This is a genomic window from Pseudidiomarina sp., assembly GCF_048268165.1.
Taxonomy (GTDB): domain Bacteria; phylum Pseudomonadota; class Gammaproteobacteria; order Enterobacterales; family Alteromonadaceae; genus Pseudidiomarina.
In genome coordinates this window covers 1-57,671 of the sequence record NZ_JBLWWA010000004.1, presented here as the reverse complement: position 1 = coordinate 57,671, position 57,671 = coordinate 1, and the positions used below count along the sequence as shown (strand labels likewise).

Annotated in this window: 55 protein-coding genes (1 of these 55 running past the window's edge); 29 read left to right on the top strand and 26 right to left on the bottom strand. The window is 48.4% G+C overall.

Going from position 1 to position 57,671, the window contains the following annotated elements; genetic code table 11:
• From ACN0UY_RS10095 to ACN0UY_RS10070, 6 genes are all read right to left on the bottom strand, one after another.
• On the bottom strand, window positions 1-234 hold the beginning of the coding sequence (locus ACN0UY_RS10095) for a phosphoglycerate kinase (RefSeq protein ID WP_417666771.1). 951 nt of this gene lie to the left of the window's left edge; only the first 234 of its 1,185 coding nucleotides appear in the window; the start codon lies at window positions 232-234; its stop codon lies beyond the left edge, outside the window.
• A 27-nt stretch (window positions 235-261) separates the two neighbouring features.
• Window positions 262-1,284: an erythrose-4-phosphate dehydrogenase gene (gene epd, locus ACN0UY_RS10090; protein WP_417666769.1), complete on the bottom strand. Its 1,023-nt coding sequence runs from the start codon at window positions 1,282-1,284 to the stop codon at window positions 262-264.
• Entirely contained in the window at window positions 1,281-3,293 is a 2,013-nt protein-coding gene (tkt, locus tag ACN0UY_RS10085) for a transketolase (RefSeq protein WP_417666767.1), read from the bottom strand. The genes epd and tkt overlap by 4 nt, the downstream gene beginning before the upstream one ends.
• 79 nt (window positions 3,294-3,372) lie before the next feature.
• Window positions 3,373-4,521 carry a methionine adenosyltransferase gene (gene metK / locus ACN0UY_RS10080; RefSeq protein WP_417666765.1) on the bottom strand — a complete coding sequence of 383 codons (1,149 nt, stop codon included), beginning with the start codon at window positions 4,519-4,521 and terminating at the stop codon, window positions 3,373-3,375.
• A gap of 94 nt (window positions 4,522-4,615) precedes the next feature.
• Window positions 4,616-5,671: an NAD(P)-dependent alcohol dehydrogenase gene (locus ACN0UY_RS10075; RefSeq protein WP_417666763.1), complete on the bottom strand. Its 1,056-nt coding sequence runs from the start codon at window positions 5,669-5,671 to the stop codon at window positions 4,616-4,618.
• 10 nt (window positions 5,672-5,681) lie between these two features.
• Window positions 5,682-7,523, bottom strand: coding sequence for a M1 family metallopeptidase (locus ACN0UY_RS10070; RefSeq protein ID WP_417666761.1), 1,842 nt, complete (start codon window positions 7,521-7,523; stop codon window positions 5,682-5,684).
• A gap of 140 nt (window positions 7,524-7,663) precedes the next feature.
• On the opposite strand from ACN0UY_RS10070, the gene ACN0UY_RS10065 reads away from it, so the two are divergent.
• Genes ACN0UY_RS10065 through ruvX form a run of 4 tightly spaced genes read left to right on the top strand, consistent with a single transcriptional unit; the run spans window position 7,664 to window position 10,377 of the window.
• A complete protein-coding gene (locus tag ACN0UY_RS10065) occupies window positions 7,664-8,401 on the top strand; it encodes a 16S rRNA (uracil(1498)-N(3))-methyltransferase (RefSeq protein ID WP_417666759.1) in 738 nt (245 codons plus the stop codon).
• A 6-nt stretch (window positions 8,402-8,407) separates the two neighbouring features.
• Window positions 8,408-9,358, top strand: coding sequence for a glutathione synthase (gene gshB, locus ACN0UY_RS10060; RefSeq protein WP_417666757.1), 951 nt, complete (start codon window positions 8,408-8,410; stop codon window positions 9,356-9,358).
• 42 nt (window positions 9,359-9,400) lie between these two features.
• Window positions 9,401-9,967: a YqgE/AlgH family protein gene (locus ACN0UY_RS10055; protein ID WP_339879575.1), complete on the top strand. Its 567-nt coding sequence runs from the start codon at window positions 9,401-9,403 to the stop codon at window positions 9,965-9,967.
• A complete protein-coding gene (gene ruvX / locus ACN0UY_RS10050; protein WP_417666755.1) occupies window positions 9,964-10,377 on the top strand; it encodes a Holliday junction resolvase RuvX in 414 nt (137 codons plus the stop codon). The genes ACN0UY_RS10055 and ruvX overlap by 4 nt, the downstream gene beginning before the upstream one ends.
• Window positions 10,378-10,383: 6 nt before the next feature.
• Here the strand turns inward: ruvX and ACN0UY_RS10045 are convergent, their stop codons facing one another.
• The gene (locus tag ACN0UY_RS10045; RefSeq protein ID WP_417666753.1) at window positions 10,384-11,769 is read right to left on the bottom strand and encodes a PhoH family protein; all 1,386 of its coding nucleotides are present in this window, start codon (window positions 11,767-11,769) and stop codon (window positions 10,384-10,386) included.
• A gap of 159 nt (window positions 11,770-11,928) precedes the next feature.
• Here ACN0UY_RS10045 and ACN0UY_RS10040 point away from each other — a divergent pair, with 159 nt between their 5' ends.
• Together ACN0UY_RS10040 and ACN0UY_RS10035 are read left to right on the top strand one after the other, a co-directional pair.
• Window positions 11,929-14,607, top strand: coding sequence for an SNF2-related protein (locus ACN0UY_RS10040; RefSeq protein ID WP_417666751.1), 2,679 nt, complete (start codon window positions 11,929-11,931; stop codon window positions 14,605-14,607).
• Entirely contained in the window at window positions 14,604-15,260 is a 657-nt protein-coding gene (locus ACN0UY_RS10035; protein ID WP_417666749.1) for a pseudouridine synthase, read from the top strand. Before ACN0UY_RS10040 ends, ACN0UY_RS10035 begins: the two co-directional genes overlap by 4 nt.
• Here the strand turns inward: ACN0UY_RS10035 and djlA are convergent.
• From djlA to ACN0UY_RS10020, 3 genes are read right to left on the bottom strand one after another with little or no spacing between them, the layout of a single operon-like run.
• A complete protein-coding gene (gene djlA / locus ACN0UY_RS10030) occupies window positions 15,238-16,026 on the bottom strand; it encodes a co-chaperone DjlA (protein ID WP_417666747.1) in 789 nt (262 codons plus the stop codon). The genes ACN0UY_RS10035 and djlA overlap by 23 nt on opposite strands.
• Window positions 16,023-16,700 carry an N-acetylmuramate alpha-1-phosphate uridylyltransferase MurU gene (gene murU / locus ACN0UY_RS10025; protein WP_417666745.1) on the bottom strand — a complete coding sequence of 226 codons (678 nt, stop codon included), beginning with the start codon at window positions 16,698-16,700 and terminating at the stop codon, window positions 16,023-16,025. Before murU ends, djlA begins: the two co-directional genes overlap by 4 nt.
• Complete coding sequence (locus ACN0UY_RS10020; RefSeq protein WP_417666743.1) at window positions 16,700-17,704, bottom strand: aminoglycoside phosphotransferase family protein; 1,005 nt, start codon at window positions 17,702-17,704, stop codon at window positions 16,700-16,702. Before ACN0UY_RS10020 ends, murU begins: the two co-directional genes overlap by 1 nt.
• Before the next feature lie 145 nt (window positions 17,705-17,849).
• Between ACN0UY_RS10020 and ACN0UY_RS10015 the strand changes: the two genes are divergently transcribed.
• Genes ACN0UY_RS10015 through ACN0UY_RS09990 form a run of 6 tightly spaced genes read left to right on the top strand, consistent with a single transcriptional unit; the run spans window position 17,850 to window position 24,414 of the window.
• Entirely contained in the window at window positions 17,850-20,126 is a 2,277-nt protein-coding gene (locus ACN0UY_RS10015) for an LPS-assembly protein LptD (RefSeq protein WP_417666741.1), read from the top strand.
• A gap of 9 nt (window positions 20,127-20,135) precedes the next feature.
• A complete protein-coding gene (gene surA / locus ACN0UY_RS10010) occupies window positions 20,136-21,422 on the top strand; it encodes a peptidylprolyl isomerase SurA (RefSeq protein ID WP_417666739.1) in 1,287 nt (428 codons plus the stop codon).
• A 5-nt stretch (window positions 21,423-21,427) separates the two neighbouring features.
• On the top strand, window positions 21,428-22,408 hold the full coding sequence (gene pdxA / locus ACN0UY_RS10005) for a 4-hydroxythreonine-4-phosphate dehydrogenase PdxA (RefSeq protein WP_417666737.1): 981 nt from the start codon (window positions 21,428-21,430) through the stop codon (window positions 22,406-22,408).
• Window positions 22,405-23,214 carry a 16S rRNA (adenine(1518)-N(6)/adenine(1519)-N(6))-dimethyltransferase RsmA gene (gene rsmA, locus ACN0UY_RS10000; protein WP_128352876.1) on the top strand — a complete coding sequence of 270 codons (810 nt, stop codon included), beginning with the start codon at window positions 22,405-22,407 and terminating at the stop codon, window positions 23,212-23,214. The genes pdxA and rsmA overlap by 4 nt, the downstream gene beginning before the upstream one ends.
• Complete coding sequence (gene apaG / locus ACN0UY_RS09995) at window positions 23,207-23,575, top strand: Co2+/Mg2+ efflux protein ApaG (protein WP_417666735.1); 369 nt, start codon at window positions 23,207-23,209, stop codon at window positions 23,573-23,575. The genes rsmA and apaG overlap by 8 nt, the downstream gene beginning before the upstream one ends.
• A 14-nt stretch (window positions 23,576-23,589) precedes the next feature.
• Window positions 23,590-24,414 (top strand): symmetrical bis(5'-nucleosyl)-tetraphosphatase, encoded by an 825-nt coding sequence (locus tag ACN0UY_RS09990; RefSeq protein WP_417666733.1) that lies wholly within the window; start codon window positions 23,590-23,592, stop codon window positions 24,412-24,414.
• Here the strand turns inward: ACN0UY_RS09990 and tyrS are convergent.
• Window positions 24,411-25,613 carry a tyrosine--tRNA ligase gene (gene tyrS / locus ACN0UY_RS09985; protein ID WP_417666731.1) on the bottom strand — a complete coding sequence of 401 codons (1,203 nt, stop codon included), beginning with the start codon at window positions 25,611-25,613 and terminating at the stop codon, window positions 24,411-24,413. The two genes, ACN0UY_RS09990 and tyrS, sit on opposite strands and share 4 nt — an antisense overlap.
• Before the next feature lie 202 nt (window positions 25,614-25,815).
• On the opposite strand from tyrS, the gene ACN0UY_RS09980 reads away from it, so the two are divergent.
• Window positions 25,816-27,123, top strand: coding sequence for a peptidoglycan DD-metalloendopeptidase family protein (locus ACN0UY_RS09980; protein WP_417667014.1), 1,308 nt, complete (start codon window positions 25,816-25,818; stop codon window positions 27,121-27,123).
• Window positions 27,123-28,247, top strand: a complete 1,125-nt coding sequence (locus ACN0UY_RS09975) for an anhydro-N-acetylmuramic acid kinase (RefSeq protein WP_417666729.1) — start codon at window positions 27,123-27,125, stop codon at window positions 28,245-28,247. The genes ACN0UY_RS09980 and ACN0UY_RS09975 overlap by 1 nt, the downstream gene beginning before the upstream one ends.
• Window positions 28,248-28,251: 4 nt before the next feature.
• On the opposite strand, the gene pepQ is transcribed toward ACN0UY_RS09975, so the two are convergent.
• The 3 genes from pepQ to ACN0UY_RS09960 all read right to left on the bottom strand — a co-directional run bounded on the left by pepQ (window position 28,252) and on the right by ACN0UY_RS09960 (window position 30,785).
• A complete protein-coding gene (pepQ, locus tag ACN0UY_RS09970) occupies window positions 28,252-29,565 on the bottom strand; it encodes a Xaa-Pro dipeptidase (protein ID WP_417666727.1) in 1,314 nt (437 codons plus the stop codon).
• Window positions 29,566-29,624: 59 nt separating this feature from the next.
• Window positions 29,625-29,972, bottom strand: coding sequence for an iron-sulfur cluster insertion protein ErpA (erpA, locus tag ACN0UY_RS09965; RefSeq protein WP_128352869.1), 348 nt, complete (start codon window positions 29,970-29,972; stop codon window positions 29,625-29,627).
• An 87-nt stretch (window positions 29,973-30,059) separates the two neighbouring features.
• Window positions 30,060-30,785: a DUF6776 family protein gene (locus ACN0UY_RS09960; protein WP_417666725.1), complete on the bottom strand. Its 726-nt coding sequence runs from the start codon at window positions 30,783-30,785 to the stop codon at window positions 30,060-30,062.
• Window positions 30,786-30,871: 86 nt separating this feature from the next.
• On the opposite strand from ACN0UY_RS09960, the gene hemJ reads away from it, so the two are divergent.
• The 3 genes from hemJ to hemL all read left to right on the top strand — a co-directional run bounded on the left by hemJ (window position 30,872) and on the right by hemL (window position 33,705).
• Window positions 30,872-31,297, top strand: coding sequence for a protoporphyrinogen oxidase HemJ (gene hemJ, locus ACN0UY_RS09955; RefSeq protein WP_417666723.1), 426 nt, complete (start codon window positions 30,872-30,874; stop codon window positions 31,295-31,297).
• Between the two features lie 79 nt (window positions 31,298-31,376).
• Entirely contained in the window at window positions 31,377-32,393 is a 1,017-nt protein-coding gene (locus tag ACN0UY_RS09950; protein WP_417666721.1) for an aspartate carbamoyltransferase, read from the top strand.
• 28 nt (window positions 32,394-32,421) lie between these two features.
• On the top strand, window positions 32,422-33,705 hold the full coding sequence (hemL, locus tag ACN0UY_RS09945; protein ID WP_417666719.1) for a glutamate-1-semialdehyde 2,1-aminomutase: 1,284 nt from the start codon (window positions 32,422-32,424) through the stop codon (window positions 33,703-33,705).
• On the opposite strand, the gene mrcB is transcribed toward hemL, so the two are convergent.
• The 3 genes from mrcB to pepB are packed head-to-tail and all read right to left on the bottom strand — an operon-like array spanning window position 33,697 to window position 39,705.
• The gene (mrcB, locus tag ACN0UY_RS09940) at window positions 33,697-35,979 is read right to left on the bottom strand and encodes a penicillin-binding protein 1B (RefSeq protein ID WP_417666717.1); all 2,283 of its coding nucleotides are present in this window, start codon (window positions 35,977-35,979) and stop codon (window positions 33,697-33,699) included. The genes hemL and mrcB overlap by 9 nt on opposite strands.
• Window positions 35,976-38,414: an ATP-dependent helicase HrpB gene (gene hrpB, locus ACN0UY_RS09935; protein WP_417666715.1), complete on the bottom strand. Its 2,439-nt coding sequence runs from the start codon at window positions 38,412-38,414 to the stop codon at window positions 35,976-35,978. Before hrpB ends, mrcB begins: the two co-directional genes overlap by 4 nt.
• A 4-nt stretch (window positions 38,415-38,418) precedes the next feature.
• Window positions 38,419-39,705: an aminopeptidase PepB gene (gene pepB, locus ACN0UY_RS09930; protein ID WP_417666713.1), complete on the bottom strand. Its 1,287-nt coding sequence runs from the start codon at window positions 39,703-39,705 to the stop codon at window positions 38,419-38,421.
• Between the two features lie 69 nt (window positions 39,706-39,774).
• Between pepB and sfsA the strand changes: the two genes are divergently transcribed.
• From sfsA to panC, 7 genes are all read left to right on the top strand, one after another.
• On the top strand, window positions 39,775-40,479 hold the full coding sequence (sfsA, locus tag ACN0UY_RS09925; protein WP_417666711.1) for a DNA/RNA nuclease SfsA: 705 nt from the start codon (window positions 39,775-39,777) through the stop codon (window positions 40,477-40,479).
• A gap of 112 nt (window positions 40,480-40,591) precedes the next feature.
• Window positions 40,592-41,044 carry an RNA polymerase-binding protein DksA gene (dksA, locus tag ACN0UY_RS09920; protein WP_339879542.1) on the top strand — a complete coding sequence of 151 codons (453 nt, stop codon included), beginning with the start codon at window positions 40,592-40,594 and terminating at the stop codon, window positions 41,042-41,044.
• 1 nt (window position 41,045) lies between these two features.
• Window positions 41,046-41,903, top strand: a complete 858-nt coding sequence (gluQRS, locus tag ACN0UY_RS09915) for a tRNA glutamyl-Q(34) synthetase GluQRS (protein ID WP_417666709.1) — start codon at window positions 41,046-41,048, stop codon at window positions 41,901-41,903.
• 66 nt (window positions 41,904-41,969) lie between these two features.
• Window positions 41,970-43,364: a polynucleotide adenylyltransferase PcnB gene (gene pcnB / locus ACN0UY_RS09910; RefSeq protein ID WP_417666707.1), complete on the top strand. Its 1,395-nt coding sequence runs from the start codon at window positions 41,970-41,972 to the stop codon at window positions 43,362-43,364.
• Window positions 43,364-43,843: a 2-amino-4-hydroxy-6-hydroxymethyldihydropteridine diphosphokinase gene (folK, locus tag ACN0UY_RS09905; protein ID WP_417666705.1), complete on the top strand. Its 480-nt coding sequence runs from the start codon at window positions 43,364-43,366 to the stop codon at window positions 43,841-43,843. Before pcnB ends, folK begins: the two co-directional genes overlap by 1 nt.
• A gap of 39 nt (window positions 43,844-43,882) precedes the next feature.
• A complete protein-coding gene (gene panB / locus ACN0UY_RS09900; protein WP_417666703.1) occupies window positions 43,883-44,677 on the top strand; it encodes a 3-methyl-2-oxobutanoate hydroxymethyltransferase in 795 nt (264 codons plus the stop codon).
• A 6-nt stretch (window positions 44,678-44,683) separates the two neighbouring features.
• Complete coding sequence (panC, locus tag ACN0UY_RS09895) at window positions 44,684-45,520, top strand: pantoate--beta-alanine ligase (protein ID WP_417666701.1); 837 nt, start codon at window positions 44,684-44,686, stop codon at window positions 45,518-45,520.
• On the opposite strand, the gene panP is transcribed toward panC, so the two are convergent.
• Genes panP through mpl form a run of 6 tightly spaced genes read right to left on the bottom strand, consistent with a single transcriptional unit; the run spans window position 45,517 to window position 51,647 of the window.
• Window positions 45,517-47,178 carry a pyridoxal-dependent aspartate 1-decarboxylase PanP gene (panP, locus tag ACN0UY_RS09890; RefSeq protein ID WP_417666699.1) on the bottom strand — a complete coding sequence of 554 codons (1,662 nt, stop codon included), beginning with the start codon at window positions 47,176-47,178 and terminating at the stop codon, window positions 45,517-45,519. The genes panC and panP overlap by 4 nt on opposite strands.
• Before the next feature lie 36 nt (window positions 47,179-47,214).
• Window positions 47,215-47,919, bottom strand: a complete 705-nt coding sequence (gene trmB / locus ACN0UY_RS09885; protein WP_417666697.1) for a tRNA (guanine(46)-N(7))-methyltransferase TrmB — start codon at window positions 47,917-47,919, stop codon at window positions 47,215-47,217.
• Window positions 47,916-48,692: an ABC transporter permease gene (locus tag ACN0UY_RS09880; RefSeq protein WP_417666695.1), complete on the bottom strand. Its 777-nt coding sequence runs from the start codon at window positions 48,690-48,692 to the stop codon at window positions 47,916-47,918. The genes trmB and ACN0UY_RS09880 overlap by 4 nt, the downstream gene beginning before the upstream one ends.
• Window position 48,693: 1 nt before the next feature.
• Window positions 48,694-49,641: an ABC transporter ATP-binding protein gene (locus ACN0UY_RS09875; RefSeq protein WP_417666693.1), complete on the bottom strand. Its 948-nt coding sequence runs from the start codon at window positions 49,639-49,641 to the stop codon at window positions 48,694-48,696.
• 3 nt (window positions 49,642-49,644) lie between these two features.
• On the bottom strand, window positions 49,645-50,265 hold the full coding sequence (locus ACN0UY_RS09870; protein WP_417666691.1) for a flavin prenyltransferase UbiX: 621 nt from the start codon (window positions 50,263-50,265) through the stop codon (window positions 49,645-49,647).
• A 32-nt stretch (window positions 50,266-50,297) separates the two neighbouring features.
• Window positions 50,298-51,647, bottom strand: a complete 1,350-nt coding sequence (mpl, locus tag ACN0UY_RS09865) for a UDP-N-acetylmuramate:L-alanyl-gamma-D-glutamyl-meso-diaminopimelate ligase (RefSeq protein WP_417666689.1) — start codon at window positions 51,645-51,647, stop codon at window positions 50,298-50,300.
• Between the two features lie 150 nt (window positions 51,648-51,797).
• Between mpl and ACN0UY_RS09860 the strand changes: the two genes are divergently transcribed.
• From ACN0UY_RS09860 to ACN0UY_RS09840, 5 genes are read left to right on the top strand one after another with little or no spacing between them, the layout of a single operon-like run.
• Entirely contained in the window at window positions 51,798-52,790 is a 993-nt protein-coding gene (locus ACN0UY_RS09860; RefSeq protein WP_417666687.1) for a class 1 fructose-bisphosphatase, read from the top strand.
• 40 nt (window positions 52,791-52,830) lie between these two features.
• Window positions 52,831-53,361 (top strand): inorganic diphosphatase, encoded by a 531-nt coding sequence (ppa, locus tag ACN0UY_RS09855; RefSeq protein WP_417666685.1) that lies wholly within the window; start codon window positions 52,831-52,833, stop codon window positions 53,359-53,361.
• A gap of 5 nt (window positions 53,362-53,366) precedes the next feature.
• Window positions 53,367-54,074, top strand: a complete 708-nt coding sequence (locus ACN0UY_RS09850) for an ABC transporter ATP-binding protein (protein ID WP_417666683.1) — start codon at window positions 53,367-53,369, stop codon at window positions 54,072-54,074.
• Window positions 54,071-55,330 carry an ABC transporter permease gene (locus ACN0UY_RS09845; RefSeq protein ID WP_417666681.1) on the top strand — a complete coding sequence of 420 codons (1,260 nt, stop codon included), beginning with the start codon at window positions 54,071-54,073 and terminating at the stop codon, window positions 55,328-55,330. Before ACN0UY_RS09850 ends, ACN0UY_RS09845 begins: the two co-directional genes overlap by 4 nt.
• Window positions 55,327-55,812, top strand: a complete 486-nt coding sequence (locus ACN0UY_RS09840; RefSeq protein ID WP_417666679.1) for a DUF3299 domain-containing protein — start codon at window positions 55,327-55,329, stop codon at window positions 55,810-55,812. Before ACN0UY_RS09845 ends, ACN0UY_RS09840 begins: the two co-directional genes overlap by 4 nt.
• Window positions 55,813-55,826: 14 nt before the next feature.
• Here the strand turns inward: ACN0UY_RS09840 and ACN0UY_RS09835 are convergent, their stop codons facing one another.
• Genes ACN0UY_RS09835 through ACN0UY_RS09825 form a run of 3 tightly spaced genes read right to left on the bottom strand, consistent with a single transcriptional unit; the run spans window position 55,827 to window position 57,360 of the window.
• Window positions 55,827-56,576, bottom strand: coding sequence for a TIGR04219 family outer membrane beta-barrel protein (locus ACN0UY_RS09835; RefSeq protein WP_417666677.1), 750 nt, complete (start codon window positions 56,574-56,576; stop codon window positions 55,827-55,829).
• 15 nt (window positions 56,577-56,591) lie between these two features.
• Complete coding sequence (locus ACN0UY_RS09830; RefSeq protein WP_417666675.1) at window positions 56,592-57,017, bottom strand: copper chaperone PCu(A)C; 426 nt, start codon at window positions 57,015-57,017, stop codon at window positions 56,592-56,594.
• Window positions 57,018-57,048: 31 nt separating this feature from the next.
• Window positions 57,049-57,360 carry a hypothetical protein gene (locus ACN0UY_RS09825; RefSeq protein WP_417666673.1) on the bottom strand — a complete coding sequence of 104 codons (312 nt, stop codon included), beginning with the start codon at window positions 57,358-57,360 and terminating at the stop codon, window positions 57,049-57,051.
• Window positions 57,361-57,671: the final 311 nt, after the last annotated feature.

Below are 57,671 nucleotides of genomic sequence, written 5' to 3'. Positions count from 1 at the left end.
CACTGGTTGCAGTGAAAACTCTTCATCAAAAACGCCTTCTTCTGGGCGCCCTAAATGTGACATCACCATAACCTTGCCACCAGCTTCAATTGCAGCTTCAATGGTTGGTATTGCAGCACGTAAACGCGCATCTGATGTCACTTTGCCGTCTTTAATCGGTACATTTAAATCTTCGCGAATCAGAACTCGTAATCCCTTGAGATCTAAATCGGACATGGTAATTACTGATGACATAACTGTGCCTCATTCATGAATTTCATTTTACTGCGCCAACATCACTTGGGCAGTGTCTAACATTCGGTTTGCAAAGCCCCATTCGTTATCGCACCAACACAGCACTTTAATTAAGCGCTTGTCAGCAACACGGGTTTGCGTGCCATCGACGATGCTTGAACGCGGATCATGATTAAAATCAATCGACACCAACGGTTCATCGACAAAGCCGAGAATTTTTGCCAAAGGCCCCCGTGCGGCGTCAGAGAGAACTTCATTAACACGGCTGACATTAACCGCGGTATTTACCGTCACACTCAAGTCCATGGCCGTTACATTGGTGGTTGGAACGCGCACTTGAATGGCCTCAAAGCGGCCTGCAAATTTCGGCAGAATTCTTTCTATGCCGCGTGCTAAACGCGTATCTACCGGGATAATTGAACGTCCCGCTGCGCGCGCCAAACGCAAGTCGGTATGGTATGCATCAATAACTTGCTGATCATGCATGGCTGCATGAATTGTCGTTATCGCGCCACTATCAATACCGAATGCTTCGTCTAAAACTTTAATGACTGGGATAATACAATTCGTTGTGCACGAGCCATTCGATACCCAGCGGTGATCCGGTGTCATATCGTCACTGTTCACGCCATAAATGGCGGTGAAATCCAAATCGGCGCTGCCGGGTTGCGAAAATAGAACCTGTTTAATGCCAATTTTGTCGTAGGCGGCGCCATGCTCGCGGGTTCCATGCACACCGGTACAATCGAGTACTAAATCGACGCCTAGTTCGCGCCAATTGAGGCCCTCAATTTCACTATTTGCTGACACCATGATCGCATCACCAGCTACCTGTAATTGCTGTTCATTCAGCACCACTACCGGACTTTGAAAACGCCCGTGACTGGTGTCGTATTTAAGCAAGTGCGCCATTGATTCAACCGGAGCTAATTCGTTAATTGCTACCACTTGTATATGATGTCGGTAGCCACGCTCGTAGAGCGCCCGCAAAACACTGCGACCGATACGGCCAAATCCATTTATCGCGATGCGTGCGGGCTTGTTGCTCATGCGTTTAATAATTCCTTTGCGGTTGTCACAACATTTTCTACGGTGAATCCAAAGTGTTTAAACAGTTCACCGGCAGGGGCTGACTCACCGAAAGTTGTCATGCCAATAATGCGCCCTTGCAAACCAACGTACTTAAACCAATAGTCTGCAATACCGGCTTCAATCGCGATGCGATTCGCTTGGGTACTTGGCAATACTTGCTCACGATAAGCACTATCTTGCTGATCAAACACATCGGTTGCCGGCATCGATACAACGCGAACCTGATGGCCTTCAGCCTGCAAGGTTTTTGCTGCGCTGACGGCCAAGGCAACTTCAGAGCCTGTCGCAATCAGGATTAAATCTGGGGTGCCATTGCTATCGAGCAATATATAGCCGCCACGCTCAATATTTGAAACTTGGTCATTACTGCGTTCTTGCTGTGCTAGATTTTGACGGCTAAAAATCAACGAGGTTGGTCCGTCTTTGCGCAACAATGCGTACTTCCATGCCACCGCTGATTCAACCTGATCACATGGACGCCACGTGCTCATATTTGGTGTCATCCGCAAGCTCGCCATTTGCTCTACCGGCTGGTGGGTTGGACCATCTTCGCCTAAACCAATCGAGTCATGTGTGTATACAAAAATGCTTTGCTGCTTCATAAGTGCGGCCATACGAACCGCGTTGCGTGCATATTCCATGAACATTAAAAAGGTTGCGCCATACGGTGTAAAACCACCATGCAGTGCGATGCCGTTCATGATTGCTGACATCGCGAATTCGCGCACGCCATAAAAGATGTAGTTACCGCTGGCGTCAGTTTTAGTAATACCTTTCGAGCCACTCCAGATGGTGAGGTTGGAACCTGCCAAGTCGGCAGAACCACCCAATAACTCCGGCAATAACGGGCCATAGGTGTTCAAAGCATTTTGTGACGCTTTGCGACTGGCAATATCAGCTGGCTCAGCCTGTAGCTTTGTAATATAGGCGTCGGCTTGTGCAGCAAAATCCGCTGGTAAATCACCATCTAATCGGCGTTTGAGCTCGGCAGCAAGTTCTGGGTAAGCTTGCGCGTAGTCATTAAAGCGTTTATTCCATGCTTCTTCAGCCTGCGCACCTTGCTGCTTGGCTGACCATGCTGCATAAACGTCCGTTGGAATCTCAAACGGTCCATGCTCCCAGCCCAGCTGTGCACGTGCAGCAACAATTTCATCGGCACCCAATGGTGCGCCGTGGCAACTTTCACTGCCTTGCTTGTTCGGTGCGCCGAAACCAATAATGGTTTTACAAATAATCAAGGTCGGCTTATCTGACTGCGCGCGCGCAGCTTCAACAGCGGCTTTAACCGCATCAGCGTCATGCCCGTCGACATCGGCAATCACGTGCCAATTATAGGCTTCAAAACGCTTTTGCGTATCGTCAGTGAACCAGCCTTCAACTTCTCCATCAATCGAAATGCCGTTGTCGTCATAAAATGCGATAAGCTTGCCAAGCCCCAGCGTACCGGCGAGTGAGCAGGCTTCGTGCGAAATACCTTCCATTAAACAGCCATCGCCTAAAAACGTGTAGGTGTAATGGTCAATAATGTCATGCGCGGGTTTGTTAAATTGTGCTGCAAGTACCTTCTCAGCAAGCGCCATTCCTACCGCATTGGTAACGCCTTGTCCCAGCGGACCAGTCGTCGTTTCGATACCCGGCGCATAACCATATTCTGGATGGCCTGGCGTTTTAGAATGAAGCTGACGAAAATTCTTTATCTCATTAATATCGAGGTCGTAACCGGTAAGGTGCAACAGTGAATAAATCAGCATTGAACCGTGTCCGTTTGATAAAACAAAACGGTCGCGGTTCGCCCAGTCAGGGTTTGCAGGGTTGTGATTAAGGTAGTCACGCCACAGAACTTCGGCGATATCAGCCATGCCCATTGGCGCACCTGGATGGCCCGAGTTAGCCTTTTGAACCGCATCCATGCTGAGTGCACGAATGGCATTGGCGAGATATTTTCGCTCCGATACTGCTGCTGTCATAACAAACCCCGAATTTTAGCGTGTGGAAAAATGCACAAATGGTGCGCGTATTCTCCACATTTCGGGGCTTTGACGCAAATTAGATATCAGCGCGAAGTGCTTCTACCTTGTCTGTTTTTTCCCATGGGAACTCATTACGCCCGAAGTGGCCATAAGCTGCTGTGGCTTGATAAATCGGTTGCTCAAGGTCAAGCATTTGAATTAAGCCATAAGGTCGCAAGTCAAAATGCTTGCGTACCAATGCAATCAGTTTTTCTTCGCTATGCGGGCTGGTTCCGAACGTTTCGATACTAATCGAGGTGGGTTCGGCAACACCAATCGCATAAGAAATTTGCAGCTCGACGCGATCGGCCAGACCTGCTGCGACGAGATTTTTCGCGACATAACGCGCGGCATATGCTGCACTGCGGTCAACTTTGGATGGGTCTTTACCCGAGAATGCACCACCACCGTGACGCGCCATACCACCGTAGGTATCGACAATGATTTTGCGACCGGTTAAACCACAATCACCCATTGGCCCACCAATCACGAATTTACCGGTTGGATTGATAAAAATGCGTTCTTGATTTTTCGGGAACCAGGCTTCCGGTAGAACCGGTTTAATGATGGTTTCAATTACGGCTTCACGGAGGTCTTTTTGGCTAATATCTTGATGATGCTGCGTTGACAAAACGACCGCATCAATACCTACCGGCCGACCATCTTCATAAATAAAGGTCAATTGTGACTTCGCGTCAGGGCGTAACCATGGCAGGGTGCCATTTTTACGTACTTCAGCCTGACGTTGCACCAAACGATGCGCATAAGTAATTGGCGCAGGCATCAGCACATCCGTTTCGTTTGACGCATAGCCAAACATAAGGCCTTGGTCACCGGCGCCCTGCTCTTCTGGGCTCGCACGATCAACACCTTGATTAATATCCGGTGATTGTTTACCAATAGCATTGAGTACAGCACATGAATCAGCATCAAAACCCATATCGGAATGAACATACCCAATATCACGTACGGTATTACGGGTGATTTCTTCAATATCTACCCATGCATTGGTGTTTATTTCACCACCAACTAACACCATGCCCGTTTTTACATAGGTTTCACAAGCAACCCGAGCACGCGGATCCTGCTTAAGAATCGCGTCGAGTACCGCGTCCGAAATTTGATCGGCGATTTTGTCTGGATGCCCTTCTGATACTGATTCAGAAGTAAATAAATGCTGTGCCATGCTTTGCGATCTCTAGTCAAAGTTAGGAATAAAAAAGTGGGCGTAGTTTAACTGAACCATGCCCACTTTTCTACATTTAGACGTCTAAAAGTCTTTATTTCTGTTTTAGTGTTGCCATATCAATCACAAAGCGATATTTCACGTCGCTTTTCAGCATACGTTCGTAGGCTTCGTTGATTTCGTCCATGGCAATCATCTCGATATCTGAGGTGATACCGTGCTCAGCACAGAAATCGAGCATTTCTTGTGTTTCAGCAATACCGCCAATTAACGAGCCTGCCAGGCTGCGGCGTTTGGCGATTAAATTAAACACTGCCGGTGACGGGTGCGATTCAGCCGGAACACCGACTAACGTCATGGTGCCGTCAAGACGCAACAAGGTTAAATAAGCATCCAGGTCATGCGGTGCAGCAACCGTGTTTAAAATGAAATCAAGGCTATTGCGCCACGCTTTCATTTGCTCTTCGTCTTTAGAGATCACCACGTGATCAGCACCTAAGCGCTTCGCATCGTCGACTTTATTCGGAGAGGTAGTAAATAAAACCACTTCAGCGCCCATCGCTTTTGCGATTTTGACGGCCATGTGGCCTAAACCACCGAGACCAACCACCCCAACTTTGTGCCCTTTGGTAACGCCCCAATGGCGCAGTGGCGAATAAGTGGTGATGCCCGCACACAGCAAGGGTGCAACACCGGCTAGGTCTAATTTGTCAGAAACTTTCAATACGAAGTCTTGCGCAACGGTAATCCGGTTTGAATAGCCACCGAAGGTAACGCCACCCATGTGCTTGTCTTCGCCATTGTAGGTACCAACAAACCCGTTATCGCAATACTGTTCATAACCGTCTTCGCAATTTGCACAAGTTCGGCATGAGTCCACCATGCAACCGACGCCGACGGTGTCGCCAACTTTATATTTACTGACTTTGCTACCTACGCGGGTCACTTTACCTACGATTTCATGGCCAGGAACGCACGGGAAAACGGTGCCGCCCCATTCATTACGGGCTTGGTGCAAATCTGAGTGGCACACACCACAGTATGCGATTTCAATCTCAACGTCGTCAGCGGTTGGATCGCGACGCTCAAACTCAAAATATTCGAGCGCTTGGTCGGCTGCTTGGGCAGCAAATCCGATTGCTTTTGGCATTTCTTACTCCTTAGTTTTTGTCGTACAACAAAGCCTCATTAACCGTTTGAGTAAGCGGGTGATAACCCGGTTTTGCCTGCTCGTAAACTTCTCGAGCCCATTTCAGGTTATCAGGTGTCTTCGCTAACTCACGATACAGTGGGCTTACCAACTTATTGCGACCAATAGTTAGCAAGTAACTACGTAAACGCTCACGCGCTGGTTCATATTTTTTCACAATAGATAACTTCAGCCAGGCATGCGCAATTTCACTATTTTTAATCTCGGTAAGATTAAACTCCCGATCCAAGCGCGCCATATTTTCGGCCGAAATATCGAGTGGCAGATTATTAATGAAGTGCAACCATTCGTGCGTTGTCCACTCCTCGGTTTGCAATTGACCGCCTTTAAGCCAGCGCTGCATCTGTTTTTCTACCTGTGCAAACGCGTCCGATGTAGGTTTTGGAGCGTCAGCAGGTAGGCCAGGTTCGTGCAACCATTCATTCACTTTACTGATGCTTACCGCGTCTGGGTTTTTAGCCAAGAGCTCACGCTGCAAATAGGTTTTAAATTGCGCGGTTGAAATACTTTGGAAAGCAAAATCATCGAAATATTTACGCAAAAATTTATCGAAGGTTTCACGGCCAAACTTTTCTTCTAAATACACTAAAAACAACTGGCCTTTAACGTAAGGCACTTGCGAGAACACATCGTCTGGATGGCGTGTTCCTAAATCAATATTTAACACCGTGTCTTGCGGCTCAAGGCGCTCCATATTCGCTAAGAGGTCTTGATAGCCTAGCGCCAGCTCCATTTGAGCGCGCTTTTTACCAAACAGGGATTCCATGATGCGGTTTTCAACATAACTGGTGAAACCTTCATTGATCCAAAGATCGCGCCAGCTTGCGTTGGTTACCAAATTGCCTGACCAAGAATGCGCCAATTCATGGGCGATCAAGTTTATTAAGCTGCGATCACCAGACACCACCGTGGGCGTTATAAACGACAGCCGCGGGTTTTCCATGCCACCGAACGGAAAGCTTGGCGGTAAAATCAATAAATCATAGCGGTCCCAACGATAAGGTCCATACATTGCCTCGGTCGCTTCAATCATTGCCGGCGTATCTGCAAATTCCCACGCAGCGTCATCGAGAATGTACTGCTCAGCAAATACTGCAACGTTGTCGCTGATTGACTTCACGGCTAAATCGCCAGCAGCAATTGCAATCAGATAGGGTGGTATCGGCTGTGGCATAGCGAAGTGATATTCACCGCTGCGTTCTTCACTGAGGCTATTGTCGGCACTCATAACGGCGAGCAGCCCTTCTGGTGTCGTTACCGTCGCGTTGTAAGTTAATCGCAATGCCGGGGAATCCTGAATCGGTATCCAGCTGCGGGCATGGATTGGCTGCGACTGACTAAACATAAATGGGTGCTTTTTACCGGCAGTTTGTGCGGGCGTCAGCCATTGCAGACCACTTGCGGTAGGAGTGGTTTCGTAATGAATACGAACCTTGTCCGCAATACTACCTATATCGACAATCAGCTCTTGCCCTAAGCTAGGATGAATGTCGCCTAGCGTAAATTTAGTTGGCAACCACTGGTCATTCACGCGTATTTCGGTGCGTTTAATTACGAGTTCACTGCTGTCTAAATAAATCTGATTGGTGTCATCATGGCGTTGCAAGGTGTATGTAGCATGTCCTTTTAACTTGCGTGCTTCAAAGTCAACGGTTAAAACTAAATCCAGATGCGGCGTCGACACTTGATCTAAACGCGCATAACTGTGCACATCCTCAGCCTTCACCACGCTGCCGGAAAGTACCGCAGCCAAACTAAAACACCAAATAACTAAAGCTCGCGAGAGATGCATTTATTTTTCTCCTTAATGATCACGCTGCAGCCATGATCGGTCGGATATCTGACAAAATCAAATCTTTTCAAGCTGCCAAAGATTTCAACGCAGTGTTAAGATGTTCGCATATGCATTATTAATGAAAGGTTTAACACGGCATGCGCATTCCTCGGATTTATGAGCCAAGCTCATGCACCTGGGCTGTGGGTAGCACGGTGACACTCTCTGAAGATGCAGCCAACCACGTTGGCCGTGTATTAAGGATGTCATCGGGCCAATCCCTTGAGCTCTTTAATGGTGATGGCAACAATTATCAGGCAACGATTACTGAGGTTCACAAACGTTCTGTTACAGTCTCGCTGACTGCAGTAACACCGAACACCTCTGAATCGTTTGTACATGTGCACCTCGCGCAGGGCATATCGCGCGGTGATAGAATGGACTTCGTACTGCAAAAGTCTGTTGAACTTGGGGTAACCGAAATTACACCTTTGTTCACCGAACGCTGTGGCGTTAAGTTAACCGGCGAACGCTTGGCAAAGAAGCAGCAACAATGGCAAAAAATAGTTATTGCTGCTTGTGAACAAAGTGGCCGCAGTTACGTACCTAAAGTACATGCGCCAATAACTTTTCAGCAGTGGTTAACGCAATTGCCCAAAGGCATGCGACTAACCTTAGACCCCTATGCAGCAAAACCATTGCGAGAACTTGCGGTCGAACCTAAACAGCTTACGTTATTAATTGGCCCTGAAGGTGGGCTAACCGACCTTGAGGTGCAAAGCGCCAGCGACCATGAATTTTTGCCGGTTCGTCTCGGCCCTCGAATTTTGCGCACTGAAACCGCCGCATTAACGGCGCTAAGCGTAATACAATATCAATTTGGCGATCTTGCCTAAGGACATTTGATGAAACTTGCGATGATCATGGACCCAATTGAGTCGGTCAAAACATACAAAGACACCAGTTTTCGTCTATTGCTTGAAGCTCAAGCACGAAATTACGAACTCTATTATTTGACCATGGATGACCTCTCTATTGCAGCGAGTGAACCGATGGGCCGCGTGCGAAGTGTTAAAGTCGTCGACCAACCAACTGATTTTTATACTTTGGGTGAACCAACCGACATGAACTTGGGCAGTTTTGACGTCATTTTAATGCGTAAAGACCCGCCATTTGATACCGAGTTTGTGTACGCCACGTATATATTAGAATTAGCTGAGCGCCGCGGTGCGCTTGTAGTAAACCGCCCGCAAAGCCTTCGTGATTGCAACGAGAAGCTCTTTACTGCATGGTTCCCCGAGCTAACACCACCCACTATAGTGACACGTCGTGCTGAGCAAATCCGTGCATTTCATCAGGAACACCGTGACATCATTTTAAAACCCTTGGATGGTATGGGTGGCGCATCAATTTTCCGCGTTCGTGAAGATGGTACAAACTTAGGTGTCATCATCGAAACACTCACCAATCATGGGCATCAATTTGCAATGATTCAGCGCTATCTGCCAGAAATTAGTGACGGGGATAAACGCATTTTAATCATTGATGGTGAGCCTATGCCTTATTCGCTAGCGCGAGTTCCCTCTGCCGGAGAAACACGTGGTAACTTAGCTGCAGGCGGCAGCGGACGCCCTCAACCACTCAGCGAAAGTGACTGGGAATTAGCACGAAGAGTTGGGCCTGAATTAAAACGTCGTGGGCTAACTATTGTGGGCCTCGACGTAATTGGTGACCGCGTGACTGAAATAAATGTCACCAGCCCCACTTGCATGCGCGAAATTGAATCCGCATATGATATCAATATCGCCGCGAAAGTATTTGAAGCCATCGAGCGGCAGTTGGGTTTGTGCTAACCGGGTAAAAACCGGCGTTTTCTCATTGGAGTTGTAAGAGTCATGGAAACATTAAATAGCCTACAGAATCATTTCTTGATTGCCATGCCGAGCATGGACGATCCGTATTTTGCGCGCACGGTCACGTATATTTGTGAGCACAATGCGGAGGGGGCTATGGGTTTAATTATCAATCAACCGGTGGAATTAAGCGTCGAAGACCTACTCGAGAAACTGGAAATTATCGTACCAGATAATTCCGTTGGCCTTGACGGGCCAGTTTACTCGGGCGGCCCTTTAGCGCGTGATCGCGGCTTTGTTTTGCATTCTACCGATCATACTTGGCGTAGCTCTGTACAGCTTAGTGATGACATTGTCATCACCACGTCAAAAGATATTCTGGAAGCCATGGGCAAAGGAAACTTGCCGGATGACTACCTGCTAACGCTCGGTTATGCGGGCTGGGAAGCGGGCCAACTTGAACGCGAGCTGGCAGAAAATAGTTGGTTAACCATTCCAGCGGATAGTGACATTTTATTTCATACTCCCAGCAAAGAACGCTGGCAGCGTGCTGTCAAAAAGCTCGGCATTCAAACTTGGCAGCTTGGCCCAGACGTGGGACACGCATGAGCCAGGTTATTGGGTTTGATTTTGGTACACACAGTATCGGCGTCGCGGTCGGGCAAACAGTTACTGGCACCGCGTCGCCGCTAACCGCACTTAAAGCAAAAGATGGTCAACCCAATTGGGATGCAGTTGCGAAGCTACTCGCTGATTGGCAGCCTGAATTGCTGGTGGTTGGCTTACCGCTGAATATGGATGGCACCGAGCAACCACTGACTGATCTTGCCCGCAAATTCGCAAATCGGCTACATGGTCGATTTGGGATTAAAGTGGCATTGCAAGATGAACGCCTCACAACCGTTGCGGCAAAGGAAGATTTGTTTGGCCGCGGCGGCTACAAACAATTGCAAAAAGGCAAAGTTGATAGTGCCGCGGCGCAATTAATACTCGAAGACTTTTTGAGTCAAAACGCCTAATTAAAGTTAAAGATTCTCTTCTGCGTACTGCGCCAATGAACTGCGCACTACCCCATTTAAGTTAACCGTTGCACTACCTGGGTAATCTTTAAAGCGCTCCACAATGTAAGTTAACCCAGAAGTCACTGCCGTCAGATAGTAACTATCAATTTGCGCCAAGTTACCTGAACAAATAATTTTGGTTCCGGTACCGCAGCGGGTAATTATTGTTTTCAATTGAGATGCGGTTAAGTTTTGCGATTCGTCCAAAATTACAATCGCATTTTGGATGCTACGTCCGCGCATGAAGTTGAGTGACTTAAATTGAATATTCGCCTTATTCATAATGTAGTTCAGGCTTGATTCCATACTCTCATCTTGTTTGTGCAGCACTTCTAACGAATCGGTAATGGCCGCCAACCAAGGCGCCATTTTTTCTTCTTCGGTGCCCGGTAAATAGCCAATAGACTCGGCAATTTCAGGCGTATTGCGCGTTACAATGATTTTTTCATAAATCCCTTGCTCAATAACCAGCTCCAATGCCGAAGCAAGCGCCAGCAGCGTCTTCCCACTGCCCGCTGGCCCAGTAAGAATCACCAAATCGATACTCGGATCTAATAAGGCATTCATTGCCATCGCTTGGTAGATGTTTTTAGGATGAATTCCCCAGGCTCGGTAACTCATCATGCGTTCAAAACCAATGTCATGCAGCCGAATATTTTCTTTGTCGTAACCCACTACTTTTGCGGCAAAATGCTCCGTATCATCAATAATGTATTGGTTGCGAAATACTGTCGGCAGCACATCGCGCGCAACCTCATGGAAGGTTTCACGCCCCTCTTGGGCGCTGGTAACGTCACCAACGTGTGCCCAAAAATCGCCTTCAACCTCAACAAAACCCTTAGATAAAAATCGAATATCATCGATCAGCTGATCGGTTCGATAATCTTCAACACACTTAACGCCAGCACCCTTTGCCTTCAAGCGCATGTTAATGTCTTTGGTCACCAACACCACTTTCGTGGATTTATGTTTGCGCTGTAGTTCCAATGCGGTTTGAATTATTCGGTGATCATTTTCAGACAAATTTAGCGCTGCATCCTGTTGTTTCAGTTGATAATCAGGATAAATCGCTAAAGTACCTTCTGCATGATGCGCACCTTCCATATTGCTCAGCGGTACGCCTTCAAGAATTTCTTCGGGTGTTGCGTCCTTCAAGGCATTTTCCAGTGACCGAATCGCCACTCTGGCCTCACGGCTCACGTCTTTATGGCGGTCTTTAATGTTGTCCAACTCCTCTAGGACAACCATGGGTATCACAACATTGTGTTCATCGAAGTTTAAAAAAGCGAGGGGTTCGTGCAGCAGGATATTAGTATCAAGTAGATAAAACTTTGGAACGGTTTCGGACATGTTGTACCTCAAGCTACGTTGGTATTTTAATGATTTTGATAACGTGCCATTCATTTCTAAGACTAGCCTAACTTTCGTGAAAATGGTGTGAATATTCAAATAAATTTCGCTACCATGTGCGCCCTTATTATCGACTATGCTGTTAAAGGTCTTATTTGAATGGTAGCGAACACAACGTCAATGCAATTTATTCCGGGTCAACGATGGCTCAGTGAAACTGAGATGGAACAGGGACTTGGTATAGTTAGCCAACTGCAAGGACGAATGGTTACTGTATTATTCCCGGTTACTGGTGAATTTCGACAGTATGCGATAGCTGACGCGCCGCTAGCGCGCTACCAATTATTAGTTGACGAACAAGGCCAGCATGGCGACGGTTGGCACTTTCGCGTCAATCAGGTCGACGAACAAAACGGCGTGCTGACGTATCACGGTATTCGTGAAGACTCCGACGAACCTGTGACCGTTCCCGAAGCACAGTTAGCCGCACAAGTTGCTACCAACCATCCGTTAACACGTATTCTGGCTGGTAAAGTTGATCGCTTAGACATGTATCAACTGCGCCTGCAGGCTCACCATCATTTAAGTGCGTGGCAAACAAGTTCAGCCGCGGGCTTGATTGGCGCGCGCGCGGAATTACTGCCGCACCAACTTTATATTGCTGCCACTGTCGCCGACCGCCACCATCCACGGGTGTTGCTGGCTGATGAGGTAGGTTTGGGTAAGACCATTGAAGCCGGCTTAATTATGCAGCGCAGACTGCTGACCGGACGCAGCGAGCGCGTTCTTATTGTGGTTCCTGACAGTTTGGCGCATCAATGGTTGGTTGAGTTACTGCGTCGGTTCAATCTTCGTTTTAGTCTATTTGATACCGAACGCTGTGAACAAGCTGCACTTGACGGCGGCGCAGTGTTCGCCAGTGAGCAACTTGTGGTTATCCCACAGTCGTTATTGTCGCATCCAATGTGGTCGGCTGAATTAGTCGAAGTGAACTGGGACTTATTAATCATTGATGAAGCGCATCAAATTGCACCTCAGGATCAACGTTTCGCGCTGGTCCAACAGTTGTGTGAGCAGATATCAAGCGTGTTACTACTCACAGCAACGCCTGAACAAGCAGGGTTAGAAGCTCACTTTGCAAGGCTTCAACTGCTTGACCCTGATCGCTTTGATAGCTTTGAAAAATTCAAATCGGATCAAGCCAATTACAAAGCCTTGGCGCCACAAGCTGAAGCGCTTGCGCATAGCGGTGACAGCAAAGCGCTGGATGAGCTATTAGACAGCTATGGCACCGGCCGTGTGATGTTTCGCAATAGCCGTGCTCACATTGGTGGATTCCCTGAACGCCGCGTGCAAATGACACCGCTCGAGGCGGGTGATGCATTAACACGCCGTTTTGCTTGGTTGGTAAACCTGCTGAAAGAAAACAAACAGAACAAGTTTGTTTTAATTTGTCGCAGCGCTGAAATGGTACTCGCATTGCATGAAATGTTACGCATACAACACGGTATTCACGCAGCCGTTTTCCATGAAGGCTTAAGTTTGATTGAACGGGACCGTGCCGCGGCATTTTTTGCCAGCCCAGAAGACGGTTGCCCATTGTTACTGTGCTCGGAGATAGGCAGTGAGGGACGCAACTTTCAGTTCGCCCAACATTTGATTTTATTTGATTTACCACGCCACCCAGATCTACTTGAGCAGCGTATTGGGCGTCTCGACCGAATTGGTCAGCAAGGTGAAATCACCATTCATGTACCCGTTGTTGAAGGCACGCCTGAGCAAGTTTTATTTGCTTGGTACAACGCGATGAATGCCTTTACCCAAACCAACGGCATCGGTGCCAATTTACATCAACAATTTGCCGAGCAGGTTAATGTGCTTATCGACGAGCTCGATACCGGTGATTTTGATTTGGACCAGCTTGAAGAGCTTATCGAAGACACACAGGAAGCCAGCCAAACGTTGCGGGCTGAGGTTGATGCCGGCCGTGATCGTTTGCAGGAACTCAATGCTTTTCGCCCGCATCAGATTGCACAACTGCTAGAGACCATTACCGAAATTGAACAAGCGAGCGAGCTTGAATCTTTTATGGTGTCGTTTTGGGCGCGTTTCGGCATTGAGTTCGACCGTCTCAACGACCGTAGCGGTTGGTTGCGCCCGTCAGAGCAAATGCGCGTGCCGATGGAAGGCCTACCCGACGAAGGCATCACCGTCACTTTTTCACGGGAATATGCACTGACGCACGAAGACGTTGCTTATTTAAGTTGGGATCACCCGCTGGTGCAGCAAGCGTTGGAATTACTAACCAACGACACTTACGGCAGTACTGCTGTTGGACTTATGCAGAATCGCGCCCTGCCTGCCGGAGCTTGGTTTATTGAGCTGCACTTCAGTAGTTTTGCCCTGGCACCGAAACACCTAGTGATGAGCGAGTTTTACCCGCGCCATAGCTTTCGCGTGTTGCTTGATAGCAACGGCCGCGATTTAACCGACAAAGTTGCTGCCGGTGTGCTGGATAAACAGCTACAGTTCATTGATAAAAAGCAAGCGAGGCAGCTGCTCAAACAGCTTCGCAGCGCCTGTCAAAAAGCCATTCAAACTGCTTGGAAACCGGCGGAGCTATGCCAGCAACAACAGCTTGAACAAGCTCGAAACCACGTGAACGAAGCGATGACGGCCCAGCAACAGCGGCTCGTTAATTTACGGGAGCGTAACCCGCTGGTACGTGACAGCGAAATTGAAGCGGTAACATTGCGCCAAAAAGGGCTGCTGGAAGCACTTGAGCAACCAGTTTTGCAGCTTGATTCGGTGCGCGTGATAGTGAACATGCCTGCATGACGCTGCTTCACTACGCGCCACCTACGCAGCCGTTTGTAACCATTGTTTACAGCGATGCTGACCTGGTAGTGGTCAATAAGCAAAGCGGTTTGTTAAGCGTACCTGGTAAAGCACCCGAACACCGCGACTCGGTGTGGACACGGTTAGAACGCGTGATGCCTAATCTACGCGTAGTACACCGCTTGGACATGGCGACGTCGGGCTTGATGGTACTTGCTCGCGACAAGGTAACGCAGGCTGGATTACAGCGGCAATTTGAGCGGCGCACGGTGACAAAACGCTATCGTGCTCATGTGTGGGGACACTTACCTGCTAATCGCGGTTTAATTGAATTGGCGGTGCGCTGCGACTGGCCAAATCGGCCACGGCAAATGGTCGATTTGCGTCTGGGCAAACCTGCCGTGACGCTTTACCGCGTGATTGGCGAACATGCTGCCGGTGATGTGGTTGAGTTGACGCCCTACACCGGCCGCTCACATCAGCTTCGGGTGCATATGCAAGCCCTCGGAACGCCGATTCTCGGCGATAAGTTTTACGCCGGAACCGAAGCCTTTGCGGCAGCAACCCGACTGTTACTGCACGCTGAAAAACTCGCTTTTACACATCCGAAAACGGGTGCTGAACTTAGCTTTAATTGTCCTGCCGACTTTTAATAAGCTCGTACGCGGCCTGAATTTGCTGCGCTTTTGCTTGAGCAGACTCGCGCATTTCAGGCGGTAATCCCTGCGCTGCAAGCTTATCTGGATGATGTTTGTTCATGAGCTTTCGATACGCCTTTTTCACTTCCGAGAAATTTGCTGAGCGAGCAACCCCGAGCACAGCATACGCATCATCGATTTGACTCGCTGAAGCCTGTGCATTTTGCTGACTTGAACGACCACCGCCGCCAAAACGTTGTCCGGCTTGCGCCATTTGCAGCAGAATGTCCAACTGCGCACGACGGAAGCCAAGTGCTTCGGTAACTCTCACCAAAACATCGTATTCAGCTTGCTCGAGCTGACCGTCGTGCAACGCAACAGTGAGTAACTGTTCCAGGAAGAATTGCAGTAGATCACGCCGCCACGCAAGTTGCGCACGCAACTGCTTTACCCGTTGGGTAAGCGGGAAATCAGCTTCTTTACCCTCGCGAAAACTTTCTTGCGCTTGCGCGCGAGCGTCTTCAGAGAGTTGTAAATGGGTCATCAGTTGCGTGACATAATCAATGTCTTGTGCGGTGACGCGTCCCTTTGATTTCGCCAAGTGCCCGAGCACAGCAAATAACGTCCTCACGAATTGCTGAGGCTGTTGCGCTGCACCCTGTTGCATAGCGCGCGTCAACGACTTATCAAACCAATGCCCAATTAAAACACCGAGCAATAACCCTATAAATCGTGCAAATAGAAAACCAAAAAAACCACCAAGAATCTTACCCCAAATCATGGGTACTCCTGTAATTCTGCTAAACGTTCGGGTGTGCCAACATCTGTCCATGCGGCGTCGATGATTGTTGCTGCTAACTGTTGTTGCTGTGCGCCTGCATCTAAAAATGGGCGTAACCGAACAAACTGCTCACTGCCTGCATTATACATGGAGAACATTTCTGGTGAATACAAGCCCATGCCCGTGTAGGTGTAGCTGGTTTCACCTGCTTCTGCGCGCTGCAACAGGCCATTATTCACCGTAAAATCGCCCTGCCGATTGTGAGGGGGATTTTGGGTCAGTAAAAGATGCGCTAAGTGCCCGGCTGACAATTGCTGCGGCAGCTGAGCAAAATCAAAGTCTGTAAATATATCGCCATTGATAACCCAAAAGGGTTCAGTCCCCAAATAGGGTAACGCGCGGATAATCCCACCAGCGGTTTCCAAGCCTCCAGAGGGTTCTGCGGAATACACAATGTTCAAGCCAAAGCGGCGACCATTGCCGAGACGCGCTTCGATTTTTTCACCCAACCACGCATGATTAATTACAACACTCTCGACACCTTGCTCGGCAAGTTGTTCAAGGTGGTATTCAATCAGCGCCTTGCCGTTTACTTCCAACAAAGGTTTTGGTGTGGTGTCAGTTAACGGGCGCATACGTTCGCCGCGCCCCGCCGCCAAAATCATCGCGCGCATCAAATAAGTTCCTGCAGCGCTGGTTGCACCCGCTCCGCCAACCAATGACGGAAGTCTTCAAACTCAGGATAAAACCCAGCAATGTCGTATAGATAATCCACCGTGCGCGGTATGTCTTGTAAGTAGCCAGTTTTGCCATCGCGGTGATATAACCGCGCAAAAATCCCCGCCGCTTTGGTATGCCGTTGCATGCCCATTAAATCAAACCAGCGTTGCCATTGTTCAGCCGAAACGGCTACGGGAAGCAGTTGTTGGTGCTGCAGTTGGCCATATAAGTCGTGGCTCAGCTGTTGCACCAAATCATGCGGCCAGCGCACGTAACAGTCACGCAGCAAGCTGACGGCGTCATAGGTTATAGGGCCACGCACTGCGTCCTGAAAGTCGATATAGGCTAGCTTTTGCTCTGCTTGGACCATGATATTGCGGGCATGGTAATCGCGATGCACGCCAACTTGCGGCTGCTCAAGCGCATTATTGGTTAACGTGTCGCAAAAGTTCGCCCACATCGCTTTTTCTTCATGAGACAGGCTCAGCCCAAGATGGGTGCCGACCAACCAATCATGAAACAAGTCGAGTTCGCGCCGCAGCAATGCTTCGTCATAGTTGGGCAATGAGCCCAATTCGGTATTTTGCACGCGCATTATCGCGGTTAAATCAGCTAATGCTTGCGTGTACCAACCGCGCATTGACGCTTCCGTTAGCTCGCTGAGTAACAACGTTGATCCGAGGTCTGACAACAACATAAAGCCTTGCTTTTCGTCTGCCGCAATAACTTCGGGCACATTTACGCCCTGCTCTGCGTAGGCTTGTGCAATCGCAATAAATGGTTGTAACGATTCCTGCGGCGGCGGCGCATCGACAGCAATCAAACTGCGGTGCCCGTCAGAGGTGCGAAAGTAACGACGGAAGCTCGCGTCACCTGACACCGGCTGCAGTCGCTGTTGACGGTAACCGGTGACCGCTTCACACCAGGCTTGTAATTGTATTTCTCGTTGTTCGTTCACATGGCCCTCGTGGCGATTATTTATTCATCAAATCATGCTGTCGCTGACAGATAAGTGAAAAACCCAGTGTAGCAAATGGCAGCAGAATAAAAATTGCTTTATCATAGCCTGCACATTGTGAAGGAAAACTTGGGTATTTGGCTACATGCATAAAAATTTTCGGACCTCGTTATGGACGATAGCGCTTGCGATCAGCAGCTACTCTGTTCATGCGCAGCAACCAGCGAATGCGAAACTGTCCGAAGTATGCCCAATTCCTGCGCCGTTATTCGATGCCCCCACGCACCCAATCACAGGCCTACCAACTGGCGCCATTGGCGTACGGGCTAACCGCGCAGATATCGACTCAACCACACAGGTTGCATCTTTTTATGGCGATGTTGAAGTACAGCTGGATGCGCAGCAACTACGCACCCAACAAGCACAGATAAATCAGCAAACCGGAAATATTAACGCCAGTGGCGCAACACGCTTTACCAATGGCTATGTGCAGGTCGCGTCTGAAAACTTCCGTTTAAACTCAGGTGAAAATCGGGCCTTTTTGAGCGGCGCTCGATATCAACTCACAGCAACTGGCGCGCATGGTAAAGCCGATGTATTGTCGTTATCACCCCAACGCGTCGTTTTAGAAGGTTCAACATTTACCACCTGCCCAGGTGACAATCCGGCGTGGCAGATGAGCGCGCAAGAGATTTCTCTCAGTGAAGATGAAGAATGGGGTGAAGCTTGGCATGCCAAGTTTGAATTGTTCGGGATGCCGGTTCTTTATATTCCATATATGAATTTCCCTGTGACTGACGCGCGAAAATCTGGATTTTTGTTCCCAACGTTCCGTTCATCACAAAAAAACGGGTTCGAGGTTGAAGCGCCTTATTACATTAATATCGCACCTAATATGGATGCAACTATTGCACCACGATATATGGCCGAACGTGGCTTACAGATGCAAGGCGAGTTTCGCTTTTTAAGTGAAACCAGCCACGGCCAATACAATCTGGCTTATTTAGAAAACGATGACAGCACCGTTGATAACGACGCGCGTTACTTATGGCGTATTGAACAGTCTCACATTTGGGGCGACCATTGGCGCGGTTACATTAACGGCACCTTTATTAGTGACGACGACTATCTGAATGATTTGGGCAGTGATTTTGCTGGGCGCGCCGATGCCCAGTTGTATCGCCATGCGCAGCTCGATTACTTAACCGATGACTGGCAAGTCACTTTGCGCGCGGAAGACTTTGAATTGCTAGGCAATTACCGTTCGCCCTATCGCACCATGCCGCAAATCACCAGTCACTACAGCCATAGCTCACCGCTCGATTTAGATTTCACTTTATTTAGTGAGCTTTCTCATTTTCGAAATCAAGATGACAGCACCGACACGGCCACGCGTGTGCATTTAGAGCCGCAGTTACGCTACCACCTTGAGCACCCCGGCTTTGATTGGTTGGCGGAGCTTAGTTATGCCTACACTTACTACGATCAAGAACAAAATTTAGCTACCGGCTTAACTGCGAACCCAACGCGTAGCTTGCCAACGTTCCGCTGGCGCGGCCGTGTTAATTTAGAGCGCTCGGTGGAAATTGGTGATGAATCCTACCTGCATACTTTGCAGCCGCAGATTCAATACTTGTATACCCCCTACCGTGACCAGTCAGGAATTGGCATCTACGACTCAACCTTGATGCAGGACGATTACCAAGGCTTGTTTCGTGCCCGCCGTTTTTCTGGGTTAGACCGAATTGCCGATGCTAATCAAGCAACGGTTGGAGTATCAACAAGCCTGTTCGATACTCAAGCGCGCGAACTTGCCCGCGTCAGCTTTGGTCAGATTTATTATTTCGAGAATAGCCAAACACAATTGCTTGAGTCGGCAGACGAAAACCTCGCCAGTCGCTCTGATTTAGCTTTAGAAACGCGTTTTCGCATTAACAACAACATGTACTTCAATAGCTCGATTCAATACAACCTGGAGTTACATCGCACCCGTAAGAGCCAAACGACGATTGAATATCGAAAAGACGAATTTAATTTGATTCAATTCAGTCACCGAACAGTTACCAACTTACTTGAAGAAGATGTGGAACAAGTTGGCATGATCGGTGTCGTAGAACTCAGCCCACGCTGGCAAATGGCGTCAAATTGGTATTACGACCTTGCAAACAGTCGTACCAACGACGCGCTCATTGCGTTACAGTACAGTGATTGTTGTTGGGCAATGCGAATTAGTGGTTATCGACGCATTAATCGCAATTTAGAATTTAATACTGGACTGCCGCAAATCGGCGCTCCAGAGTTCGACAACGGTGTAAGCATTCAATTTATAATAAAAGGCTTGGGAAGCGATAACCGCAGCTTGCTTGATCTACTAGAGCAGAGCTTGTTTGGCTACCGTCACCCATTCCATTTAAGCAACTAGGTAGTATTCATGGGTAAAATTGTAAAAGTTCTCGCGGCAACCGCATTGCTCTCGCTAAGTGTTACGGCATGGAGCCAACAGGTGCTCGATCGCATCGCAGTGGTTGTTAACGAAGGTGTTGTTTTAGAAAGCGAAGTTGAACAACTTGTTCAACAAGTAAAACGTAATTCAGCACGAAGTGATACTGCCTTGCCTTCTGACAAAGTATTACGTATTCAAGCAATGGATAGGCTGGTGCTGTCGGAATTACAGATGCAGATGGCCGAACGCATGGGGATAACTATCTCTGATGCTCAATTGCAACAGACGTTAGTCGCAATTGCGCAAGACCAAGGCATCACGGTTGACGAACTACGCGCTCAAAACGAAGCCTCAGGTGTTAACTGGGAAAGCTTTCGCGAATCAGTTCGTAAAGAAATGATCATTGGCGAAGTTCAACGCGCAGCTGTGCGCCGCCGCGTTGCTGTCTCGCCACAAGAAATTCAAAACTTGGTGAATGCCATGGACCAGGCCAAAGAGCAGGAAGTTGAATATCGCTTAGGCCATATTCTTCTTGGCTTTCGCGATGGTGCTTCTGCCGATGAAGTGCAAGCAACCCGTGCACGCGCTGAGCAGCTTATCGAACGCTTAACTGCAGGTGCCGACTTTTCACAAGCTGCTATCACATCATCTTCCGGCCCACGTGCTCTGGAAGGCGGAGATTTGGGTTGGATGAACATTAATGCCATGCCCACGCTATTTGCTGATGCGGTACGCAACAAATCGAAAGGTGAATTGGTTGGCCCACTGCGCAGCGGCGTTGGCTTCCATATTCTGCAAGTCGCTGATGTTCGCGGCATAGAGCAAGTCGAAATTGACGAAGTGAAAGCTCGCCACATTCTTATTAAACCGTCGATTATACTGTCCGAACGACGCGCGCAAGAAAAGCTGGCCGAACTACGTGCTGAAATTATCGCGGGTGATTTGAGTTTTGAAGATGCCGCTCGTGAGCATTCAGCAGACCCAGGTTCAGCAGCCAATGGCGGCGACTTAGGTTGGTCGGAAGCAAGTGCATATGCAGAAGAATTTAAACGTCAAGTTGAGCGTTCACCCATTGGTGAAATTACCGAGCCTTTTCAAACTCAATTCGGCTGGCACATTCTTGAAGTGCTCGACCGGCGCAAACTTGATGCAACCAAACGCAGCAAAGAAAACCGTGCATACCAACTTCTGTTTAGCCGCAAGTATCAAGAAGAGTTAGAGAACTGGCAGCAAGAAATGCGCGACCAAGCCTATATCGAAACGCTGATTGAGTAATAACTATGACTGCAGCGCGAATTGCATTTACACCGGGTGAGCCAGCTGGTATTGGCCCTGACCTTGCAGTGCATCTCGCGCAACAGGATTGGCCGGTTGAATTAGTTGTTGTTGCTGATCCTGAGTTACTTCAGCAGCGTGCTGCGCAGCTCGGTTTACCGCTGCACATTCTTCCCTACAATCAACAAACCCCAGCCCGCAGGCAAACTGCGGGTTCATTAACAGTCTGTCCGGTACCCTTGACAAAGCCAACGGTTCCACAACAACTCGATGATGCCAACTCCAGCTACGTAATCGCCACGCTCAAACGTGCCGGCGAGGGCTGCATGCATGGTGAATTCGATGCATTGGTTACAGGCCCAGTACATAAAGGCATTATTAATCAAGCCGGTATTTCATTTAGCGGGCATACAGAGTTCTTTGCCGAACTAAGTAGTACACCGCGTGTCGTGATGATGCTTGCCACAGAAGGTTTACGTGTCGCCTTAGTGACCACTCACCTACCTTTAAGCGAAGTACCTGCGGCAATCACGCGTGAGCGCGTGGAAGAAACCCTCGAAATTATTGCGCATGATATGAATGCGAAGTGGGGTATCGAACAACCGCGTATTTTTGTCTGCGGGCTGAACCCACATGCGGGCGAACAGGGGCATCTTGGGCGAGAAGAAATTGAACACATTAGTCCAGCACTTGAGAATTTAAAAAATAAGGGCCTGCAAGTTTCCGGCCCCTATCCGGCAGACACCATATTTCAACCTCATTATTTAGCCAATGCCGATGTTATCGTTGCGATGTATCACGACCAAGGCCTGCCTGTGTTAAAATACAAAGGATTCGGCAACGCCATTAATATCACTTTGGGTTTGCCCTTTATTCGTACTTCGGTCGATCATGGCACCGCCCTCGATCGTGCCGGCACTCATAACATAGATGACAGCAGTGCGTTGCTCGCTTTACGTACTGCAATCGACATGGTAAATCGATGACAAAAACACATTTGGGCCACCGCGCTCGCAAACGTTTTGGGCAAAACTTTCTTCATGATCAGTTCGTAATCAACGATATTGTCGATGCTATTAATCCACAACCTGAAGAGAATCTGGTAGAGATAGGTCCCGGCTTAGCTGCTCTGACTGAACCCGTTGTTGAGCGAGCCGGAAAACTGACGGTTGTTGAGCTTGATCGCGATCTTGCGGAGCGGTTAGAACGGCACCCGTTTCTACAAAGCAAATTAACCGTCTTCCGCGGTGACGCATTAAAAACAGACTTCCGCCAATTTGCGGTAGAAAAGCCGATACGGGTGTTTGGTAATTTGCCCTACAACATCTCAACTCCGTTAATTTTTCATTTGCTTGAGCACCTTGAAGTCATTCAAGACATGCACTTTATGTTGCAAAAAGAAGTCGTCGAACGCTTAGCAGCCGAGCCCAACAGTAAAACTTACGGGCGCATTAGTGTTTCTATACAGCAAGCTTGTCAGGTGGAATTAGTTCTCATGGTTCCACCTGGCGCTTTCACACCACCGCCAAAGGTTGAATCTGCCGTTGTGCGACTGATACCTTATAAAGAGTCGCCGTATCCGGTAAAAGATCGGGTGGCACTGCATAAAATCTGCTTGATTGCATTTAACCAGCGTCGTAAAACCATACGTAACAACCTCAAGCAAATTATGAACGACGATCAGCTCGAGGCTCTTGGCATTGATCCTAATGCCCGTCCAGAAACATTGTCAGTAGCGGACTATTGCCGCTTAGCAGACTGGTACAGCGAACAGCAAGGTGACCATGCGTAATATAGATATTGAGGTTAAAACTCATTTCATTGCATCCCATTCCGATGAGACCGTCGGCGAGTATGCTTTTGCCTATTCAATTACCATTACAAATCAGTCGGATGTTTCGGTTCAGTTACTCAAGCGGGCTTGGAAAATAACCGATGCCGACCATAAAATCACACGGGTCGCTGGCGATGGAGTGGTTGGCGAACAGCCACATATAGCGCCTGGCGAAAGTTATAGCTACACCAGCGGCACAGTAATCGCCACGCCGATAGGCACTATGGAAGGCTTTTACACCATGGTTGATGCTACGGGTGACCGATTTGATGTTGAGATACCGTCTTTTCGCCTCGCCATTCCAAACATAATCCACTAAACAGACCATTCGTTATGGCGCGTTATCTGGTTGGTGATATTCAAGGCTGTGCAGAGCAGCTTTCCAAAGTTCTTGAACAGGCAAATTTCAATCCGAAATTTGATGAGCTTTGGTGTGTCGGTGATTTAGTAGGGCGCGGACCTGCTTCATTGAGAAGCCTGGAAATAGTCCGTGAACTTGGCTCCGCAGCCCACATCGTACTTGGCAATCACGATTTAAACTTATTGGCTGTTATGTGCGGCGTACGCGAGGCTGATCCAAAAGATAAGTTAGGTGCAATTCTCGCTTTAACCGATGCAGAAAAGCGTGACTGGATAGGCTGGTTAGTTCAACAACCGCTGCTATTGCGCAGCAGTGATAACTTAGTGATGACCCATGCCGGAATTTATCCTTGGTGGACCATCGATCAAGCTGAAAATTACGCCAATGAAGTGTCTACAGCGCTGCAGACCGCATGGAAAAATGACCAATTGTCGGAATTTTTGCAAAGCATGTATGGCAATGAGCCAAGCCAATGGTCTGATGATTTGCAAGGTGCCTTACGTATTCGATTTATAATCAACGCCTTCACGCGGATGCGCTTTTGCGACACGAGTGGACATCTCAACTTTTCCGTTAAAACTGCGCCGAATGATCAGAACGTGCCAGAGCATCTTATGCCATGGTTCGAATTATGGGATGTCTGTGATACAACCCTTGTATTCGGTCATTGGGCTGCATTGATGGGAAATACGCAACGTGATGATGTGATTGCGCTTGATACTGGTTGTGTTTGGGGTGAGCACCTCACACTGATGCAATGGCCTACTGGCCAATGCATCAGAGCGCCTGGTGTTTAGCTTAAAGTAATTCGCGCGAACTTGCGTTTGCCCACTTGATAAACCGCTGTTGATCCCGATACCACAACCATTTTCGTATCAGTTACCTTATCACCATCTATTTTAACCGCACCCTGTTTGATCATGCGCATCGCTTCTGAGGTTGATGCCACGAGTTCCGCTTCGCGCAGTAAGTTCCCAATAGCCAACTCACCGTTTTCACTGGCAACCGTTAGTTCCGGCATATCATCGGGTATCGCGTTCTTACTGAATCGTTGAATAAAGTCTTGCTCAGCTGCATCGGCGGCAGCCGTGTCATGGAAGCGTGCAATAATTTCCTTCGCCAGCAACACTTTGTAATCGCGTGGATTAGCACCATCGTTCACGGCCTGCTTAAACGTTTTTACTTCATCCAATGGGCGGAAACTTAAAAGCTCATAGTAACGCCACATTAAGTCGTCAGAAACTGACATGACTTTGCCGAACATTTCGTTGGCCGGTTCGGTAATCCCAATGTAGTTACCTAACGATTTAGACATTTTTTGAACGCCGTCAAGGCCTTCAAGTAACGGCATCATCACAACAGTTTGTGGCTTCTGCCCTTCATCTTTTTGCAGCTCTCGGCCCATTAACAGGTTAAAGCGTTGATCGGTTCCACCCAGTTCAACGTCGGCCTTCAATGCGACGGAATCCCACCCTTGTACGAGTGGATACAGAAACTCGTGAATTGCTATCGGTTGCCCAGTGCTGTAACGCTTTTTAAAGTCGTCCCGCTCCAGCATCCGCGCCACTGTTTGCCGCGCTGCAAGCTTAATCATGCCCGCCGCACCAAGGTCGTTCATCCACTCCGAATTGAACCGGATTTTAGTTTTAGCTGGGTCGAGTATCTTAAAAACCTGCTCTTTGTAAGTTTGAGCATTCGCCAATACGTCGTCGCGGGAAAGCGGTTTACGCGTTACATTTTTGCCGGTTGGATCACCAATCATGCCGGTGAAATCACCAATCAAAAACACAATTTCATGACCTAAATCTTGAAAAGCACGCATTTTATTAATCAAAACCGTGTGACCAAGATGCAAATCAGGGGCGGTAGGGTCAAAACCAGCTTTAATTACCAGCGGCTTGCCACTAGCAAGCTTTTCTTTAAGCTCTTCTGCTAAAAGAATTTCTTCGGTACCACGCGCAATCTCTGCAAACGCATCCGCAGCTGATAATTTCATAGTTGGCTTTCTCCTGATATCGTTCAATTTGGCCACGAACCCCGCATTGTATGCTATTTCTCCGGCCGGTTTAAGCGCAATTAAACGTAAATTGACTGGAAAATCGCCATACTTCGTATTATTCTGCAATCAGATCTAACGATACTCTAACAACTAAAGAGCGCTAACACGTCGGAAGGTTATGAAGTCGATTCCAAAATATATGGCAAGATTTATCGCTGCGTTACCGCGGCGTCACCAAGTGCTGCTCAGCTCTGTTTGTGCGGCAACGTTGCTTGTTGTGCTGCTGCCATCTGAATCAGCAACAGCATCTCGTCATGTCAGTGAGCCGCAACTTGGGCAGTCAGAACTTATTCTAGGCCAACGCTATCAATTAGAGATTAGCGTTGAAGCGCAGCAAGGCGCTGCGAACAACAATGCTGAAACAAGCGTGCGTTGGAGCGGCTATGAAGTGCGCTCTGGTGATTCTTTAGCCCGTATATTCGATAAAATGGGTCTTTCTCCACAACAACTTTATCGTGTCACTCAAGATAGCCAAGCCGACAAGTATCTGCGCAAGATTCATCCTGGTGACACGTTGCGCATTGCGCGCGACGAAAACGACCAACTTATCCAGATTGCTTATCAGCTCAACCCAACCGACACCTTGGTTATTACGAAAACAGAACAAGGTTTTGTCAGTGAAATTGAATCCAAGAGTGTTGAGGTTCGCACAGAAACCGCTCACGCACGCATCCAATCAAGTTTTTGGAACGCCGGTATTGATGCAGGTCTGACAGAAGGTCAGATCATGAGTATTGCTGACATTTTCGGCTGGGATATCGATTTCGCGCTCGACTTACGTGAGGGCGATGAATTCAGCGTTATGTTTGAGAAGCAATACGCCGACGGCGAGTTTGTCGGGTACGGCCGCGTGTTAGCCGCCGAATTTGTTAATCGTGGCGAGCATTACCAAGCGTTCCTGCATGACAATGGTGATTTCTACAATGCTGAAGGTCGTGCAATGCGTAAGTCGTTTTTACGCTCACCGGTCAAGTTTACCTACATCAGTTCAAGCTTTAATCCGCGTCGACTGCATCCGGTGACAGGCCAAGTGCGTCCGCACAACGGTATTGATTACGCAGCCAAAACCGGAACACCGATTATGTCGTCGGGTGCTGGCCGCGTTATCGCAAGCGCCTACAACAATTTGAATGGCCATTATGTTTTCATCCAGCACGGCGAGCGTTACGTCACTAAGTACCTGCACCTAAGCAAACGGCTTGTCAAAAAAGGCCAACGCGTGAAACAAGGTGAATTGATTGGTCGCGTTGGGGCCACCGGTCGTGTAACGGGCGCTCATTTACATTATGAATTCCTTGTTGATGGTGTGCATCGCAATCCTCGTACGGTCAAGTTCCCGCAAGCCGAGTCATTGATTGCTGCGGAATTACCGGTGTTCAAAGAGACCGCCCAGCAGCGGCTCGCAGTTCTGAACGACAGCAAACGGTTATACTTGGCGATGCGCTAATGTCGCAACGTGAACTCTATCTAGGCCTCATGTCAGGTACCAGCATGGATGGGCTGGATGTGGTGCTCGTTGAGTTTGAAGATGCGCAGCCAGAATTACTGAGTCATCAGCACTACCCGTTACCCGATAACTTGCAACAACAATTGCATCAACTCTGTCAGCCGGAGGCCGAGGAACTTGATCTTTGGGCAACTGCCGATCGGTTGTTTGGGATGTTTAGCGCGCAATGCGTCACTGAATTCCTGCACAATATCAACGTGTCGCCCAATGCAATCAAAGCGATTGGAAGTCATGGGCAGACAGTACGGCATCAGCCTGATGCAAAGCCCCATTACACGCTTCAACTTGGTGACCCAAACACAATTGCAGCGTTAACTGGTATACCGGTTGTCGCCGATTTTCGGCGTAAGGATATTGCCCTGGGTGGACAGGGGGCGCCTTTAGTACCAGCGTTCCATCAAGCCATTTTTAGCAGTTTTGATGAATCACGGGTTATTCTTAATCTTGGTGGTATTGCGAATATCACATGGCTTCCGGGAACACCCGCGGGAGTTACCGGTTTCGATACCGGCCCCGCGAATACCTTAATGGATCGCTGGTTTAAAGCTTGCCACCCTGATCATGCTGATGAGTTCGACCGACACGGAGCATTCGCAGCCAAAGGCGCCGTACTTGATGATGTGCTTGAAAAGTTAGTTGCAGATAGTTACTTCAGCCGACCGCCGCCCAAAAGTACAGGCCGCGACGACTTCAATTTGGACTGGTTGCGAAGTCACGTGAAGAATCTCGACAGTTATCAACCTGAAGACATTCAAGCAACCTTAGTGGCTTTAACGGCGCGCACAGTTGCAGATGCGATATCACGCTGGCTGCCAGAGCCGCCCGAAACTATTTTCGTCGCCGGGGGCGGTGCCTACAACCCAATTCTTATGAGCGCTTTGAAATCAGCACTTCCACATCGAGGCTGGCATGCCACATCAGTTCTTGGCGTGTCGCCGCAGCATGTTGAAGCTATGGCGTTTGCTTGGTTGGCACGCTGCTATATGCAGCGTACCCCTGGCAATTTACCCGCCGTGACCGGCGCCAGCCGGCCTACGGTGCTTGGTGGTCTTTATTTACCGTGAGTGGTTAAACACCAAGAGCGGCAAAGGCGTCGCGCGTTAGATTTTCATTACGGCCATTTTCACCAACCACAATGCTATCTTCAATACGAACCCCACCATATGGGCGCAACTCATCAATTCGTTGCCAATTAAAGTCATTATTGCCTTGATGCGCTTCCAGCAACTGATCAACAACATAGAGTCCAGGTTCAATGGTGAAAGCCTGCCCCACTTCAACATCACGCAGCAGTCGCAAGAATGGATGGCGCGAGTCACGGGCTATCGTGTCACCCCGGTCATTTGCCAGGAAGCCACCAACGTCGTGAACTTGAAGCCCAATAAAGTGCCCCAGCCCGTGCGGGAAAAATGCGCTGCTATAGCCTTGCTCGTAAATACTTTCCGCCGAACCTTTTACAAATCCAAATTCACTGAGAATCTTAGCAATTTTCAAATGCTGGCTAACGTGCAGTTCATAATAGTTAATGCCCGGCTTAATCTCGGTCAGCAATTCTTGCTGTGCAACGTCCATCGCTGCAATCAAATCGGCAAAGAAACCCGATTTCCGTGCATATGTGCGCGTAATATCGGCACAGTACCCTCGGTATAAAGCACCTGCATCAATTAAAAATGAGCGTGACTCGGCTGGCGCTTGGGTTTCGTATACATCGTAATGCAGCACAGCGCCATGTTCGTTCAAGGCAACAATACTGTTATAAGGAACTTGGCTTTCACGGAAATTGATGGCGGCGAGGTAAGCATGATGAATTTCTAATTCGCTAGCACCGCTCATAAACGCATCACGTGCAGCGATATGTGCTTTAGCGGCAAGTTTATTCGCCTCACGCAGATTCCCGACTTCCCACTCGGTTTTAATCGCACGGTGGAAGTGCAGATGGTCAATCAAATTTGCTGGATTGCGTGCCTTAACTGGCCAACTGGCAACAGGCTCAGCGAAGTCTTCACCAATAAACGCCGCTGACTTCAATTTATCACCAAGCCAAGCTGTCATTTTGTCTTGCTCGTCAATCACAACGAGCTCCACATGTTCCTGCCATTCTTCAACAGGAATCTTGACTTCAGCGTGCCAAAAATCGCGTGGCTTAAACAGGAAAACCACCGGTTTATTACCTGGCTCGTAGAAGATTGCACTTTTGGGGCTTTCAATAACCGGAACCCAATATTTGAATAAAGGGTTTACTTTATAAGGGGCTGGGTTGTCGTCTAGAAATGCAACGCGCGGTTGGCCCGCGTAAATAAGAACTGAGTCGTAACCCGTCGCGATAAGTGCCGCGTCAAAACGGGCACGAACCGTGGCGATATGATCTGCGTATGCGCTCATAAAAACCTCGCTTAGAATGTGTGGGAATATTCTAACCGAAAGCGCGAGTTAACTCATCCTCATATCGCGAAGCTAGACCCACAACCACAGGTAGTGGTCGCATTTGGGTTATCAACGAAGAATCGAGCGCCTTGCAAACCTTCTTCATAGTTCACAGTTCCGCCGACTAAATATTGCAAGCTCATTGGGTCAACCACCAAGGTGACACCATTTTTTTCTATTTCCATGTCTCCCGGATTGGCTTTCTCATCAAAAGTAAAACCATACTGGAAGCCAGAACACCCACCACCTGTTACGTACACACGCAGTTTTAACGCCGGATTTTCTTCTTCGGCGATAAGTTTTTTTACTTTGTTTGCCGCAGATTCAGTAAACTGAATTGGCATCGCTTGTGCTGCGTCGGTCATGATGATTTGGTACCTCTTGAAAATTCAACTGCTATTTTCTCTTACCTGACTAAAAGGGTCAAGTATTGACCCTACTATAACACGTAATTATTCCACCACCTGCTTTGCGCGTTCCTGCAGCAATTGACTCCAGAAAAAACTCCGCGTCAGGGGTTGCTTCGAGCCATTGATATTTACTTCAACATCAATGCGCTCCGGCAGGAAATCATCCGGTAACACAAAGTCGCCTGCCTGAACGGTGAAATAGCGCATACTGAATTGACGATCTTTAGCCTCAATGTTCGCTAAAGCCAGTAAATCGAAGCTGGCTGACTTACCCTCTTTCCGGCCATGCAAGCGAATATTTAACGACCCCTTGGTGAGATTTCGTAGTCGTTCCATTTGCACAATAGCCAGCCTGAAATGAAAGTGATTCGCCGCGATGTTCTTCTGTAGCTCCAGCGAGTCGATAACGACCCCGCTCGCCTCAAGTTCTGGCGCCATAATTTTTTGATAAAAGGTCAGTTCGCGCCGCAGGGCAAAGTTCTCGTCTTGTGCCATGAGCAACTCTTGTTGCAGGCTTTTACTTGCAGCACGCTCAATACCGAGCTCGACAGTCGCAATATGTTGCTGATAGTCGAAGGTTTCTGAGCGTTCATAGAGCTGTTCAATAAGCAGCTCTTTGCGCTCAATTTCATCCTGAAGCGCCAGCACATGCCAGTTGCCACCCCAATATCCGGCCAAAGCGCCACAGGCTATTGCCAGAGCAAGCACGCCCCAACCACCAAAACGGTGAACTAAGGCGCTGATTATGATATTTTTCTTCTCTTTCATCGATTCACTTCTTATCATGAGTTAGCGTCATGCTACGCAGGCGCTTATCATCACGCAACTAAAAATAGTCGAGCACAGGCGGTCGTATGATTCTTTGGCTTAAAGCGTTTCACGTAATATTCATGGTAGCTTGGTTTGCCGGTATTTTTTATTTGCCGCGGCTATTTGTCTACCACGCCCAGAACGACAATGAAAACGTTAGCGAACAACTCAAAGTGATGGAACGGCGGTTACTGTACTTTGTGACGCCTTTTGCGATTCTCACCCTGATTTTTGGTTTAGCTCTCATGTGGATATATGGGGCTGCTTGGCTTAAAGCAAGCGCTTGGTTGCACGTTAAGTTAGTGCTGGTTGCTTTGCTTTATGTCTATCATGGCTATTGCTTTAAGCTTTTGTCGGACTTTAAACACAATCGTAATACCCGCAGCCATAAATTTTATCGCGTATTTAACGAAGTGCCGGTACTCGCTTTATTTGCGATCATCATTTTAGCTGTGGTCAAGCCGTTTTAATGGCTTGACCATTCTTTTTAGGTACACTTTCTGCTAAAGTATCCGTCCAGTGTTTTCCATCACTGTAGGGCCTCTAATCATGAATTTTACCGGTGCCAACATCCTTTCTGTTGACCAATTCGATATTGATAGCATTCAAACTATTTTTGCGATTGCCGATCGTATGCAACCATACGCGCGCCGTCAAAAACGCACGAAAGTTCTTGATGGTGCAATTCTTGGCAATTTGTTTTTCGAATCGTCCACGCGAACTCGGGTAAGTTTCGGTACCGCATTCAATTTACTTGGCGGCGAAGTGCGCGAAACCACTGGGATGGAAAGTTCTGCTCTGGCAAAAGGTGAATCCCTGTACGATACCGCACGTGTGCTGAGTAGCTACAGCGATGTTATTGCAATGCGCCATCCAAAGTCAGGTTCCGTAGCTGAATTTGCCGAGGGTAGTCGTGTTCCGGTTATCAATGGCGGCGATGGAGCTAATGAACACCCAACGCAAGCATTACTCGACTTGTACACCATTAAGCAAGAGTTGGCCTACCATGGCCATACAGTAGACGGCATGCATATATGCATGATGGGCGACTTAAAGTTCGGTCGTACCGTGCATTCCTTGTCGCGATTACTGGCCATGTATAAAAATATTCGTTTCACCTTAATTTCACCACGCGAATTAGCTATGCCGGATAGTGTGTTGGAAGTTCTCGCGCAAGCTGGTCATCAGGTGGTTATTACCGACCAAGTGAGCGGTATCTCAGATGCGGATATCGTGTACCAAACACGTATTCAGCAAGAGCGTTTTACAACACCGCAAGAAGCAGATTTATACCGGGGTAAATTTAGGCTTAATAGCGAAATCTACACCAAGCACTACAAGCCGAACACTGTGATTATGCACCCGTTACCACGTGATTCGCGCGCAGAAGCCAACGAATTAGATAATGATCTGAACCAAAATCCTAATTTGGCCATATTTCGTCAAGCCGATAACGGCGTTTTAATTCGAATGGCCCTATTCGCTTTAACATTAGGTGTGGCGGACCAGGTTGATAAATATGAATGCGATGTGAACTGGTACAGCGAAAAACGCACCGGTTATTAGTCCATCTACAATGAATATGAGGAAACGAATGTCACGTTCTGACGAATTATTTGCCCAAGCACAACATAGCATTCCTGGCGGCGTAAACTCTCCAGTTCGCGCATTTAATGGGGTTGGCGGCTCGCCAATTTTCATCGAACGCGCCGATGGTGCTTATATGTTTGATGCCGACGGCCAGCGTTACATCGATTATGTCGGCTCTTGGGGCCCAATGATTTTGGGACACAACAATACCGCTATTCGCGAAGCCACGCACCAGGCCGTTGATCGGGGACTAAGTTTCGGCACGCCAACAGCCAATGAAATCACCATGGCTGAAAAGATAAAATTTTTAGTACCTTCCATTGAAAAAGTGCGCATGGTGAATTCAGGCACTGAAGCAACCATGACAGCGATTCGTTTAGCGCGTGGTTTTACTGGGCGTGACAAAATTCTAAAGTTTGAAGGTTGCTATCACGGGCATGCTGATGCGTTGCTGGTAAAGGCCGGTTCAGGCGCGTTAACTCTGGGTGTACCCAGCTCACCAGGTATTCCTGAAGACTTTGCCAAACACACACTTACCGTCACCTTCAATGATTTGGATTCGGTACGCCAAATATTCGCCGAATGCGGCGATGACATTGCCACCATCATCGTTGAACCTGTTGCAGGTAACATGAACTGCATACCGCCGGCCCCAGGGTTCTTAGAAGGCTTGCGTGAAATTTGTGACGAGTATGGCAGTGTGCTTATTTTTGACGAAGTTATGTCTGGGTTTCGTGTTGCCCGTGGCGGCGCACAAGAGCGCTATAAAGTACTTCCAGATTTAACCACTCTTGGCAAAGTAATTGGCGGTGGTATGCCTGTTGGCGCTTTTGGTGGTAAACGTGAAATCATGGATTACATTGCACCTGTCGGCCCAGTTTACCAAGCTGGCACATTATCGGGTAATCCTGTTGCTATGGCGGCTGGTTTAGCTGCATTAACCCAACTTGAAGACGAAGCCTTGTATCCAAATCTATATGCCAAAGTTGATCGTCTTCTGGACGGCTTGCAAGCTTTAGCTGATGAAGCAGGTATACCATTTACAACCAACCGGGCAGGTTCGATGTTTGGTTTCTTCTTTAGTGGTGATGGTCCAATTACCAGCTTCAAACAAGCTACGGAGTGCAACATGGCGCATTTCCGTTCGTTCTATCACAGTATGCTAAAGCAAGGTGTGTATTTAGCTCCATCAGCATTTGAAGCTGGCTTTATGTCTGCTGCGCATTCTGATGCGGATATTGATGCCACATTGGCGGCCGCAAAAGTGGCATTCGCAGCGCTAAAATAAGCGCTGCCACCACGACTTTTCTTCAATTTCGCCGGAGCAACCAAGGTCTTCCGGCAATTGTTTTTTGCGCGCCGGTAACAGGCGCGCATTATTACACTCAACCGGAATACGAACACCCAGCGTTGGATGGAATGCGGCGGCCTGCACGTCGGTTGGCGTTTGCAACTCCAGCGGGGTTATAAGCAACTGGTTCAATACCCCTTGCACCACGCGTAACGCACCACTGCTACCGGTTAACTGTACCGGCTGATTGTCGTCACGCCCCAACCACGCTGCAACCACGTGTTTATTGTCATAAGCAACAAACCAACTATCGCGATAGTCATTGGTTGTACCGCTTTTGCCGGCCAGCTTATTGACCCCAAATGCGTCTGCTAATTTACTTCCTGTGCCTTCATTAATCACGCCACGTAAACCGTAATTCACCAAATAACCTGCGGTAGCTGAGAACACTTGCTTCGCGTCTGCTTGTTGCCGTTCAAAGAGTGTTAATCCTTGATGGTTGGTTACCGCGCGAATACTTTGCAGTGGTCGATGGACTCCCTGCTGCGCAAGCATGCTATAAACTTCCGTCACCGTAAGTGGCGACAACGGCACGGCACCTAATGTCAGCGATGGTACACTCGGTATCGGAGTGTCCACCCCGCTCGCTTGCAACAAATCAACAATTCGGTCGATGCCGATCGTTAAACCCAAGCGCACGGCTGGTACGTTGCGTGACTGTGCCAATGCGTCATAAGCAAGCATCGCGCCCACATGCTTTTTATCAAAGTTTTGCGGTGACCACGAAGGCTGCCCCTGCTGTTCGTACACCAGCGGTTCATCAAACAACAAAGAGCCAAGTTCAAAATCAGATAAACTGGAAAAGGCTTCAGCATAAATCAAAGGTTTGATCAGCGAGCCGACAGGGCGCATTGCCGCTACCGCACGATTAAAACCAACGCGACGCGGATTGCGATCACCAACAACTGCGGTAATGCCCGCTTGCTCGTGATTCGCTATCACCACGGCGCCTTGTAACTCAGTGTCTTCGCTTACTTTTGGAAGTTCGCGCGTCAGGGCGTGTTCTGCGGCCTCTTGCGCCAGAGGATCAAGGTAAGTGAACACGCGCAAACCGTCTTGCTGCCAGTTTTCTGGCAAGCGCATGCGTCCTAACTCAAACTGGACTAACTCCATATAATGGGGAATATTTTCGCTCACCAAACGCCCGCTGCCCTGCGGCATAACTGGTTGATTCACGCCGGCCACATATTGCGACTGACTAATTAAGTTTTCTGCAAACATCAACTGTAGAATAAGGTCGCGCCGTTCTTGCGCGCGCTCTGGGTAGCGACGCGGATCGTAATACGAGGGGCCTTTAATAACCCCCACTAGTAGCGCAACATCGGCAGGATCGAGTTCTTCAACTTGCTTGCCAAAATAGAGTCGACTGGCAAGCCCTACGCCATGAATAGCCGAGCCTCTATCCTGACCAAAGTAAACTTCGTTCAAGTACGTTTCTAGAATTTCATTCTTACTAAATCGGTAGTCCAGAACAATCGCCATGAGCGCTTCATTGGCTTTGCGCCATAAGGTGCGGTCACGCGTTAAATACAGGTTTTTCACCAATTGCTGAGTCAGTGTGCTGCCGCCCTGTACGGTTCGCATTGCAGCAAGATTGGCTAATGCCGCACGCCCAATGGAGGTCAATGAAATGCCTGAATGGTGGTAGAAATCACGATCTTCAATGAGCAACAGGGTTTCAATTAGCAAGCTTGGTACACGTTCCAGCCCTACTAATAAACGATCTTCCTTATTACCACCCGATAAACGACCCAAGTAAGGCGGCTCAAGTTCAACTCGGTTGAGTCTTCTACCGTTGGGCAGACTCATCACGGCCTGAACCCGATCGCCAGCAAAATTGACTTGAACGTGCTGAGCCATTTGCGGCCCTTGTGCAAAGTCGAACGGCCGACGGTAGAAATCAATGCCATACTCGGTGACGCTATACTGGCCCGTATCGGCAACCTTGGTGACACGTTGGTAATTTAGTCGATCGAGCTCTGCAACCACCATTTCACGCGAAATTGGCGCAGCTGGCTCCAAGGTTAAGCTACGCCCATAAATAAGCGCGGGGGCTTGATAACGATTACTACTAAAGCGTTCAGTTAGGCTTGCGTCGAGGTAAATTAAATACCCAACTAATAACACGACACCAATTAGCGCAAGCTTGAGCCCAAGCACAAGTAGTCGACGTAATACAGATGGCTTCTTGGCCTTCTTCGTTTTTGTCATTTCAACTGTCTCTTGGTTTTATGTGTTGCTTGCGCTTGGCGTGGGTCATCTGGCCATGGATGCTTAGGATAACGACCTTTCATTTCTTTTTTAACGTGTTGATAGGCATTACTCCAAAAGCTAGCTAAATCGCCGGTGCGTTGCAATAATCTTCCAGCTGGCGAGAGTAAATCTATGGTAATGGTCTGTTGACCATGACAAACCGTGGGTGAAATCGGCTCGCCAAACATTTCTTGCAGCTTCACAGCAACCAGCGGTTGCTCGGCACAATAATCAATTTTTACCTGCCGACCACTCGGAATTTCAAGCTTTTCGGGGCAAGCCTGATTCAATGCATTGTGTTGCGTGTAGGTTAAACGTGCCTGCAAGGCGGCGCAGGGATTCCACGCTTTGATTTTCTGTAGGCTAACGATGCCCTGCCAAAATGGCGTCGCCCAGCTTTCAAGCTCGTTGACTAGCGTGGCCACATCAAAGTTTGGCCACTGTTCTGGTTTAAGTTTTTCTTGGTAGAGATTAACGCGCGCCAGCCACTGTCGGGTTTCGTCGTTTAGTGCAAAATACGCAAGCCCGTGTGAAGCAACCTGACCGCTGACAAAGCGAGTCAAAGCAGCTAAGCGATCAGCCGCTGAAATAGCATCTGGGGCTAACTTCTCCGATAAAATTATGGCGCCGATGGCTTCAACCTGAACAGCTTGCAAGCGCTGTTGTGGCCCTTGCCAGCGCACCTCAGTACGACGTTCCTTCTGCACTGCTGGATGATTTAAGTCACTTTCATTTAAGGCAATAGCCGCGCCTATTATGGCATCGGTTTGCTGCTCGCTAAGCATCATATCAATCACCAACAACCAGGCTGAGCGCGGTCGTTTGTCTTCACGGTGAAAAACTGCGCCGCCGCCATAACTCAAAAGGTACCCTTCACCACCACGCCGTTGCTGCGCAATGCGGTCGCTGTAGCCCCACAGCAACAACTCAGCCGCCAATGTTGCATCAGGCTGTGCCGGCTCGACCTGAAGGCGTCTGCACCAATATTGAAAACGTTGACGGGCCGCAGGAATTAATTGGCTTACTGCGGTTGGAAAGGACTCAGCAGGGCCCGGTTGCTCAATTTGAGCCACCAGCCAGGCCGCGGTCACTCGCACAATGGACGGCTGTTCAGACGCATAAGCCAAAATACGTGCAACGCGAGGTTCGGCACCAAACTCAGCCATCTGAGTCCCTAGGGCCGTTAATCCACCCTGTTCATGGCTGATACCAAGTTGCGTCAATAAGTTATCTGCTGCGGCTAAATTCGCATTATTGGGCTGACTGAAGAATTTCATCTGCGCAGGGGCAGCTCCCCAGCGACGGCATTCAAGCAGCAGTGAGGTTAAATCGGCCGTTTCCAAATCAGGTGCCTGAAACTCACGCATGCCATGCTCTTCATTTTTTGCCCACAAGCGCATGCAGGCTCCAGGCCCTAAACGCCCTGCGCGACCAGCACGTTGCATGGCTGAAGCTTTACTAATACGTCGGGTGAGCAAACGCGTAATGCCATGCTGTGGGTAGAACTGAGCCTGCCGTTCACGCCCACTATCAACCACGACATCGATGTTTGGAATGGTTAAACTGGTTTCCGCAATGTTTGTCGCTATAACCAACCGACGGCGCGATGGGTTTGGCGAAAAGATTTTCTTTTGCTCGGCCAGAGGTATCTGTCGGTGCAGTGGTAATACATCCCAATTCGGAATGTGCTCAAACTTTGCGCACAATTTCTTAATTTCACGCTGGCCAGGCACGAAAACTAACACGCCCAACTGAGCCTTCTGCATCGCTTTTTCAATCACACTGGGTAATTGTTGCAACCATGGTTGACCGGCAGGTACGGGGTGATAGCTAATGTCGACGGGATATTGACGCCCTTCACTTTTCAGAACCTGCGCATCACCCAACCAATCAGCAATGGCCTGTGCAGGTAGCGTGGCTGACATGATCAGTAGGCTTAAGTCGCTACGAAGGCTGGCGCTTTCTAATGCCATGGCAAGACCAAGATCACTGGTCAAATTACGTTCATGGAACTCATCAAATATTACCAACCCGACACCGGTAAGCTCCGGGTCGTTTTGAATGTACTGGGTAAACATACCCTCGGTAACTATCAATAGCCGTGTATTTTGATTGAATTTAGCTTCGCCGCGAATATGGTAGCCAACCGATTGCCCAACAGCTTCGCCGCGCTGACTCGCCAAAAAATTTGCGATTGATATTGCTGCCAAGCGGCGTGGTTGTAAAAGAAGAATACGTTGATTTGCCAGCACTTCGGCATCAAGTAGAGCTAACGGCAAAACAGTTGATTTGCCAGCGCCGGGCGGCGCTTCAAGCACCACACGTGCGCCGGGTAACAAGGCAATCACATCATCAATGAGCGCTGTTACCGGCAGCACCTGTGGTCGCGTCATGGCGTTACTTCAACAAGGTCGCCGCGATAGTACGGAAACCTAGGGCTGTTGCACCCGTTGGCCAGAGGCCATTGGCACTGCCGTGATAAGCACCAGCAATATCAAAATGCATCCAACCCGCGCCATTATTCGGCGCAAATCGCAATAAAAATCCGGCTGCATTGCTCGCGCCACCCGAACCACCACCTTTTTGCGGTCGGCTATTTGCCGTGTCAGCGAACGCGGATGGGCAATTATCTTTATGCCATTGATTCAACGGCAGACGCCACAACAATTCGCGTTGCTGTTCCGCTATTGTTAACGTTTCCTGCGCCAGCTTATCATCCACACTAAAGAGTGCATTGTAGTCAGTACCAACAGCCACTTGCGCAGCGCCCGTTAAGGTTGCGGCATCGATGACAAGCTTCGCATTTACTTCACCCGCATAAAGCAAACCATCGGCAAGAACTAAGCGCCCTTCAGCATCCGTATTCACGATTTCAACGGTTTGTTGGTCTTTATAGGTGATAATATCACCCAGCTTATACGCACTACCGTCAATCAAGTTTTCAGCGCAGCACAAGACCAACTGCACGCGTTTATTGAGCCCTTGATGAATGGCATGAACCAATGCACCTGCAACGGTGGCAGCACCACCCATATCACATTTCATGGCCAACATGCCTTCGCTGGACTTGATGCTGTAACCGCCGCTATCAAAGGTAATTCCTTTACCTATTAGAACAGCCTCAACCTCGGCGTCTTTGTCTTTGCTCGGATTATAGTCCACCACCAACATCAGCGGCGGGCGTTCACTGGCACGGCCAACTGTGTGGATGCCCATGCGGCCATCTTGAATCAAGTCGTCACCGACAATTGAGCGCACTGATATGGCATCAGGCGCAACCGCAGTTAGCTTTTCACTGACCATTTGCGCCAGCGATTCTGGATAGATTTCATTCGGCGGCAAGTTAATTAATTTACGCACCCAAGCAGCCGTATCACGCATCTGCTGAAGGGTTTCGGCATCACTCGCCCACTCAATTTGGTTCTTGCTTAAAGTATCTGTAAAACCGTTCGAAAACGCCCATTGACGCTCGATATCCCAGTCGCTCCCCACTAATTTGACGCCGTTGATGCCCAAATTGTCGAGTTGTCGGCCAGCTTTTTGGATTTTACGGAGGTTATCAGCTTCATTGTCACCAATGAAAATTGTCGCGCCTTGCTCGCCCATAACCGCCGCCGTGCTTGGCTTCCAAGCGGGTTGCTCGGTTTTCTTCGTCGAGACAAATACAGATACAGTGCTAGACATGCGAATATGCTCCCAGTATGTTTTCAGCTTTATATTTCTCTATCGTATCCGAGCTAGATGGGGCTTACAATGAAGTTTCTCAACCCTTTGCGACAAGCAGTGCTATTAAAACGGTACAAACGATTTTTAGCTGATGTTCAATTAGTTAACGGTGAGGTAATCACCATTCATTGTCCAAATACAGGAGCCATGACCGGGTGTGCTGAACCCGGTATGAAAATATGGATGAGTGACTCAAGTAATCCAAAGCGTAAATACCGTTACACATGGGAGTTAGCGCAAACCAATAACGGCGATTTGATTTGCGTGAATACCCATCGAGCGAATCAACTGGCTGGCGAAGCACTTGAAAATAACATCGTTCCTGCCCTGAGCGATCTTGCTAATTTGGTGGCAGAACGCAAGTATGGCTACGACAACCGCCGCATCGACTGGTGCGCCGAAGATGCTGCTGGACAAACGGTATTTATAGAGGTTAAAAGTGTAACGCTGGCCGAAGGTGCGCAAGGATTTTTTCCTGATACGGTAAGCAAACGTGCGGTTGATCATTTACGTAGCCTGCAAGATATGAAGTCTGACGGTCACCGCGCCGTTGTGCTTTATGTTGTTATGCATGAGGGTATAAAGCATGTGCAGGCAGCACATCATTTAGATGCAAAATATGCGGCAATGGCGGCCCAGGCCGAAGCATTTGGAGTTGAGTTTTATGCGCTAAGCTGCGACATTTCAGAGCATGGAATTACACCGACTGGATTACTTCCAATGAATAAATAGTTTGAGTGGGTCAACACGCACTGTTATTTCACAAATAAAATTGCGCACCCCATCGCTTTCTGGTATATGTACCGACCTTTTTAATAACAACGTCTCATACAGGAGATCCATAATGCCTCAAGGAACGCCGAAAAAAGCCCATGGCATTCTGGCGCAAGCTGGCTTGGAGCCTTACGAGCAAGGCTCGAGCGAAGAATACATGAATGAGGCGCAGCGTGCGCATTTTCGTAAAATTCTAGAAGTGTGGCGTGCGCAATTGCGCGAAGAAGTTGACCGCACCGTGCATCATATGAAAGACGAAGCAGCAAACTTTCCAGATCCGGTTGACCGTGCCGCTCAAGAAGAAGAATTTAGTCTTGAATTGCGCACGCGCGATCGTGAACGCAAGCTCATCAAGAAAATTGAGAAAACACTGCAAAAAATTGAAGCCGACGATTTCGGTTTCTGTGATCAGTGTGGCATTGAAATTGGCATCCGCCGACTTGAAGCGCGCCCAACCGCTGACTTATGTGTTGATTGTAAAACACTGGCGGAAATCAAAGAGAAGCAAATGACTGGCGCCTAACATGGTAGCCACCTCTGGTTATTGTGGTCGTTTTGCCCCGACGCCGTCGGGGCCACTTCATTTTGGCTCTCTACTTGCTGCACTCGCAAGCTACCTAGATGCCCGCGCCTGCGGTGGTCACTGGTATGTTCGCATTGAAGATATTGATGAACCTCGCGCGGTATCAGGCGCAGACCAACTCATTCTTGAACAACTTAAACAGCATGAACTGCATTGGGATGGTGACATTTGGTACCAAAGCAGACGCACCGAGATTTATCAAGCGGCCCTACAGCACCTCACTGATCAACAGTTAACTTATCGCTGTGAATGCTCCCGCAAACAAATTAAAGCGCTTGGCCCGTTTTACACGGGAGTCTGTCGCGATAAAAACTTGCGTTCAGAAAACACGGCCGTGCGTTTTAAAAACGATCGCCCAGTACTTTCCTTTGAAGACCAATTACTCGGTCACATTGACATTGAACCCGAATTTGCGGCTGAAGACTTTGTTCTATTTCGCCGCGATGGCCTGTTTACCTATCAACTCGCGGTCGTGATTGATGACATCGAACAAGGCATCACGGACATTGTTCGGGGCGAAGATTTACTTACCGCCAGTAGCTGGCAACTCAATCTCTGGCGTTACTTTACTGACAGAACCCCAAAATTTAAGCATGTGCCACTCGCTCTTGACGAGCACGGCAACAAGCTGAGTAAACAAAATCACGCGCCAGCGCTTGATAAAGATTGCGTGACCGCGCAACTGAATGCAGCCATGCAATTTCTTGGGTTACAGCCAGATACAAACTTAGCACCAGCAGATTTGGTCGCGTCAGCGGTAACGCAATGGCGCGCGAGATACTTCCCTGAAAGGGCCTAGCAGGATACAATATAACCGTTTGCGAAATTAGCCGGAGAACCCCTTATTATTAAACGCATCAAAGCCTTGGCCGAACGCGCACTAAAGCGCACTGCGGACACGTCGAACTTACCGCAGAATATTCTTGCCAAACCACGAATTATTCCACGTGATCAACATCCTATATCGCGTAAGGACATTTCAGAAGCAGCACTGAAGGTTCTTTATCGACTCCATAACTCGGGTTATCAAGCCTACCTTGTTGGTGGTTGCGTACGTGATCTCTTGTTGGGTCTCCACCCGAAAGACTTTGATGTGTCCACCAACGCTACTCCGGAGCAAGTGCGGAAGCTATTTCGCAACTGTCGCCTTGTAGGTCGCCGATTCCGCTTAGCGCATGTGGTGTTTGGCCGGGAAATTATTGAAGTGGCAACTTTCCGTGGGCATCACGACACCAGCGACGATGAATCCACTGATAAAGTAGGTAAGCAAGACGCTGAAGGCATGTTAGTGCGTGATAACGTGTACGGAAGCATTGAAGAAGACGCACAACGTCGCGACTTCACGGCCAACGCGCTTTACTACAATATCGCTGATTTCAGCATTATCGATTTTGCCGACGGCGTGAAAGATATTGAAGCAGGTTTGCTACGTATGATTGGCGACCCCGCAACGCGTTATCGCGAAGACCCTGTGCGGATGCTTCGCGCGGTGCGTTTTGCCACCAAATTGAACATGCGACTTGATAGCAGTGTGGCAATCCCCATTATTGAACACGCACCGCTGCTGCAGAACATTCCGGCCGCGCGGCTATTCGAAGAAGTGCTGAAGTTATTTACTGCTGGCAAAGCGTTAGCGAACTTTGAAATGATGGTTGAGTATCATTTGTTTCAGCAACTGTTTCCGCTGTTAAAGAATTACTTAAAAGCGCCAAATGAAGCCCCGTATCAGTTGATTCGACAAACGTTTTTAGATACTGACACCCGCATTCGTAACGACCAGCACATTACCCCGGCATATCTGTTTGCTGCGTTACTGTGGTGGCCACTCCAGGCCCGCATGGAGCAGTTGAGCGTAGAGAGTGGTTTACCGCCTGTGGACGCACTCAATATTGCTGCCGCCGACGTAATTGGCCGCCAAGTACAAACTATTTCAATCCCCAAGCGTTTCAGTTTGCCGGCGCGTGAAATCTGGCAATTGCAACAGCGTATGGAACGCGCCAAAGGTAAACGCGTTCATAGCCTGTTGTCACACCCGAAATTTAGGGCTGCGTATGACTTTTTGTTGCTTCGAGCGAAAACCGCTGCCCCAATTGAACAAAAAGTATTGGAGCAACGGGCACAGTTCTGGACCAAACTGCAAGAAAATAGCGACGTTACCCCAGCTCCTATACATAGCCCAGACGGAAAACCCGCAGCCAAACGTCGGGGTCGGCGCGGTGGTCGTAGACGCCGCACCAAACCGCCTAAACAGGCGGATTAATGGCAACGGTCTATATTGGCCTTGGTGCCAACTTAGGTAACCCCGAACAAACGCTCAAAGAGGCTATTTTTGAGCTTAGTGGTTTGAGTCAATTTGCGCGACTTCGCGCCAGTTCGTTATATGCCAGTAAACCCATGGGGCCTGCTGAGCAACCGGATTATGTAAATGCCGTGGTGTGCGCCGAAACCGAGTTGGAGCCCTTAGCTGTACTCGATTTACTTCAGGCTATTGAACAGCAGTTCGGTCGCCAAAGAAGTCTTCGTTGGGGGCCACGTACACTTGATCTTGATCTGCTGTTGTACGGCAACGAAACCATTCGGCTCCCGCGTCTGACAATACCGCACCCGGGCCTCACCGAGCGTGATTTCGTTGTGGTTCCGTTAACCGAGCTTAATTCTGAGCTTGTTTTGCCGGATGGTCGCAAGCTCTTGTCTGTGCAGGCCACTATGGCACATCATGACCTGCAAAAAATTACCTGATACAATCCAGAGCTATCTGATTGCCATAAGGAGTTCGCCATGGCGGGCATGACTATTTCTAAATTAACCAAAATGAAGGCCGCGGGCGACAAGATCGTTTCGATAACAGCCTATGATGCTTCGTTTGCGAAACTTTTCGCACAGGCAGGCGTAGACTTTATGCTGGTTGGTGACTCTCTTGGTAACGTTATCCAGGGTCAAGCCACGACTTTGCCGGTTACGATTGAGCACATTGCCTATCATACCGAAGCCGTGCGTCGCGGTGCTCCCGACGCCTTTGTGATGGCAGATATGCCCTTTATGTCCTACGCAACGCCTCAGGAGGCTTGTCAGGAAGCCGCTAAATTAATGCGTGCTGGTGCAAATATGGTGAAACTTGAAGGCGGTGAATGGCTGCTGGAGACCATCCGCATGTTAGTGGAACGCAGTGTTCCGGTGTGTGCGCATTTGGGATTGTTGCCTCAGTCAGTTCATGTGCTTGGCGGTTATAAAGTGCAGGGGCGCGAACAAAGTGCAGCTGAAAATACGGTCCGCCAAGCCATGGCATTGGAACAAGCCGGTGCACAAATGTTAGTGCTAGAATGTGTTCCAACTGAACTTGGTAAGCTGATCAGCGACAAGCTAAGCATTCCTGTAATTGGTATTGGTGCTGGTGGACAAACTGACGGTCAAATTTTGGTTATGCACGACATGTTCGGCCTTAACAGTGACTATCTACCCAAGTTTGTGAAGAACTTTCTGGCCAAAGCAGGCGATCTTGAAAGCGCCGTAAAACTCTATATTGATCAAGTAAAAGAAGGCTCGTTTCCTGGGCCTGAGCATTCTTTCGAGTAGTCGCCTATGCAGCAATTAAAGAATCTGGAAGAATTGCGTGTCTGGCGCAACCAAGTTAAGGGTACCGTTGCGTTAGTTCCAACCATGGGTAACTTGCATAAAGGCCACCTTAAGCTCGTTGACGTGGCTAAGCAACATGCACAACATGTGGTGGTCAGTATTTTTGTTAACCCCATGCAATTCGGAGCAAACGAGGATTTAGATAGCTACCCACGTACATTTGAAGCGGACTGTTTAGCATTAGCTGAGCACGGAACAGCAGCTGTATTTGCCCCCACAGTTAATGACGTCTACCCGCGTGGACTGCAACAGCAAACCTTCATCGAAGTACCGGGCGTATCAGATATTCTCTGTGGCGCCAGCCGACCAGGTCACTTCCGTGGCGTCGCTACAATCGTCGCAAAGCTATTTAACATGGTGCAACCCGACTGCGCTATTTTTGGCGAAAAAGATTATCAACAGTTACAAGTGATTCGATTGATGACGCGTGATCTTAGCTTGCCGGTGGAAGTTTTTGGCATGGCAACGGAGCGTGCACCCGATGGCTTAGCTTTAAGTTCACGCAATGGCTACCTGAGTGCGCAACAGCGGCAGGTCGCGCCGATTATTTATCAGACACTGCAGCAGATTTCACGAGAAATAAAATCTGGCAGTGATGATAGAGCAGCATTGAGCCGCGCCAAAAATACGATTGAAACGGCAGGGTTGAAGCTTGATTATTTAGAATTGCGCCGACGTAACGACCTCGCTGAAGCGACCTTGCAAGACAACGAACTGGTTATTCTTATTGCAGCGTTTTTAGGTAAAACACGGTTAATCGACAATCTGCAGTTCGACCGTTAATTGCCATTTAAGTCACGCACTAAGCCCAACTCTCGTAGCTCGGTATACAACGCACCACGCAAGCTCATTGCGTGCGCAGCAATCTCACGCTGCTCTTGCAGTACTTCCTCAAGCATTTCTAGCGTGGTTAACGGATTCGCTAAAACCACGCGAAAAACGACAGTTGGCTCTCGATAGTACTGTGCGGGAGTCAGTTTTGTTCGCGAAACAAATGACCGCCCCGTCTCACGCTGCCGCTTTTGAATGAATCGTGTCAATGCGTTGAGATGCGGCATTATTCGACGAATTTGCTCTGCGTTTGCCTGCTTTAACAACGGTTTCACTTTCGCAGGAACAAAGCGATAAGTCAGCAAACATAATTGCGGCTCGGTAATCAGTTCAAAGTCATCTTGCTTTGCAATCAAGTCGGCAAACTTCTGCGCCTTCTCTATACTTTGGTCGATTAACAATTCATAGCCTCGGCGCCCCATGACATGCATGGCTGAATACACCATCATCGCCATACCTGGGCGTGAGCCTTCCATGGTATGCGCACCTAAATCTTTTGATCCGTGACGGATAACATATTCCGCGTGATGCTCAATGGCGCGAACCATGCTGGGATCACGAAATAGCACCATACCGGCCCCCATAGGCACATACATTTGTTTGTGTGCATCAATGGTAACGCTATCTGCTCGCTCCACCCCGTTTAGCAAGCTGCGATGCCGATTCGATAATAAGGTAGCGCCACCCCATGCTGCATCAACGTGGAAGTGAGCGCCCACTTCTTCAGCAACATCGGCAAGCTCGTTAAGCGGATCAATGTGTCCAGTTTCCGTGGTACCGGCTACGCCCACAATAGCGAGCACCTTGCCGCCATCGGTAGCCACTTGATTACAAGCTTCACGCAGTTTATCAATGCGAATGCGGTTGTTATCGTCGGTTGGAACAGCAATGAGGTTACGCCGGCCAATGCCCAGCACATCAGCAGCTTTGCTGAGTGAATAGTGACCGCGCTCAGAAACCATAATGGTTAATCGCTGGTAGTTATAGTGCGCCAAACCTGCTGCTAAACCTTCTGCAGCGATACCGGCAAAGTTACCATCGGGCTTCAAGGCTAAGTTTCTTGCAACCCACAATGCTGTAATATTAGCGATAGTGCCGCCAGAGCACATTGCCCCAAGCGAATGCTGTGCACTGTGCATCCAGCGCCGATAAAAACCCGCATCTTGTTGATAAACCAAATGATGCAGCATTCCTAAAACATTACGCTCTAATGGAGTAAATGCCTTGGATGTCTCGATTTTTACCAGGTTCTGATTCAAACCCACCATTAATTTCGCTAATGGCAATAAAAAGTACGGCAGTGCCGAGGTCATGTGACCAATGAAGCGTGGTGAGGATGTATGAACCGAATGCGCAACCAAATTATTGAGCAAAAATTCAGTATGATCAGAAACATACTGAGGGTCTTCAGGAATTGCGCTGACACTGAAGTTTTGTTCAATTTCATGCAGCGGTTTCTCGCGTGCGACAATATGCTCGCCAAGAAAGCCCATAAGGTTTTCTGACAAATGCTTTTCGATTTTCCCAAGCGTCGAGTCAGGCGCTTCTGGGATAGTAAATATCTTCAATAGCGCTTCTTGACTGACTTCCGCAAATATTTTGTCGCTCAAGCAAGGTTCCTTATTACGGTTGAACGGCGAATCTGTTTATTCTGCCTCTATTGCCGAAAAATATCGACCATCTTCGGGCAGCTCCGCGCGTAATTCCCATAATTGCTGTGCACTGCGCTGGTATTTTCGTTCAAACGGCGTGATGGGTTCATGCCGTGCGAGTAATGGCGAAATATTTGCACTGCAATTTACCAGCGCCAAACTACTGGCCACTTCGGTCAGGTAGGTCACCCAATTTGACCGCATGACCAACTGGCCACCTAAGCCTAACACATAAGGCCATACTGGGCTGCCGTGCCAACGCCGCCCGAGGTGCGCTGCTTTCGGCCAAGGGTTTGGATATAAAATATAATGCTCATGCAGTTGCCAATGCGCCTCCACTGCGAGACGCCAAAAATCATGAAGATCTGCACGCACCAAAATATAGCGCTGTCCCGCTGCTGCGTTTTGATAGTGAACATGCCGCCCGAGTCGATGTGCCGACTTATCTACGCCAATAACAAGCGCCGATGGATTTTGTTCAGCTATCCACGCAGTGCTTTCGCCAACGCCACAACATGAGTCTAAGATTACTGGCCCTTCCCAATCGGCAACCAGTTTTTGCACTTGCTCAAAGGCTTCACGATTGTGCGCTTGAATCGGCTTGCGAAACGGTGAACGTAAATGGCGCATCACAACCGATACAAGATCGTCATGGTTACCATGCTGATTCGTGGTTACAGATTTTGATTCATGATTCACGAACGAATACCCACACCACGATTCAATAATGTATAAGCAGTGATGAACAACACCACGTTAAAGCCAATAATCACCGCAAGTGCCACCGCAATGTTCACATCAGACACACCCAAGAAACCGAAACGGAATGCGTTAACCATGTATAACACCGGGTTAGCTTGCGCAATGTGCTGCCAAATTCCTGGCAGTAACTGAATACTGAAAAACACACCACCCAAATAAGTCAGTGGCGTCAGCACAAAGGTTGGTACGATGGATATGTCGTCAAAAGTTTTGGCGTGAATTGCGTTGATCAAGCCACCCAACGAGAACAAGGTTGAGGTGAGAATAACTGTCGCAACCAAAATCGCAAAGTTATGAATCGTAACGTTTTGCACGAACAAGAACGACACGCACGTAACGATAACCGCAACAATCAGCGCGCGCGCGAGACCACCACCAACATAACCACCAATAATAACCGCTGGCGATACTGGCGCTACCAGCATTTCTTCAATGTTACGTTGGAACTTGGCACTAAAAAACGAAGACGCAACGTTGGAGTAAGAATTGGTGATAACCGACATCATAATCAAACCGGGAACAATGAACTCCATGTAGGGCCGACCGCCCATATCACCGATACGCTCTCCCACGATGCTGCCGAAGATGACAAAGTACAACGTCATGGTAATGGCTGGTGGCACAAGCGTTTGCACCCAAATGCGTAAAAAACGCGTGCACTCTTTTATCCAAATTGTCTTTAGTGCAATAAAGCTTATTGATGACTGCATATTAAGCTCCCGCCGCAGCTGGTTTACGGCCTTTCTCAACCAGATTGACAAAAAGTTCTTCTAAACGATTCGCTTTATTCCGCATTGATAACACCGTTATGTTCTGCGCGCTAAGTTGTTCAAAAACGCGATTCAAACCTTGGCTTTTCTCAACATCAACTTCAATCGTGTGGTCATCCATTGCTCGCCACTTAAAGCCTTCCAGCGTCATCGTTTCAGCAACGGGTGCATCATTTTCGACTGACAAATCAAGCACGAATGTTTCCATGTTTAATGTGGTGAGTAGACGCTTAATGGACGTGTTTTCGATAATTGCACCTTGGTCGATAATGGCGATATTCCGGCACAACGACTCAGCCTCTTCTAAATAATGTGTCGTCAAAATAATGGTAATGCCCTGCTTGTTAATGTCTTCAAGGTAGTCCCACATACTGCGACGTAACTCAATATCAACGCCTGCTGTTGGCTCATCCAAAATCAATAGTTTCGGCTCATGTAACAATGCGCGCGCAATCATTAAGCGACGTTTCATACCGCCCGACAGCATACGCGCAGGGTTATTACGTTTGTCCCACAAACTTAATTGCTTTAAGTATTTTTCTGAACGTTCTTTGGCAACTTCACGCGGCACGCCGTAGTAACCAGCTTGATTAATCACAATTTGTTGAACGGTTTCAAACTGATTAAAATTAAACTCTTGCGGCACCAAGCCAATCTGTCGCTTCAAATCGACCAATTGGGTGTCGAGGTCGTAACCGAATACGCTAACGTGGCCTTCGGTTTTGTTCACCAACGACGAAATAATACCTATGGTGGTTGATTTACCCGCGCCGTTTGGCCCAAGTAACGCGAAGAAGTCGCCTTCTTCAACGTCCAAATCAATGCCTTTTAAGGCAACATGACCGCCTTTATATGTTTTCTTTAATCCACGAATAGACAATGCTTTCATGTGTTATTTGCTCTCCTCGCCATAACCCCAGCGTGGTTGAAGTGTTTGCTCTAGCCCCAGATGGTCAAGTATTCGAGCCACCACAAAATCGACTAAGTCATTAATACTTTTGGGCTGATGATAAAACCCCGGTGCTGCAGGCATAATTGTCACGCCCAGCTGGGCAAGTTTGTACATATTTTCCAGGTGAATTGCTGACAGTGGCATTTCTCGCGGTAGCAAAATTAACTGCCCGCGTTCTTTCATCACCACATCTGCTGCGCGCTCAATTAAGTTATCACTTGCGCCGTGAGCAATCGCTGACAGGGTTCCCGTGGAACATGGGCAAACCACCATTTTCTTAGGCGCTGCGGAGCCTGACGCCACGGGCGAAAACCACTCTTCTTTGCCATACACGTGCAGTTGCTCAGCACTCACACCAAAACGTTCTTGCATGGCTTTTGCCATTGCTTTTGGCGCTGCCGGCAATTGCCAATCAATTTCAGTGGCGAAAACCACACGCGCAGCACTGGACATTAGCAAATGCACTTGCTGATTTTGTGCGAGCAAACATTCTAACAAACGGACCGCATAAGGTGCGCCGGATGCGCCGGTTATTGCTAAAGTCACGCTAGATTGCGCCATGCCTTGCTCCTTGATTACGCAAGCTGAAATAATTAAGAACCGCGTTGCTGCAATGTTTCGAGAAAACGCTGATGGATGTTACCAAAACCACCATTACTCATAATGACGACGTGGTCACCTGCTTGCGTGTGCTGTTGCAATTGTGACAATAAGTCATCGGTGCTATCGCCGACATGTGCCCGCGGCACTTTATCGGAAACCGACCATTGTACCGTTTCTGGTTGCAGCATGAAAACCTCATCCGCTGCGCTCAGTGCATCAGCCAATGCGTCAGCCATGGTGCCCAACTTCATGGTATTCGAACGTGGCTCCAATACCGCGATTATACGTGCATTGCCAACTTTTGCGCGCATGCCCTGCAAGGTGGTTGCGATAGCCGTTGGGTGATGTGCAAAGTCATCGTATACAGATATACCTGCTACGTGCCCTAGTAACTCGAGTCGGCGCTTCGTATTTTTATAGTCCGTGAAAGCCTCGCAGCTGACATTGACGGGCACACCCACATGATGCGCTGCTGCAATAGCCATCAGAGCGTTGTATACGTTGTGATTGCCAATTAAAGACCACTCGACTGTTCCTGCCAGCTCACCGTGATGGTAAACATCAAACACGCTACCATCGGCTTGTTGCAGCTTTGCAAACCATTCGTGGCCTTGCCCAACCGGAACCTGCTCACTCCAGCAGCCTTGTTCAAGCACTTGCGCTAAATTGTGCTCATGACTCGGATAGAAAATACGGCCATACGAAGGAACCACGCGCACCAAATGATGAAATTGACGTTGAATAGCGGCTAGATCAGCAAAGATATCTGCGTGGTCAAACTCAAGGTTGTTAAGCACCAAAGTACTGGGACAATAGTGAACAAACTTGGACCGTTTATCGAAGAAAGCGGTGTCATACTCATCGGCTTCAATGACAAAAAAATCGCTCTCGCCTAAGCGTGCCGACTGTTGAAAATTAGCCAACACACCGCCCACTAAAAAGCCGGGTTTAAGGCCAGCAAATTCAAGCAGCCATGCCAACATACTCGCGGTTGTTGTTTTACCGTGAGTACCGGCTACGGCAAGTACCCATTTACGCTGCAACAACGCGTCATGCAACCATTGAGGCCCTGATACATAAGGGATGCGCTGGTTGAGCACCGCCTCAACCGCGGGGTTTCCGCGACTTAACGCATTGCCTATGATGACTAAATCAGGCCGCGGATTAAGCTGTTCGGGCTGATACCCCTCAACAAGCTCAATTCCTAACTGGCGTAATTGATCACTCATCGGCGGGTATACCTGCGCATCGCTGCCAGTTACGTGGTGCCCCAGCTCTTTTGCGAGCGCTGCAATACCGCCCATAAAGGTGCCACAAATGCCCAAAATGTGAATGTGCATGATTTTACTCGATGAATCAGTGTTTTCGATAGTGTATCACGGGCTTTTGGCGCAGCGACAATCTGGGCAGGCATTTTGCTTAAATTTGCGGTAAACTTAGCCGCGTTTAAAACACGGTTCTCGAACAACCAGCAACTTCATGAGGGTTCCATGCAACGCCTAATTCCGACCTTACGTAACGACCAGGTCGACGAAGCTCTAATTTCCGTCATCAATACATTGCAGATATGCGCCAAAGAAATTTCATTTCGCGTTGGTCAAGGCGAGCTTGCCGGCGTTTTGGGCTCGACACTTTCTGAAAATATTCAGGGTGAAACGCAAAAGAAATTAGACATTTTGTCGAATCAACTTCTCAAAGAAATCTTGCTGGAATGCCAGCACGTGAGAGCGGTTGCCTCAGAAGAAGAAGAAGGCATAGTGCTCGGTACTGAAAGCGGCAAATACCTCGTCGCATTCGATCCACTCGATGGCAGTTCAAATATCGATATCAATAGCATGGTTGGTACCATATTTTCGATTCTGCCAGTACCAGAAGACAATTCTGGTGACGTTGATATGTTTTTACAGCCAGGCCGCAACCAAGTCGCGGCGGGTTACATTTTGTATGGCCCTTCCATTATGATGGCCTTTACCACCGGTAAAGGGCTGCGCATGTTCACACTGGACCAAACCGTTGGTGAGTTCTTACTCACCAAGAAAGACATTACCATTGAACCGGAAACGTCAGAATTTGCCATCAATATGTCAAACTTCCGCCATTGGCAAGAAGGCATGCAACTGTACGTTGATGACTTGCTGGCTGGCACCAGTGGCCCACGCACAAAAAACTTTAATATGCGCTGGGTAGCCGCAATGGTCGCTGATGTTCACCGTATTCTCTGCCGCGGCGGATTATTTGCATACCCATGGGATGCACGCTCCGAGAACAAACCCTACAAATTGCGTTTGATGTACGAAGGCAATCCGATGGCTTGGTTAATTGAGCAAGCTGGTGGTGCTGCGCATAGCGGCGAAGAACGTATTTTGGATATTCAGCCCACTGATATTCATCAGCGAGTCGGCATAATTCTTGGTGCTAAACATGAAGTTGAAACATGTTTAGGCTATCTCAAGGGTTCGCAATCGGATAGCAAGCCCGTATAATACCAATATCTCTTTTATATTTTGTCACACAGGAATACACATGAGCTTAAGTCACGTTAGCGCAGGTAAGAACTTGCCAGAAGAAGTCAACGTAATCATTGAGATACCTGCCAACGCAGATCCAATTAAATACGAAGTGGATAAAGACACCGGCACCTTATGGGTTGACCGTTTTATGTCTACCCCTATGTTTTATCCATGCAACTACGGCTTTGTGAACGAAACTTTATCACTTGATGGTGACCCAGTTGATGTGTTGGTACCAACACCGTACCCACTGCAAGCGGGATCAGTTATCAAATGCCGCCCAGTTGGCGTGCTTAAAATGACTGACGAGTCCGGTGAAGATGCTAAAGTTATCGCCGTGCCAGTTAGCAAGTTAACCAAAGAGTATGACCACATTCAAAACGTGAATGACATACCAGAGCTACTTAAGGCGCAAATCACACACTTTTTTGAGCGCTATAAAGAACTTGAAAAAGGTAAGTGGGTTAAAGTTGAAGGCTGGGGCGATATCGAAGCCGCCAAAGCTGAGCTCGTCTCTTCATTTGAACGCGCGAAGCAGAAATAAGAGTCATGCCCAGCACCTGTATTGAACTCAAACAGCTTGAGTTTCAGTGGCCAGGTGCCACGCAACCTCTGTTGCGTATTCCCGAACTACAGATTTCCCGTGGTGAACGTGTTTTACTGCGGGGTGCCAGTGGTTCGGGAAAATCGACACTGTTAAGTCTTATTGCCGGCATTCATAAAGCTAAAGCACAGCAAGTATTCGTACTCGACCACGACCTTGGTGACATGTCACAGCGCCAACGCGATAAGCTTCGGGCCAATGAAATTGGTTATATATTTCAGCAATTCAACTTATTACCTTATCTTAGCGCCTGCCAGAATGTGCTGCTTGCGCAGCAGTTTTCACCGGCACGACGTCAGCGTTTAAATGCTCAGCAGCCATCACATAAGCAGCAAGCGCAAAACCTGCTGCTCCAGCTTGGTCTGACCGCAAACGACACCGAACGCCCAGCACATCAATTGAGTGTGGGTCAGCAACAACGTGTCGCTGCAGCGCGTGCTTTGTTCGGCAACCCGGCGCTAATCATTGCTGATGAGCCAACATCGGCGCTCGACGCAGATCATAGAGACAACTTCATTCAGGTATTATTTGAAGCCTGTCGCACAAACAACACAACATTGTTGTTCGTAACCCACGATGCCAGCTTAGCGCCTCATTTTGATCGGGCTATAGAACTGGCCGATATTAATACATGCAATGGTGGTCAATCATGATTCACCTTGCCTTCGCCAGTTTAGCCAATCGCAAATCAAGTGCTTGGCTTACCATTTTAGCGATTGCAGTCAGTGCGTTGCTATTAATTGGTGTAGAACGGGTTCGCACCCAAACTCAAGACAACTTTGCCAACACAATATCCGGTACCGATCTGATTGTTGGCGCACGTACGGGGTCGACACAACTCTTATTAAGTAGTGTTTTCCATATCGGTGCCTTGAATAATAGTATGACGTGGCAAAGCTATACGCATATTAAAGAGCTACCCGGCGTTGCCTGGAACATTCCTATGGCCCTGGGCGATAGTTTCTCAGGTTACCCGGTAGTAGGCACCAACAAAGACTTTTTCCGTCACTTCAAATATGCCTCGCAAGTAGCTCTAGAATTTGCTGCCGGCAGTGCTTTTGATGCCGACGATCAAGCCGTATTGGGTGCTGAAGTTGCACAGCGGATGCAACTGAACGTTGGTGATGAATTCACTATTGCGCACGGCAGTGGCGGCATCAGCTTTTCCGATCATGATGCACACCCGTTTCAAGTAACTGGTATTCTGCAACGAACTGGAACGCCTGTAGATCAAGCTGTTTATATCCCCTTGGCAGGCTTAGGCCTTGTGCATGGCGAACTCATCCATGACGACAATCATGACAATAGCCATGACGCACATAATCATGGCCACGCGGACACCCAGCAACAGCCAGTATATACGCTTAGCGCAGTTCTACTTGGTCTCGATAATCGTGCGCTGGCGTTACGCATGCAACGACAGATAAATACCTACCGCGAAGAACCACTTAGCGCCATTATGCCAGGCTTAGCCTTAACTGACTTGTGGCGCACCTTAAGCCTATTCGAGAAGGCCTTGTTTACCGTTTCAATTCTGGTTGTTGCTACAGGCCTGTTAGGGATGTTAACTGCCTTACTTGCCAGCTTGCGGGAACGCCGACGGGAAATGGCGGTCTTACGTTCTATTGGTGCAGGACCTTTTACCATATTTGGTCTGTTAGTCAGTGAAGCCTTTATGCTCGCCTTAGCGGGCGTTAGTTTAGGTGTACTCATGTTGTTTGGGGTGCTGCACTTTGGGGCCGATTGGCTGCTGCTGCATACCGGTTTGCTATTACGTGCAACACCACTAACGATCACCGAATGGAGTCTCGTGGGCGCCATACTTGCCGCCGCAATACTCTTGAGTTTCATTCCTGCGTGGCGAGCCTATCGCAACGCATTAGCCGATGGATTAACAATACGCTTATGATGAAGTTTTTAACCGCATTGCTCGTAGTATCTATTAGCCTCTTTACGCCAGTTCAAGCTGAAGACTACGTGACCACACATTGGAAAGAGCTGGTTCCCGAAGGATATAAGCCGCCGCCAGTGCGCAGTCAAGCGTTCTACGATGCGAATCCAGAGTTAGCAAATCAGCCAGAACTTGATGCACCCATGGTGGAGTCATTAGACGGGAAGAAAATTAAAATACCTGGGTATGTAGTGCAACTCGAAGGCGATGCCGATAAGGTTACCCAGTTCTTGTTAGTGCCCTATTTTGGCGCATGCGTGCATGTGCCACCGCCACCGCCGAATCAAATTGTTTTAGTTGATTTTGCTGAAGGTGTGAAATATGAAGATACGTTTGACGCGGTCTGGGTTGAAGGTACCATTCACGTTGAGCGGGTCGAAGGCGATGTAGCCGTAGTCGGCTATCGTCTGACAGCCGCCACGGTTACGCCATACTATTAAAGCTATTATTTTGCTTAGAAATGGATTTCTAAGCCTAAATAAGGCCCTTTGAACTGCAAATCTGAATCGATGTTATCTAAATCATCCAGCTCAATGGTTACATCGCGGTAACCCAGTTGCAGATTCAGATCGATTGCTAAATTTTCTACAAGACGATACTCAATACCGGCTTCCACATCGCGGATGCTGCTGTCATCAATGCTGACAGCGTTAGCAATACCGTACACGGTTAATGGAGTCGTCGGAATACCCACTCGAAGTTGCGCATAACCCGTTGGTATCCATCCATCACTTTCTAACCGGTTCTCGCTTTGTGCATCGCGTACAGCCAGTAAGCCATCAACTTTTTTGCCCGTAATACCGAAGTCGAAAGACAGCAAATCGTTGTCGAACAACTCATAGTATAACGTGATATCTGTATGGCTTAAGTCAATGGTGCTACCGAGCGTAGTTCCAGCGGTATAGCCTTCACCGTTGTATGTGAAGTCTTGTGATAGCATAACTGAACCTTGTGCCATCAATTCATTTTCACGAATCTTGATGTTAGGTACCAGTGGAATTGGGTGCTCAAGTGCGACATAAAAGCTGCTCTGCTTGTCGTCAGCGAATGCGAATGACTGGTTACCTGAGCCAGAGCCAAAGTTTCCTGTAGTTTCAGTGTCCCAAACTTGCCCACCAGCATAAATACCTAACAAAGTATCTGCTTGTGCAGTTCCAGTTAGCAGTAGCGTTGGTGCAATCAATGCAATGGCGATCTTTTTCATTTCCGGATGTCCTTACTAACGTATTGTTTTTACTTCGGCGTCGAAGCTTACACTATCACCATCACTGAAATGAAGTTCAAATTCAACTTGATCACCCGGCTTAAACGCTTTTTTTACACCAAACAGCATAAGGTGGTACCCACCCGGCTGAAACACGATGGTTTTACCGGCTTCAATATTCAATTCTGGTACACGTCGCATTCGCATCATGCCATCACGCAAGATATGCTGGTGCACTTCAACTGCACGCGAGGCGTCCGTGTTGGCACCTACGACGGTAATCGTTTTAGTACCTGTATTACTTATCGTAAAGTAACCTGCGCCGTTCTCTGAACCAGGAATTGACTCTTTTAACCAAGCATTTGAGATTTCGACCTCAGCTGCAGTTGCCAGCAATGGTATAAAAGCCAAAATTAACGTAGACGTTTTGACCCAATGCATAATCGTCTCCTCAATAAATGAAGATATTATTTTACACAGGTTTAGGACGTTTACGCAGTAGTAAATAGATGACCAGTCCAACTAACAAATAAGGCCACAACCAACTAAAGAGAACGAATGCTAACGTTAGCAGGGCCACAGCTATCGCGAACCCTACACTGCAGCCGACGAAAATGGCAACAGCGAAGGCAACAGCGGCCATTGCAACAATGACCAACCCGGTAAAGCCCACGCTAAAGATCAGTCCAAGTACAGCACCGAGTACTGCGAATATTTCATCTGCAAACAATAAGAAGGCCACGACACCAATGAGTATCCATAACCAATTGCGATCGCTTTTCATACACTAACCTCGTCATAAAATTATACTTAAAATAGTTAATGCAATGATCGTGCCCATTTTGTATATACTTGTTTTTATTGGTTATTATTAATAACTGGAAGTTTGTACTAATGCGTAAAGTGGTGGAAATCACGAAAAATTCGTTATTCGTTAATCGTTACTGGAAGTGGTCTTTCTTTTTTCGAATAACCAATAACGAATAACCAGTAACGCCTTTTTTGTTTTTCAGGCATAAAAAAAACCCCGAGCGTTAGCTCGGGGTTCTCGATTTAAAGCCTGGCGGTGTCCTACTCTCACATGGGGAAGCCCCA

Excerpts from the sequence above, each read along its gene's own strand:
- epd (WP_417666769.1), bottom strand. The coding sequence starts at position 1,284 with ATGAGCAACAAGCCCGCACGCATCGCGATAAATGGATTTGGCCGTATC.
- tkt (WP_417666767.1), bottom strand. The coding sequence starts at position 3,293 with ATGACAGCAGCAGTATCGGAGCGAAAATATCTCGCCAATGCCATTCGT.
- metK (WP_417666765.1), bottom strand. The coding sequence starts at position 4,521 with ATGGCACAGCATTTATTTACTTCTGAATCAGTATCAGAAGGGCATCCA.
- ACN0UY_RS10075 (WP_417666763.1), bottom strand. The coding sequence starts at position 5,671 with ATGCCAAAAGCAATCGGATTTGCTGCCCAAGCAGCCGACCAAGCGCTC.
- ACN0UY_RS10070 (WP_417666761.1), bottom strand. The coding sequence starts at position 7,523 with ATGCATCTCTCGCGAGCTTTAGTTATTTGGTGTTTTAGTTTGGCTGCG.
- ACN0UY_RS10065 (WP_417666759.1), top strand. The coding sequence starts at position 7,664 with ATGCGCATTCCTCGGATTTATGAGCCAAGCTCATGCACCTGGGCTGTG.
- ACN0UY_RS10055 (WP_339879575.1), top strand. The coding sequence starts at position 9,401 with ATGGAAACATTAAATAGCCTACAGAATCATTTCTTGATTGCCATGCCG.
- ruvX (WP_417666755.1), top strand. The coding sequence starts at position 9,964 with ATGAGCCAGGTTATTGGGTTTGATTTTGGTACACACAGTATCGGCGTC.
- ACN0UY_RS10045 (WP_417666753.1), bottom strand. The coding sequence starts at position 11,769 with ATGTCCGAAACCGTTCCAAAGTTTTATCTACTTGATACTAATATCCTG.
- ACN0UY_RS10040 (WP_417666751.1), top strand. The coding sequence starts at position 11,929 with ATGGTAGCGAACACAACGTCAATGCAATTTATTCCGGGTCAACGATGG.
- ACN0UY_RS10035 (WP_417666749.1), top strand. The coding sequence starts at position 14,604 with ATGACGCTGCTTCACTACGCGCCACCTACGCAGCCGTTTGTAACCATT.
- djlA (WP_417666747.1), bottom strand. The coding sequence starts at position 16,026 with ATGATTTGGGGTAAGATTCTTGGTGGTTTTTTTGGTTTTCTATTTGCA.
- murU (WP_417666745.1), bottom strand. The coding sequence starts at position 16,700 with ATGCGCGCGATGATTTTGGCGGCGGGGCGCGGCGAACGTATGCGCCCG.
- ACN0UY_RS10015 (WP_417666741.1), top strand. The coding sequence starts at position 17,850 with ATGCATAAAAATTTTCGGACCTCGTTATGGACGATAGCGCTTGCGATC.
- surA (WP_417666739.1), top strand. The coding sequence starts at position 20,136 with ATGGGTAAAATTGTAAAAGTTCTCGCGGCAACCGCATTGCTCTCGCTA.
- pdxA (WP_417666737.1), top strand. The coding sequence starts at position 21,428 with ATGACTGCAGCGCGAATTGCATTTACACCGGGTGAGCCAGCTGGTATT.
- rsmA (WP_128352876.1), top strand. The coding sequence starts at position 22,405 with ATGACAAAAACACATTTGGGCCACCGCGCTCGCAAACGTTTTGGGCAA.
- apaG (WP_417666735.1), top strand. The coding sequence starts at position 23,207 with ATGCGTAATATAGATATTGAGGTTAAAACTCATTTCATTGCATCCCAT.
- ACN0UY_RS09990 (WP_417666733.1), top strand. The coding sequence starts at position 23,590 with ATGGCGCGTTATCTGGTTGGTGATATTCAAGGCTGTGCAGAGCAGCTT.
- tyrS (WP_417666731.1), bottom strand. The coding sequence starts at position 25,613 with ATGAAATTATCAGCTGCGGATGCGTTTGCAGAGATTGCGCGTGGTACC.
- ACN0UY_RS09980 (WP_417667014.1), top strand. The coding sequence starts at position 25,816 with ATGGCAAGATTTATCGCTGCGTTACCGCGGCGTCACCAAGTGCTGCTC.
- ACN0UY_RS09975 (WP_417666729.1), top strand. The coding sequence starts at position 27,123 with ATGTCGCAACGTGAACTCTATCTAGGCCTCATGTCAGGTACCAGCATG.
- pepQ (WP_417666727.1), bottom strand. The coding sequence starts at position 29,565 with ATGAGCGCATACGCAGATCATATCGCCACGGTTCGTGCCCGTTTTGAC.
- erpA (WP_128352869.1), bottom strand. The coding sequence starts at position 29,972 with ATGACCGACGCAGCACAAGCGATGCCAATTCAGTTTACTGAATCTGCG.
- ACN0UY_RS09960 (WP_417666725.1), bottom strand. The coding sequence starts at position 30,785 with ATGAAAGAGAAGAAAAATATCATAATCAGCGCCTTAGTTCACCGTTTT.
- hemJ (WP_417666723.1), top strand. The coding sequence starts at position 30,872 with ATGATTCTTTGGCTTAAAGCGTTTCACGTAATATTCATGGTAGCTTGG.
- ACN0UY_RS09950 (WP_417666721.1), top strand. The coding sequence starts at position 31,377 with ATGAATTTTACCGGTGCCAACATCCTTTCTGTTGACCAATTCGATATT.
- hemL (WP_417666719.1), top strand. The coding sequence starts at position 32,422 with ATGTCACGTTCTGACGAATTATTTGCCCAAGCACAACATAGCATTCCT.
- mrcB (WP_417666717.1), bottom strand. The coding sequence starts at position 35,979 with ATGACAAAAACGAAGAAGGCCAAGAAGCCATCTGTATTACGTCGACTA.
- hrpB (WP_417666715.1), bottom strand. The coding sequence starts at position 38,414 with ATGACGCGACCACAGGTGCTGCCGGTAACAGCGCTCATTGATGATGTG.
- pepB (WP_417666713.1), bottom strand. The coding sequence starts at position 39,705 with ATGTCTAGCACTGTATCTGTATTTGTCTCGACGAAGAAAACCGAGCAA.
- sfsA (WP_417666711.1), top strand. The coding sequence starts at position 39,775 with ATGAAGTTTCTCAACCCTTTGCGACAAGCAGTGCTATTAAAACGGTAC.
- dksA (WP_339879542.1), top strand. The coding sequence starts at position 40,592 with ATGCCTCAAGGAACGCCGAAAAAAGCCCATGGCATTCTGGCGCAAGCT.
- gluQRS (WP_417666709.1), top strand. The coding sequence starts at position 41,046 with ATGGTAGCCACCTCTGGTTATTGTGGTCGTTTTGCCCCGACGCCGTCG.
- folK (WP_417666705.1), top strand. The coding sequence starts at position 43,364 with ATGGCAACGGTCTATATTGGCCTTGGTGCCAACTTAGGTAACCCCGAA.
- panB (WP_417666703.1), top strand. The coding sequence starts at position 43,883 with ATGGCGGGCATGACTATTTCTAAATTAACCAAAATGAAGGCCGCGGGC.
- panC (WP_417666701.1), top strand. The coding sequence starts at position 44,684 with ATGCAGCAATTAAAGAATCTGGAAGAATTGCGTGTCTGGCGCAACCAA.
- ACN0UY_RS09880 (WP_417666695.1), bottom strand. The coding sequence starts at position 48,692 with ATGCAGTCATCAATAAGCTTTATTGCACTAAAGACAATTTGGATAAAA.
- ACN0UY_RS09875 (WP_417666693.1), bottom strand. The coding sequence starts at position 49,641 with ATGAAAGCATTGTCTATTCGTGGATTAAAGAAAACATATAAAGGCGGT.
- ACN0UY_RS09870 (WP_417666691.1), bottom strand. The coding sequence starts at position 50,265 with ATGGCGCAATCTAGCGTGACTTTAGCAATAACCGGCGCATCCGGCGCA.
- mpl (WP_417666689.1), bottom strand. The coding sequence starts at position 51,647 with ATGCACATTCACATTTTGGGCATTTGTGGCACCTTTATGGGCGGTATT.
- ACN0UY_RS09860 (WP_417666687.1), top strand. The coding sequence starts at position 51,798 with ATGCAACGCCTAATTCCGACCTTACGTAACGACCAGGTCGACGAAGCT.
- ppa (WP_417666685.1), top strand. The coding sequence starts at position 52,831 with ATGAGCTTAAGTCACGTTAGCGCAGGTAAGAACTTGCCAGAAGAAGTC.
- ACN0UY_RS09850 (WP_417666683.1), top strand. The coding sequence starts at position 53,367 with ATGCCCAGCACCTGTATTGAACTCAAACAGCTTGAGTTTCAGTGGCCA.
- ACN0UY_RS09845 (WP_417666681.1), top strand. The coding sequence starts at position 54,071 with ATGATTCACCTTGCCTTCGCCAGTTTAGCCAATCGCAAATCAAGTGCT.
- ACN0UY_RS09840 (WP_417666679.1), top strand. The coding sequence starts at position 55,327 with ATGATGAAGTTTTTAACCGCATTGCTCGTAGTATCTATTAGCCTCTTT.
- ACN0UY_RS09835 (WP_417666677.1), bottom strand. The coding sequence starts at position 56,576 with ATGAAAAAGATCGCCATTGCATTGATTGCACCAACGCTACTGCTAACT.
- ACN0UY_RS09830 (WP_417666675.1), bottom strand. The coding sequence starts at position 57,017 with ATGCATTGGGTCAAAACGTCTACGTTAATTTTGGCTTTTATACCATTG.
- ACN0UY_RS09825 (WP_417666673.1), bottom strand. The coding sequence starts at position 57,360 with ATGAAAAGCGATCGCAATTGGTTATGGATACTCATTGGTGTCGTGGCC.